The 55,968-nt window shown below is 74.7% G+C and carries 55 protein-coding genes and 2 pseudogenes (1 of these 57 running past the window's edge); 46 read left to right on the top strand and 11 right to left on the bottom strand.

Going from position 1 to position 55,968, the window contains the following annotated elements:
* From mraZ to ACLQ20_RS15225, 24 genes and pseudogenes are all read left to right on the top strand, one after another.
* Positions 1-165, top strand: the 3' end of a protein-coding gene (gene mraZ, locus ACLQ20_RS15340; RefSeq protein WP_132236289.1) for a division/cell wall cluster transcriptional repressor MraZ. 267 nt of this gene lie to the left of the window's left edge; the window shows 165 of its 432 coding nt (coding positions 268-432); its start codon lies off the left edge, out of view; it ends in the stop codon at positions 163-165.
* Positions 166-370: 205 nt separating this feature from the next.
* Positions 371-1,484 (top strand): annotated as a pseudogene (rsmH, locus tag ACLQ20_RS15335) (16S rRNA (cytosine(1402)-N(4))-methyltransferase RsmH).
* Positions 1,474-2,079: a septum formation initiator family protein gene (locus ACLQ20_RS15330; RefSeq protein WP_425856087.1), complete on the top strand. Its 606-nt coding sequence runs from the start codon at positions 1,474-1,476 to the stop codon at positions 2,077-2,079. The pseudogene rsmH and the gene ACLQ20_RS15330 overlap by 11 nt, the downstream one beginning before the upstream one ends.
* Before the next feature lie 5 nt (positions 2,080-2,084).
* Positions 2,085-4,298, top strand: coding sequence for a peptidoglycan D,D-transpeptidase FtsI family protein (locus ACLQ20_RS15325; RefSeq protein ID WP_358116623.1), 2,214 nt, complete (start codon positions 2,085-2,087; stop codon positions 4,296-4,298).
* Positions 4,299-4,350: 52 nt separating this feature from the next.
* Positions 4,351-5,913: a UDP-N-acetylmuramoyl-L-alanyl-D-glutamate--2,6-diaminopimelate ligase gene (locus ACLQ20_RS15320; protein WP_425856085.1), complete on the top strand. Its 1,563-nt coding sequence runs from the start codon at positions 4,351-4,353 to the stop codon at positions 5,911-5,913.
* The gene (locus tag ACLQ20_RS15315; protein ID WP_151457327.1) at positions 5,910-7,334 is read left to right on the top strand and encodes a UDP-N-acetylmuramoyl-tripeptide--D-alanyl-D-alanine ligase; all 1,425 of its coding nucleotides are present in this window, start codon (positions 5,910-5,912) and stop codon (positions 7,332-7,334) included. Before ACLQ20_RS15320 ends, ACLQ20_RS15315 begins: the two co-directional genes overlap by 4 nt.
* On the top strand, positions 7,331-8,458 hold the full coding sequence (gene mraY, locus ACLQ20_RS15310; protein WP_151457328.1) for a phospho-N-acetylmuramoyl-pentapeptide-transferase: 1,128 nt from the start codon (positions 7,331-7,333) through the stop codon (positions 8,456-8,458). Before ACLQ20_RS15315 ends, mraY begins: the two co-directional genes overlap by 4 nt.
* 307 nt (positions 8,459-8,765) lie before the next feature.
* Entirely contained in the window at positions 8,766-10,178 is a 1,413-nt protein-coding gene (locus ACLQ20_RS15305; RefSeq protein WP_151455898.1) for an FtsW/RodA/SpoVE family cell cycle protein, read from the top strand.
* A complete protein-coding gene (murG, locus tag ACLQ20_RS15300) occupies positions 10,178-11,284 on the top strand; it encodes an undecaprenyldiphospho-muramoylpentapeptide beta-N-acetylglucosaminyltransferase (protein WP_151455888.1) in 1,107 nt (368 codons plus the stop codon). Before ACLQ20_RS15305 ends, murG begins: the two co-directional genes overlap by 1 nt.
* 142 nt (positions 11,285-11,426) lie before the next feature.
* The gene (gene murC, locus ACLQ20_RS15295) at positions 11,427-12,980 is read left to right on the top strand and encodes a UDP-N-acetylmuramate--L-alanine ligase (protein WP_151455889.1); all 1,554 of its coding nucleotides are present in this window, start codon (positions 11,427-11,429) and stop codon (positions 12,978-12,980) included.
* The gene (locus ACLQ20_RS15290) at positions 12,977-13,792 is read left to right on the top strand and encodes a cell division protein FtsQ/DivIB (protein WP_151455890.1); all 816 of its coding nucleotides are present in this window, start codon (positions 12,977-12,979) and stop codon (positions 13,790-13,792) included. Before murC ends, ACLQ20_RS15290 begins: the two co-directional genes overlap by 4 nt.
* 246 nt (positions 13,793-14,038) lie before the next feature.
* Positions 14,039-15,154 carry a cell division protein FtsZ gene (gene ftsZ / locus ACLQ20_RS15285; protein ID WP_132236307.1) on the top strand — a complete coding sequence of 372 codons (1,116 nt, stop codon included), beginning with the start codon at positions 14,039-14,041 and terminating at the stop codon, positions 15,152-15,154.
* Between the two features lie 9 nt (positions 15,155-15,163).
* Positions 15,164-15,910, top strand: coding sequence for a YggS family pyridoxal phosphate-dependent enzyme (locus tag ACLQ20_RS15280; RefSeq protein ID WP_151455891.1), 747 nt, complete (start codon positions 15,164-15,166; stop codon positions 15,908-15,910).
* Between the two features lie 191 nt (positions 15,911-16,101).
* Positions 16,102-16,797, top strand: a complete 696-nt coding sequence (locus tag ACLQ20_RS15275) for a cell division protein SepF (RefSeq protein ID WP_151455892.1) — start codon at positions 16,102-16,104, stop codon at positions 16,795-16,797.
* Between the two features lie 30 nt (positions 16,798-16,827).
* Positions 16,828-17,133 (top strand): YggT family protein, encoded by a 306-nt coding sequence (locus ACLQ20_RS15270; RefSeq protein ID WP_088999245.1) that lies wholly within the window; start codon positions 16,828-16,830, stop codon positions 17,131-17,133.
* Positions 17,134-17,177: 44 nt separating this feature from the next.
* Entirely contained in the window at positions 17,178-17,990 is an 813-nt protein-coding gene (locus ACLQ20_RS15265) for a DivIVA domain-containing protein (RefSeq protein WP_151455893.1), read from the top strand.
* Between the two features lie 76 nt (positions 17,991-18,066).
* A complete protein-coding gene (locus ACLQ20_RS15260) occupies positions 18,067-18,690 on the top strand; it encodes a hypothetical protein (RefSeq protein ID WP_151455894.1) in 624 nt (207 codons plus the stop codon).
* 18 nt (positions 18,691-18,708) lie between these two features.
* Positions 18,709-19,008: a DUF167 domain-containing protein gene (locus ACLQ20_RS15255; RefSeq protein ID WP_151455895.1), complete on the top strand. Its 300-nt coding sequence runs from the start codon at positions 18,709-18,711 to the stop codon at positions 19,006-19,008.
* 22 nt (positions 19,009-19,030) lie between these two features.
* Positions 19,031-20,530 (top strand): potassium/proton antiporter, encoded by a 1,500-nt coding sequence (locus ACLQ20_RS15250; protein WP_425856422.1) that lies wholly within the window; start codon positions 19,031-19,033, stop codon positions 20,528-20,530.
* A 222-nt stretch (positions 20,531-20,752) separates the two neighbouring features.
* A complete protein-coding gene (locus ACLQ20_RS15245) occupies positions 20,753-21,172 on the top strand; it encodes a TraR/DksA family transcriptional regulator (RefSeq protein ID WP_121400566.1) in 420 nt (139 codons plus the stop codon).
* 66 nt (positions 21,173-21,238) lie between these two features.
* A complete protein-coding gene (gene lspA / locus ACLQ20_RS15240) occupies positions 21,239-21,874 on the top strand; it encodes a signal peptidase II (RefSeq protein ID WP_425856082.1) in 636 nt (211 codons plus the stop codon).
* On the top strand, positions 21,871-22,815 hold the full coding sequence (locus ACLQ20_RS15235; RefSeq protein WP_151455897.1) for an RluA family pseudouridine synthase: 945 nt from the start codon (positions 21,871-21,873) through the stop codon (positions 22,813-22,815). Before lspA ends, ACLQ20_RS15235 begins: the two co-directional genes overlap by 4 nt.
* Before the next feature lie 640 nt (positions 22,816-23,455).
* Positions 23,456-24,988, top strand: a complete 1,533-nt coding sequence (locus tag ACLQ20_RS15230) for an AAA family ATPase (RefSeq protein ID WP_425856420.1) — start codon at positions 23,456-23,458, stop codon at positions 24,986-24,988.
* Between the two features lie 56 nt (positions 24,989-25,044).
* Positions 25,045-26,034, top strand: a complete 990-nt coding sequence (locus ACLQ20_RS15225) for a DUF2567 domain-containing protein (RefSeq protein ID WP_425856079.1) — start codon at positions 25,045-25,047, stop codon at positions 26,032-26,034.
* Here ACLQ20_RS15225 and ACLQ20_RS15220 read toward each other — a convergent pair.
* Positions 25,949-26,653: an LON peptidase substrate-binding domain-containing protein gene (locus ACLQ20_RS15220; RefSeq protein WP_151454285.1), complete on the bottom strand. Its 705-nt coding sequence runs from the start codon at positions 26,651-26,653 to the stop codon at positions 25,949-25,951. The two genes, ACLQ20_RS15225 and ACLQ20_RS15220, sit on opposite strands and share 86 nt — an antisense overlap.
* A 106-nt stretch (positions 26,654-26,759) precedes the next feature.
* Here ACLQ20_RS15220 and hisD point away from each other — a divergent pair, with 106 nt between their 5' ends.
* The 12 genes from hisD to hisF all read left to right on the top strand — a co-directional run bounded on the left by hisD (position 26,760) and on the right by hisF (position 35,105).
* The gene (gene hisD, locus ACLQ20_RS15215; RefSeq protein ID WP_327029118.1) at positions 26,760-28,082 is read left to right on the top strand and encodes a histidinol dehydrogenase; all 1,323 of its coding nucleotides are present in this window, start codon (positions 26,760-26,762) and stop codon (positions 28,080-28,082) included.
* A gap of 58 nt (positions 28,083-28,140) precedes the next feature.
* On the top strand, positions 28,141-29,214 hold the full coding sequence (locus ACLQ20_RS15210) for a histidinol-phosphate transaminase (RefSeq protein ID WP_327029117.1): 1,074 nt from the start codon (positions 28,141-28,143) through the stop codon (positions 29,212-29,214).
* Positions 29,215-29,308: 94 nt separating this feature from the next.
* Positions 29,309-29,920 (top strand): imidazoleglycerol-phosphate dehydratase HisB, encoded by a 612-nt coding sequence (gene hisB / locus ACLQ20_RS15205; RefSeq protein ID WP_132236332.1) that lies wholly within the window; start codon positions 29,309-29,311, stop codon positions 29,918-29,920.
* Positions 29,920-30,093, top strand: a complete 174-nt coding sequence (locus tag ACLQ20_RS15200; RefSeq protein WP_192581373.1) for a hypothetical protein — start codon at positions 29,920-29,922, stop codon at positions 30,091-30,093. The genes hisB and ACLQ20_RS15200 overlap by 1 nt, the downstream gene beginning before the upstream one ends.
* Positions 30,090-30,722, top strand: coding sequence for an imidazole glycerol phosphate synthase subunit HisH (gene hisH, locus ACLQ20_RS15195; protein WP_151454282.1), 633 nt, complete (start codon positions 30,090-30,092; stop codon positions 30,720-30,722). Before ACLQ20_RS15200 ends, hisH begins: the two co-directional genes overlap by 4 nt.
* A 99-nt stretch (positions 30,723-30,821) precedes the next feature.
* Positions 30,822-31,145, top strand: coding sequence for a hypothetical protein (locus ACLQ20_RS15190; protein WP_151454281.1), 324 nt, complete (start codon positions 30,822-30,824; stop codon positions 31,143-31,145).
* 17 nt (positions 31,146-31,162) lie between these two features.
* A complete protein-coding gene (gene priA / locus ACLQ20_RS15185; RefSeq protein ID WP_151454280.1) occupies positions 31,163-31,888 on the top strand; it encodes a bifunctional 1-(5-phosphoribosyl)-5-((5-phosphoribosylamino)methylideneamino)imidazole-4-carboxamide isomerase/phosphoribosylanthranilate isomerase PriA in 726 nt (241 codons plus the stop codon).
* Complete coding sequence (locus ACLQ20_RS15180) at positions 31,885-32,274, top strand: RidA family protein (protein WP_327029114.1); 390 nt, start codon at positions 31,885-31,887, stop codon at positions 32,272-32,274. The genes priA and ACLQ20_RS15180 overlap by 4 nt, the downstream gene beginning before the upstream one ends.
* Positions 32,275-32,367: 93 nt before the next feature.
* Positions 32,368-32,811 carry a MarR family winged helix-turn-helix transcriptional regulator gene (locus ACLQ20_RS15175; protein ID WP_151454278.1) on the top strand — a complete coding sequence of 148 codons (444 nt, stop codon included), beginning with the start codon at positions 32,368-32,370 and terminating at the stop codon, positions 32,809-32,811.
* Positions 32,812-32,816: 5 nt separating this feature from the next.
* Positions 32,817-33,242, top strand: a complete 426-nt coding sequence (locus ACLQ20_RS15170; protein WP_425856417.1) for an organic hydroperoxide resistance protein — start codon at positions 32,817-32,819, stop codon at positions 33,240-33,242.
* Positions 33,239-34,240, top strand: a complete 1,002-nt coding sequence (locus ACLQ20_RS15165) for an NADP-dependent oxidoreductase (RefSeq protein WP_425856076.1) — start codon at positions 33,239-33,241, stop codon at positions 34,238-34,240. The genes ACLQ20_RS15170 and ACLQ20_RS15165 overlap by 4 nt, the downstream gene beginning before the upstream one ends.
* A gap of 97 nt (positions 34,241-34,337) precedes the next feature.
* Positions 34,338-35,105 (top strand): imidazole glycerol phosphate synthase subunit HisF, encoded by a 768-nt coding sequence (hisF, locus tag ACLQ20_RS15160; RefSeq protein ID WP_151454276.1) that lies wholly within the window; start codon positions 34,338-34,340, stop codon positions 35,103-35,105.
* Between the two features lie 106 nt (positions 35,106-35,211).
* On the opposite strand, the gene ACLQ20_RS15155 is transcribed toward hisF, so the two are convergent.
* Positions 35,212-35,673 (bottom strand): hypothetical protein, encoded by a 462-nt coding sequence (locus tag ACLQ20_RS15155; protein ID WP_425856075.1) that lies wholly within the window; start codon positions 35,671-35,673, stop codon positions 35,212-35,214.
* Between the two features lie 55 nt (positions 35,674-35,728).
* Positions 35,729-36,382, bottom strand: a complete 654-nt coding sequence (locus ACLQ20_RS15150; RefSeq protein ID WP_132236350.1) for a YczE/YyaS/YitT family protein — start codon at positions 36,380-36,382, stop codon at positions 35,729-35,731.
* Positions 36,383-36,440: 58 nt separating this feature from the next.
* Between ACLQ20_RS15150 and ACLQ20_RS15145 the strand changes: the two genes are divergently transcribed.
* Together ACLQ20_RS15145 and ACLQ20_RS15140 are read left to right on the top strand one after the other, a co-directional pair.
* A complete protein-coding gene (locus ACLQ20_RS15145; RefSeq protein ID WP_425856073.1) occupies positions 36,441-37,898 on the top strand; it encodes a PLP-dependent aminotransferase family protein in 1,458 nt (485 codons plus the stop codon).
* 86 nt (positions 37,899-37,984) lie between these two features.
* Positions 37,985-39,298, top strand: a complete 1,314-nt coding sequence (locus tag ACLQ20_RS15140) for a low temperature requirement protein A (protein ID WP_425856072.1) — start codon at positions 37,985-37,987, stop codon at positions 39,296-39,298.
* A 66-nt stretch (positions 39,299-39,364) separates the two neighbouring features.
* Here the strand turns inward: ACLQ20_RS15140 and ACLQ20_RS15135 are convergent, their stop codons facing one another.
* From ACLQ20_RS15135 to ACLQ20_RS15125, 3 genes are all read right to left on the bottom strand, one after another.
* Positions 39,365-41,191, bottom strand: coding sequence for an AMP-dependent synthetase/ligase (locus ACLQ20_RS15135; RefSeq protein ID WP_151454272.1), 1,827 nt, complete (start codon positions 41,189-41,191; stop codon positions 39,365-39,367).
* 138 nt (positions 41,192-41,329) lie between these two features.
* Positions 41,330-42,295, bottom strand: a complete 966-nt coding sequence (locus ACLQ20_RS15130) for a terpene synthase family protein (RefSeq protein WP_425856071.1) — start codon at positions 42,293-42,295, stop codon at positions 41,330-41,332.
* Positions 42,296-42,419: 124 nt separating this feature from the next.
* Positions 42,420-43,049: a TIGR03085 family metal-binding protein gene (locus ACLQ20_RS15125; RefSeq protein ID WP_425856070.1), complete on the bottom strand. Its 630-nt coding sequence runs from the start codon at positions 43,047-43,049 to the stop codon at positions 42,420-42,422.
* 145 nt (positions 43,050-43,194) lie between these two features.
* On the opposite strand from ACLQ20_RS15125, the gene ACLQ20_RS15120 reads away from it, so the two are divergent.
* Both ACLQ20_RS15120 and ACLQ20_RS15115 read left to right on the top strand, forming a co-directional pair.
* On the top strand, positions 43,195-45,075 hold the full coding sequence (locus ACLQ20_RS15120; protein WP_327031256.1) for an ABC transporter ATP-binding protein: 1,881 nt from the start codon (positions 43,195-43,197) through the stop codon (positions 45,073-45,075).
* Positions 45,076-45,211: 136 nt separating this feature from the next.
* Complete coding sequence (locus ACLQ20_RS15115) at positions 45,212-46,939, top strand: ABC transporter ATP-binding protein (protein ID WP_151454289.1); 1,728 nt, start codon at positions 45,212-45,214, stop codon at positions 46,937-46,939.
* A 93-nt stretch (positions 46,940-47,032) separates the two neighbouring features.
* On the opposite strand, the gene rpsD is transcribed toward ACLQ20_RS15115, so the two are convergent.
* A complete protein-coding gene (rpsD, locus tag ACLQ20_RS15110; RefSeq protein ID WP_425856069.1) occupies positions 47,033-47,644 on the bottom strand; it encodes a 30S ribosomal protein S4 in 612 nt (203 codons plus the stop codon).
* Between the two features lie 68 nt (positions 47,645-47,712).
* On the opposite strand from rpsD, the gene ACLQ20_RS15105 reads away from it, so the two are divergent.
* Positions 47,713-48,471 (top strand): DUF2470 domain-containing protein, encoded by a 759-nt coding sequence (locus ACLQ20_RS15105; RefSeq protein ID WP_425856067.1) that lies wholly within the window; start codon positions 47,713-47,715, stop codon positions 48,469-48,471.
* Positions 48,472-48,498: 27 nt separating this feature from the next.
* Here the strand turns inward: ACLQ20_RS15105 and ACLQ20_RS15100 are convergent, their stop codons facing one another.
* The 3 genes from ACLQ20_RS15100 to ACLQ20_RS15090 all read right to left on the bottom strand — a co-directional run bounded on the left by ACLQ20_RS15100 (position 48,499) and on the right by ACLQ20_RS15090 (position 50,655).
* The gene (locus ACLQ20_RS15100; RefSeq protein WP_425856065.1) at positions 48,499-49,107 is read right to left on the bottom strand and encodes a TetR family transcriptional regulator; all 609 of its coding nucleotides are present in this window, start codon (positions 49,105-49,107) and stop codon (positions 48,499-48,501) included.
* Between the two features lie 67 nt (positions 49,108-49,174).
* Positions 49,175-49,930, bottom strand: coding sequence for an ABC transporter permease (locus tag ACLQ20_RS15095; protein WP_425856064.1), 756 nt, complete (start codon positions 49,928-49,930; stop codon positions 49,175-49,177).
* Positions 49,927-50,655 carry an ABC transporter ATP-binding protein gene (locus ACLQ20_RS15090; protein ID WP_151454265.1) on the bottom strand — a complete coding sequence of 243 codons (729 nt, stop codon included), beginning with the start codon at positions 50,653-50,655 and terminating at the stop codon, positions 49,927-49,929. The genes ACLQ20_RS15095 and ACLQ20_RS15090 overlap by 4 nt, the downstream gene beginning before the upstream one ends.
* A gap of 307 nt (positions 50,656-50,962) precedes the next feature.
* Between ACLQ20_RS15090 and ACLQ20_RS15085 the strand changes: the two are divergent.
* The 4 genes and pseudogenes from ACLQ20_RS15085 to ACLQ20_RS15070 all read left to right on the top strand — a co-directional run.
* A pseudogene (locus ACLQ20_RS15085) lies at positions 50,963-51,559 on the top strand (phosphoribosyl-AMP cyclohydrolase); the annotation flags it as partial.
* A 180-nt stretch (positions 51,560-51,739) separates the two neighbouring features.
* The gene (hisI, locus tag ACLQ20_RS15080; protein ID WP_311411668.1) at positions 51,740-52,177 is read left to right on the top strand and encodes a phosphoribosyl-AMP cyclohydrolase; all 438 of its coding nucleotides are present in this window, start codon (positions 51,740-51,742) and stop codon (positions 52,175-52,177) included.
* Positions 52,174-53,760: an anthranilate synthase component I gene (locus ACLQ20_RS15075; protein WP_425856062.1), complete on the top strand. Its 1,587-nt coding sequence runs from the start codon at positions 52,174-52,176 to the stop codon at positions 53,758-53,760. Before hisI ends, ACLQ20_RS15075 begins: the two co-directional genes overlap by 4 nt.
* Positions 53,757-54,386, top strand: a complete 630-nt coding sequence (locus ACLQ20_RS15070; protein WP_358116671.1) for a Trp biosynthesis-associated membrane protein — start codon at positions 53,757-53,759, stop codon at positions 54,384-54,386. The genes ACLQ20_RS15075 and ACLQ20_RS15070 overlap by 4 nt, the downstream gene beginning before the upstream one ends.
* Here ACLQ20_RS15070 and ACLQ20_RS15065 read toward each other — a convergent pair.
* Positions 54,379-54,636, bottom strand: coding sequence for a hypothetical protein (locus ACLQ20_RS15065; RefSeq protein WP_151454286.1), 258 nt, complete (start codon positions 54,634-54,636; stop codon positions 54,379-54,381). The two genes, ACLQ20_RS15070 and ACLQ20_RS15065, sit on opposite strands and share 8 nt — an antisense overlap.
* A gap of 489 nt (positions 54,637-55,125) precedes the next feature.
* On the opposite strand from ACLQ20_RS15065, the gene trpC reads away from it, so the two are divergent.
* Entirely contained in the window at positions 55,126-55,929 is an 804-nt protein-coding gene (gene trpC / locus ACLQ20_RS15060; protein WP_192581374.1) for an indole-3-glycerol phosphate synthase TrpC, read from the top strand.
* Positions 55,930-55,968 lie beyond the last annotated feature (39 nt).

The raw sequence follows: 55,968 nt of genomic DNA, 5'->3' as shown, positions 1-55,968 counted from the left end.
CCGGCCCACCTGCGGGACTACGCCGCCCTCGACCGGGATCTGGTCGTGATCGGCGCGAGCACCCGGGTGGAGATCTGGGACAAGGCTGCCTGGGAGACCTACCTCGCGGAGAGCGAAGACGACTTCGCCGACATCGAGGAGGGGGTGCTGCCCGGCGGTCTGTAGGGCGTGACGGCGCCCGACGTACTGCGAGATCTCCACCCGCTTTCGAGTTCCTGGCACCCCTTCCCCGGTGCCAGGCGCACGATCCGATCGGAGGGCCGCGGCCTCCGAGGGGCGAGAGCGGATGGGGATCTGGCGGTACGACGGCACGGCGTCGTCCGACGACAGACGCGTGAAGGACGAAGGTTTCACACCAGTGGGGGTCGACATGGGGGAGCTACGCGGCACGCACGTGCCGGTGCTGCTCGAGCGGTGTCTCGAGTTGCTGGCCCCCGCGCTGGGCCGGGGCGGACGGACGGTCCACGTCGACGCGACGCTGGGCCTGGCCGGGCACGCCGAGGCGGTGCTCGAGGCGCATCCGGAGACGGTGCTGATCGGGCTGGACCGGGACACCGAGGCGCTCGCTCACGCACGCGTCCGGCTGGCCCGCTTCGCCGACCGCGTCCACCTGGAGCACGCCGTCTACGACGAGCTGCCGGAGGTGCTCGGTCGGCTGGGCTATCCGGCGATCGACGGCATCCTGTTCGACCTGGGCGTCTCCTCCCTGCAACTCGACGCACCCGACCGCGGGTTCGCCTACGCGCAGGACGCCCCGCTGGACATGCGGATGGACCAGACCCGGGGGGTGACCGCCGAGGAGGTGGTCAACACGTACGCCCATCCGGACCTGGCCCGCGTGCTGCGGGTCTACGGCGAGGAGAAGTTCGCGGGCCGGATCGCCTCGGCGATCATCCGCGAGCGGGAGCGGGCCCGGATCACCTCGTCGGCGCGGCTGGCCGAACTGGTCAGGGAGTCCATTCCGGCACCCGCCCGACGAACCGGGGGACACCCGGCCAAGAGAACGTTTCAGGCTTTACGGATCGAGGTAAACAAGGAACTGGCAGCGCTGGAGACGGCGCTGCCAGCCGCGCTCGACAAGCTCAACGTGGGCGGCCGCATGGTGGTCCTGTCCTACCACTCGCTGGAGGACCGGCTGACCAAGGCGGCGCTCAGCGACCGGGTCCGCAGCAAGGGCCCGGTCGACCTCCCGGTCGAACTGCCCGGGTCCGGTCCGACGTTCCGGCTGCTCAGCCGGGGCGCCGAACTTCCCGGGGAGGCGGAGGTCGCCGCGAACCCGCGGGCCGCGTCAGTGCGGCTGCGGGCCGCGGAGCGACTCGACCCGGACGCGGCACAGCAGGGCGGCACCGACCGCGAACGGTACCGCCGGCGGGTCAAGGCGATGCACCAACCAGGGGCGGGGTCTCCCGGATCCGGCACGGATCCGACGGACCCCGGGGGACGGGACAGGGACGGACGAAGAGGGGGAGGGACATGACTATTGACAAGCGCGACCGTCGGGACATCGCCGGCGGCGGGCAGCGCGCACCGCGGTCGGGGGGCCGGACCGCGGCGGAGCGGGCCACGCGCATCGGGACCGGCGCGCCGCGGGCGGACCGCGCGAACCGGCAGGGGGAGACTCGCGCCCGGGGGGCGCGCGAGTTCCCGACCCAGGGCAGCGCCGCGCTGCGGCCGGCCGAGCGGGACAACGCCGGCACGGCCCGTCCGCCCCGGCTGCGGGTGGCGCCGCCGCCGCCGGTGAAGGTGCCGCGGGCACCCTTCGCCGCCCTGGTGCTGGTGCTGGTGGTCGGCGGGGTGCTCGGCATCCTGGCGGTCAACACGAAGATCAACGAAAACGCCTTCCGGCTGGAGAAGCTCCAGGAGCAGCAGGCCAAGCTCGACGTGGAGCAGCAGCAGCTCAACAAGGAGATCGCCGACGCCGAGGCTCCGGGCAACCTGGAGGCCCGGGCCCGCCAGCTCGGTCTGGTGGAGGCGGGCGAGCCGGCCTACATCCGGCTGCCCGACGGCAAGGTCATCGGCGTGCCGCAGCCCGCCGGGGGCAAGCCCTCGATCACCAGCCAGCAGGGCGCGGGAGGCTGACGACCGTGCCGCCGAGATCGGAGGAACCGCGCCGGGACGCCACAGGCTCCCGGCGCGGTTCGTCGCGCAACGGCGGGGGCCGGGGCGGCGAGCCGCGCTCCGGTGAGCCGGGGGTCGGTGGCATCTCCGACGCCCGGGCGTACACCCCGCGCGGGCGCACCGTGCGCGAGCAGCGCGCCGGCGGTCGCGCCGAGCGGGACGCCGACGCCGGCCCCGCCGAGCAGCGCCGGACGCCACGCAGCACGCGCTCCGGCGACCCGTTCCGCCCCGCCCTCCAGGTCCTCGACGGCGGGCGCGCCGGTGCCGGCCGCGCCGGCCGGCGGGAGGCGGCGGGCCGCTCCGGCGTCGTCCGCACCGTCACGCCCCGCACCCCGCGCCACGACGACGAGCCGGCGGCGCCGCGCCGCCGCGCCGCCCCGCGCCCCGCCCGCCGGCCGGACCGTCCGGCCGCCCGGCGGCCGTCGCGCAAGCCGCCGAAGCCGCCCCGGCTGGCCGATCCCCGTCGCCGGCTGCGGCTCGGCACCGTGCTCACCCTGACGCTCTTCGCCGTCATCGGCATCCGGCTGGTGGTCCTCCAGGCCGTGGAGACTCCGGCGTACGCCGGCGGTGGTCTCGCCGACCGGCTGCGCACCGTCACGCTGCCGGCGGCGCGCGGCGCCATCTACGACCGGTCCGGCGCCCCGCTGGCGCACAGCGTCGAGGCGCGCTACGTCTACGCCGACCCCACCCAGGTCAAGGACCAGCAGGCCACCGCCCGGGCGCTGTCCCCGCTGCTCGGCATGCCGGCCTCGGAGCTGGCCGAGAAGATGAAGCCCCGCAAGCGGGTCAACGGCGTCGACTCGCAGTTCGAGTACCTGGCCCGTGGGGTGGACATCGACCGGGCCCGGAAGATCACGGGGCTGGAGCTGCCCGGCATCTACACCCACCGCGACGAGCGGCGCGAGGTGCCCGGCGGCGACCTCGCGGCCAACCTGCTCGGCTTCACCAGCCAGGACATGGTCGGGCTGGAGGGGCTGGAGGCCCGCTACGACGACGTGCTGCGCGGCAAGGACGGCAAGCGGGTCTACGAGGTCGGCCTCGGCGACCTGGCCGCCCCGATCCCCGGTGGCTACAGCGAGACGACGAAGGCCAAGCCGGGCAGCTCGCTCCAGCTCACCGTCGACCGCGACCTGCAGTTCATGGTGCAGCGGATGCTGAGCCGGCACATGGCGCAGAGCAAGGGCAGCACCGGCGCCGCCGTGGTGATCGAGATCCCCTCCGGCGAGGTGCTGGCCCAGGCCAGCCACCCCACCTACAACGCGGCGAAGCCCACGCCGAGCGACCCGAAGGACCGGGAGGACGCCGCCACCAGCTTCGTGGTCGACCCCGGCTCGGTGCACAAGGCGATCACCTTCGGCGCCGCGCTCCAGGAGCGGGTGATCACCCCCGACACCACGCTGCCGATCGCCAACAGCATCACGAAGGGCGACACCCCGTTCTTCGACACGCACAAGGCGCACGGACAGCGCATGAGCCTGCCCGGCATGATGGCGTACTCGTCCAACGTCGGCACCATCCAGATCGCCGACAAGCTCGGCCCGGAGCGGCTCATCGACTACCAGAAGCGCTTCGGCCTCGGGGAGCCGACGCGGGTGGGCATGCCCGGCGAGGCCAGCGGGCGGCTGCTGCCGCTCGACGAGTGGAGCGGGTCGTCGCACGGGTCGGTGCCGATCGGGCACAGCGTGGACGCCACGCCGCTGCAGATGGCCGCCGTCTACGCGACGATCGCCAACAACGGCACGTACGTGCAGCCGCGCCTGGTCAAGGAGGTGATCGGGCCGGACGGGAAGCGTACGCCGACCGACCCCCCGGTCACCCGGTCGGTGCTCAGCCCGGAGAACGCCGCCGCGCTGCGGACGATCCTGGAGGCGGTCACCACGGTCGAGGACGGGACCGGCAGGGCCGCGGCGATCCCCGAGTGGCGGGTCGCCGGCAAGACCGGCACCGGCTGGCGGCTGGTCGACGGGCGCAAGCAGCTCGGCGAGGTGGCCTCGTTCATCGGGATGGCCCCGGCCGAGAAGCCGCGCTACGTGATCGCGGTCTTCGCGCACACCCCCTCCGGCGGGGGCGGGGACATCGCGGCCCCCGCGTTCCGGGACATGATGCAGTTCACGCTGCGTCACTATGGGGTGCCGCCGAGTGGGGAGAAGGCCCCGAAGTTCACGGTCTATCCGCGTTGAGCGGCCACGCCGCGACATCATCGGTGAGTGCGGACGAACCACCGGGGCGGCAGTGCGGCCGGAACCGGACGACCGGGTAGGGTCTGACGCCGTGCCCGGCAATCCTCGTCCCCGTACCGTGATCGGTGTCCGGCTCGGCGACCTCGCCGCCCGGCTCGCCGTCGAGCCCCCGGAGGGCGCCGCCGAGCTGGTGGTGACCGGGGTGACCCACGCCAGCCAGGAGGTCCGCCCCGGCGACCTGTACGCGGCCCTGCCGGGCGCCCGCCGGCACGGGGCGGAGTTCGCCGCCGGTGCGGCGGCCGCCGGCGCGGTGGCCGTGCTGACCGACCCGGCGGGCGCTGACGCGGCGGCCGAGGCGGGCCTGCCGGCGCTGGTGGTGTCCGACCCGCGCGCCGCGCTGGGCACCCTCGCCGCAGCCGTCTACGGCGACCCGACCGAGGGACTGACGGTGATCGGGGTGACCGGGACGGCCGGCAAGACCTCGACGGCCTACCTGGTCGAGTCCGGCCTGCGCGCCGCCGGCCACACCACCGGCCTCATCGGCACCGTCGAGACCCGCCTCGGCGACCTGGCGATCGACAGCGTGCGCACCACGCCCGAGGCCACCGACCTGCACGCCATGCTGGCCGCCGCCCGCGAGCGCGGCGTCACCGCCGTGGTCATGGAGGTCTCCAGCCACGCCCTGGCGATGGGCCGCGTCGGCGGGGTCCGGTTCACCGTCGGCGGCTACACCAACTTCGGCTCCGACCACCTGGACTTCCACGCCGACACGGCGGACTACTTCGCCGCGAAGGCGCAGCTGTTCGACGGGCGCTGCGCGGTGGAGGTGCTCAACCACGACGACCCGGCGCTGAAGTCGCTGTACCGCCCGGCGACGGTCACCTACTCGGCGGCCGGCGACCCGAGCGCCACCTGGTGGGCCGACGAGGTCGGCGGCGAGGGCTACGCGCAGCGGTTCACCGCGCACGGCCCGGACGGGCTGACCGTGGCGGCCGGCGTGGCGCTGCCGGGCCGGCACAACGTGGCCAACGCGCTGCTGGCCATCGCCGTGCTGGTCGCCGCCGGGGTGGACCCGGAGACCGCCGCCGCCGGGGTCGCCGCGTGCGGCGGGGTCCCCGGCCGGCTGGAGCTGGTGAACGCCCCCGGCCCGGTGCGGGGCGTGGTCGACTACGCGCACAAGGCGGACGCGATCGTCGCCGCGCTGGCGGCGCTGCGGGAGCTCAGCGCGGGCCGGCTGATCTGCGTGATCGGTGCCGGCGGGGACCGGGACCGGGGCAAGCGGCCGGTGATGGGCGCCGCCGCGGCGGAGGGAGCCGACGTGGTGCTGGTGACCGACGACAACCCGCGCACCGAGGATCCGGCGGCGATCCGGGCCGAGGTGCTCGCCGGCGCCCGGCGCACCGGCACGACGGCGCGCGTCGAGGAGGTGGCCGACCGCCGGACGGCGATCGACGCGGCGGTCCGGCTGGCCGAGCCGGGCGACGTGGTCGCGGTGCTCGGCAAGGGCCACGAGCGCGGGCAGGAGATCGGTGGCGAGGTGCACCCGTTCGACGACCGCACCGAGCTGGCCGACGCGTTGCGCGCCCGCTTCGCCGACCCGGCGGGTCAGCGGTGATCCCGCTCAGCCTGGCCGAGGTCGCCTCGGCGGTCGACGGGCGGCTGGCCGGCGCCGACCCGCAGGCCCGGGTCACCGGCCCGGTCGAGTTCGACTCGCGCAAGGTGCGCCCGGGCACGCTCTTCGTCGCCTTTCCGGGCGAGAAGGTGGACGGGCACGACTACGCCGCCGCCGCGGTGGCGGCCGGCGCGGTGGCCGTACTCGGCACCCGGGAGGTGCCCGGCGTGCCGATGGTGCTGGTCGACGACGCGCTGGCCGCGCTGGGCCGGCTGGCCCGTGCGGTGGTCGACCGGCTGCCCGGGCTCACCGTCGTCGGGTTGACCGGCTCGTCGGGCAAGACCACCACCAAGGACCTGATCGCGCAGCTCACCGCGCGGCTCGGCCCGACCGTCGCCCCGCCCGGGTCGTTCAACAACGAGCTGGGGCACCCGTACACGGCGTTGCAGGCCGGGCCCGAGACCCGCTACCTGGTGATGGAGAAGGGCGCCCGGGGGGTGGGGCACGTGCGCTACCTCTGCGACGTGGTGCCGCCCCGGATCTCCGTGGTGCTCAACGTCGGGGTGGCGCACATCGGCGAGTTCGGCTCGGTGGAGACGATCGCGCTGGCGAAGGGTGAGCTGGTCGAGGCGTTGCCCGCCGACGGCCTGGCCGTGTTGAACGCCGACGACCCGCTGGTCGACGCGATGGCCTCGCGTACGGTCGCCCGGGTCGTCCGCTACGGCGAGGCGGCGCACGCCGACGTGCGGGCCGAGGACGTGACGTTGGACGACCGGGGGCGGCCCGCGTACACCCTGGTCACCCCGGAGGGGACCGCGCCGGTGCGGCTCGGGCTGACCGGCCGGCACCAGGTGTCCAACTCGCTCGCCGCCGCCGCGGTGGCCCGCGAGCTGGGCATGCCGCTGGCCGAGCTGGCCACCGCGCTGGGCGCCATGGGGCTGGTCTCCACCCGTCGGATGGACGTCTTCGAACGCGCCGACGGGGTGACCGTGATCGACGACTCGTACAACGCCAATCCCGCCTCGATGGCGGTCGCGCTGCGCGCGCTGACCGGCATCGGGCGGGAGCGGCGCACCGTCGCGGTGCTGGGCTACATGGCCGAGCTGGGTCCCTTCGAACGCGACGGGCACGCCGAGGTCGGCCGGCTCGCGGCCGAACTGGGCGTCGACCGGCTGCTCGTGGTGGGCGAGCCGGCCGCGCCGATCCACGAAGGCGCGACATCGGTAGGTGACTGGGGAGGAGAGTCGGTGCTGCTCACCGATCAGGCGGCGGCCGTCGAGGTGCTGCGGAGCGAGTTACGGCCGGGCGACGTCGTCCTGGTGAAGGGCTCCCGGTACCGGACGTGGGAGGTGGCCGACGCGCTGCGCGCGGACGCCGCCGGCGACGGGACCAACCCGACGGGGACGGGGGGCGGCGCCGCATGAGGGCGGTCATCGTCGCCATCGGGGTGGCCTTCCTGGTCTCGCTGCTCGCCACCCCGCTCGCGATCAAGGTGTTCGCCCGGCTGAAGGCCGGCCAGCCGATCCGATCGAACCTCGGGCTCGCCAGCAACGAGGGCAAGAAGGGCACGCCGACGATGGGCGGCGTGGTGTTCATCCTGGCCACGGTCATCGCGTACGTGGCCGGCCACCTGGCGCTGACGACCCTGCCGGACGCGCAGATCGCCCAGGTCGAGCCGACCATCACCGCGCTGGTGCTGCTGGGGCTGATGGTCTTCTCCGGCGCGGTCGGCTTCATCGACGACTTCCTCAAGGTGCGCAAGCGGCACAGCGGCGGGCTCAACAAGCGCGGCAAGCTGCTCGGGCAGATCCTGGTCGGCGCGGTCTTCGGCGTCGTGGCGCTCTACTTCCCGAGCACCATGACCGACGCCTCGGGCGCGGTGACCAACACCGAGACCGTGGGCAGCACGACGCTCAGCTTCATCCGGGACATCCCGGCGCTCGACATCACCAAGATCGGCGCCGTGGTTCTCTTCATCTTCGTGGTGATGGCCACGACCAACGGCGTCAACCTCACCGACGGCCTCGACGGCCTGGCCACCGGCGCCTCGGTGATGGTCCTCGCCGCGTACGCGCTGATCGCCTTCTGGCAGTACCGGCACTGGTGCGCCGACCCGAACTACACCCAGGACTACTGCTACGCCGTGCGGGACCCGCTGGAGATCGCGCTGATCGCCGGCGCGGCGGCCGGGGCCTGCGTGGGCTTCCTGTGGTGGAACACCTCGCCGGCGCGGATCTTCATGGGCGACACCGGCGCGCTGGGCCTCGGCGGCCTGATCGCCGGCATGGCGATGTCCACCCGGACGATCCTGCTGCTGCCGATCATCGGTGGCCTCTTCGTGATCATCACGATGTCCGTGGTGATCCAGATCATCTCCTTCCGTACCACCGGCAAGCGGGTGTTCCGGATGTCGCCGTTGCAGCACCACTTCGAGCTCGCGGGGTGGAGCGAGGTCAACATCGTGGTCCGGTTCTGGATCATCGCCGGCATCGGCGTGGCCATCGCGCTGGGCCTGTTCTACAGCGAGTTCCTCGCCAACATGACCTGAGCCGGCCGGCAACTCCCGCCGCGGGGCCCGGGCGCGCGTCGCCCGGGCCCCGCGGCGTGTCCATCGCCGCGACGGCGTTCGCGCCGCGGCGCAAGCCCGACACGCCGACCGGGCGGTTGCGCCGGTGGCGGCCCGGCGGAACCGCCATGATGGTCGGGTGGGGGAGGGACGAGGCACAGAGGTCACGGCGGAGGGGACGTCCGGGCGGTCGGCGGGAGGCAGGCGTACGCGCGACGCGCCCGCCGCGACGCGGGGACCGGACGATCCCGATCCCCAGGTGCTGCGCGGGCTGGACCCGGCGGGCGGGCTGGCCGCGCTGCGCGGGCTGCTGGACCGGCCGTTGGCCTCCTACTACCTGCTGCTGTCCAGCGCCGGCCTGCTGCTGCTGATCGGCCTCACCATGGTCTTCTCCGCCACCAGCGTCCGGGACTACGCGGAGAACGGCAACGCCTCGACGTCCCTGGTCAAGCAGGCGATCTTCGCGGTGATCGGCATCGTCGCGTTCTGGGCGTGCCAGCGGCTGCCGGCGACGACCTACCGGACGCTGGGCCGGCCGCTGCTGTTCACCGCCATCGGCCTGCTGCTGCTGCTCAACCTGCTGCTCGCGTACGCCCGGCTGACGAACCAGGACTCCGCCCGGATCGGCCCGCTCGAGGCCCGGCTGCTCTGGCTCTTCGTCGGCGGCATCCAGGTGCAGCCCTCCGAGTTCGCGAAGTTCGCCCTGGTGCTCTGGGGGGCCCACGTGATCGCCCGCAAGGGCGCCGCGCTGGGCTGGTGGCGCGAGCTGGCCACCCCACTCTTCCCCGTGGTCGGCCTGCTCTTCGTCCTCGTCGGCTACAACGACCTGGGCACGATGCTCTGCCTGCTGGCCCTGGTGGTGGGGCTGCTCTGGGCGGCCGGGGTGCGGATGCGGGTCTTCGCCGCGCTCTCCGCGGTGGGCCTGCTCGGCATCGGCGTGCTGGTCGCGGTGGCCTCGCTCGGCGCCGGCTCCGGCGAGACGGGCGAGAAGAACTACCGGCTGGCCCGGTTGACCGCCTTCATCAACCCGCCCCCGCCGGACCTGTGCAAGCTGGAGGACTGCTACCAGATCGCCCAGGCCCGGTACGCGATCGAGAACGGCGGGTGGTTCGGCGTCGGCCTCGGCAAGAGCATCGCCAAGTGGCAGTGGCTGCCGGCGGCGGAGAACGACTTCATCTTCGCCGTGGTCGCCGAGGAACTGGGCGTCGTCGGGTGCGTCGTGGTGGTGGCGCTCTTCGCCGTGCTGGCGTACACCGGGCTGCGGATCGCCCGCCGGGTCGACGACCCGTTCCGCCGGCTCGCCGCCGCGGCGGCGACCACCTGGCTGGTCGGCCAGGCGGTGATCAACATCGGCGGGGTGGTCGGCCTGCTGCCGCTGACCGGTGTGCCGCTGCCGTTCATCTCCGACGGCGGCAGCGCCCTGGTCGTCACCCTCGCCGCCATCGGGATGCTCGCCTCCTTCGCCCGCGCCGAACCCGACGCCGCCAGAGCACTGCATGCCCGTCCGCCGGCCCGATGGGTCCGACTACTCTGGGCCCCGTTGCCGCCGCTTCCCGGGCGGCGCCGCCGTCCGGCGGCGCCCCCGGCTGCCCGAGGGTCCGTGCCCCGGTCGCGGGAGCGGCGGCCGGACGATGTGGCCGCACCGCGCGGTGTCCGGCTGGCCCGGACCCGCCGCGGGTCGGCGGACGAGAGGAGACGTTGATGGGTCCGCTGCGTTCGGTGGTGCTCGCGGGAGGTGGCACCGGGGGGCACATCTACCCGCTGCTCGCCTTCGCCGACTGCCTGCGCCGACACGACCCCGGCGTCCGGATCACCTGCCTGGGGACACCGAAGGGCCTGGAGAACGAGCTGATCCCGCCGCAGGGCTACGACCTGCGGCAGATCCCGGCCTACCAGCTGCCCCGGTCGGTGAACATGAACCTGGTCAAGACCCCCGGCCGGATGTGGACCGCGGCCCGCGCCGCGGGCAAGGTCATCGACGAGGTGCGCGCCGACGTGGTGGTCGGCTTCGGCGGGTACGTCTCCGTGCCGGCCTACCTCGCCGCCTGGCGACGCGAGCTGCCGATCGTGATCCACGAGGTCAACGTGCCGCCGGGGGTGGCGAACCGGCTGGGGATGAGGTTCACCCGCCACGTGGCGGCCGGCTTCCCGCACCAGCCCGCCCAGGCCGAGGCCCTGCGCGACGCCCGGGTCGTCGGCGTGCCGCTGCGCCGGGGCATCGCCGGGCTGGACCGCTTCGCCATGCGCAACGCCGCCAGGGCCCACTTCGGACTCCGCCCCGACCTGCCGGTTCTCTTCGTCGCCGGTGGCTCGCAGGGCGCCCGCTCGATCAACCTCGCGGTCGCCGGCGCGGCGAAGGAACTCGCCCGCCACGGGGTGCAGGTGCTGCACGTGATCGGCGCCCGCAACGAGCCGGTGCCGGTCCCCACCGACCTGCCGGTGCCGTACGTGACGCTGCCGTACCTGTCCGAGATGGAGGCCGGCTACGCCGCGGCGGACCTGATGCTCGGCCGGGGCGGGGCGATGACCTGCGCGGAGGTGGCGGCCATCGGGCTGCCCACCATCTACGTGCCGTACCCGCACAGCAACCAGGAGCAGAAGCGCAACGCGCTGCCCGTGGTGGAGGCCGGCGGCGGGCTGCTCGTCGACGACGCCGAGCTGACGCCGGACTGGGTCGAGCGGACGATCATCCCGCTGATCCGCGACCCGCACCGGCTGCACGCGATGGGCTCCGCCGCCGCCGCGTACGGCCGCCGCGACGGCGACGAGGCACTGCTCAACTTCGTCCTGGAGGCGGTGGCCCCGTGAGCGCGAGGAGTGAGCTTGCGAGCCCCGCAGTCGCGAACGAAAGGCAGGCGCCCGTGAGCGCGAGGAGTGAGCTTGCGAGCCCCGCAGTCGCGAACGACGGTGGCCCCGTGACTGGGCGCACCGCGACGGGAAGGTACTCGGCATGAACACCGCACAGTTCACCCCGGCCGGCACGCTCACCGCCGAGGACCTGGGCACGATCCACCTGATCGGGGTGGGCGGGGTCGGCATGAGCGGGCTGGCCCGGCTCTTCCTGACCCGGGGCATCCGGGTCTCCGGCAGCGAGCTGCGGGAGTGGCCCTCGCTGGCCGGCATGCGCGCCCTCGGCGGCACGATCCACATGAGCCACGAGGCGTCCAACCTCGACGGCGTCGACACGGTCGTCTACTCCTCGGCGATCCCCCAGGACCACCTGGAGATGGTGGAGGCACGCCGGCGCGGCCTGCGCGTGCTGCACCGCTCCGAGGCGCTGGCCGCCGCGATGACGGGCCGCCGGACGGTGGCGGTCGCGGGCACCCACGGCAAGACCACCACCACCTCGATGGTCACCATGGTGCTCCAGCAGGCCGGGCAGGACCCGTCCTTCGTGATCGGCGGGGAGATCTCCGAGGTCGGCTCGGGCGCCCACCACGGCACGGGCGAACACTTCGTGGTCGAGGCGGACGAGAGCGACCGCTCCTTCCTCATCTACCGCCCGTACGTGTCGATCATCACCAACGTCGAGGCCGACCACCTGAACACCTACGGCGACCTCGCCACGCTGGAGGCGGCCTTCGCCGAGTTCGCCCGGCTCACCGACCCGGACGGCTTCATCATCACCTGCGCCGACGACCCGGGCGGGCGGCGGCTGGCCGAGACGCTGCGCGCGGAGGGCCGCCGGGTGCACACCTACGGCGAGGCGGCGGACGCCGACCTGCGGCTGACCGACATCGCCTCGTCGGCCCGGGGCGTGCGCTACCTGGCGAGCATCGACGGGCGGTCGCTCGGCGAGTTCCGGCTGCCGGTGCCCGGGCGGCACATGGGGCTCAACAGCGCCTCGGCCGTGCTGACCGCGTACCTGCTGGGGCTGCCGCTGGAGGCGGCGGAGGGCGCGCTCGCGGCGTTCCCCGGCGTGCGGCGGCGCTTCGAGCGCAAGGGCGTCGCGGACGACGTGCTGGTCTACGACGAGTACGCCTACCACCCGACCTCGATGACGCTGGCGTTGCAGACGCTGCGCGAGGTGGCCGGCGACGGCCGGCTGATCGTGGTCTTCCAGCCCTACCGGCTCTACCGCACCCGCGACCTCCAGGCGGAGATCGCCGAGTCGCTGGCCATCGCCGACGAGCTGGTGCTGCTGGAGGTCTTCGGCCCGGGCGAGCTGCGCGAGCCGGGGGAGGGATCGGCGGCGCTGATCGAGGCGGTGGCGTTGCCGGCGGAGCGGAAGGTCTTCGTGGACTCGTGGGAGGCCGCGCCGGTTGAGGTGGCCCGGCGGGCCCGCCCCGGCGACGTGGTGGTGACCATGGGCGCCCCGCCGATCTCGCTGATGGGGGACCAGCTGCTGGCCGTGCTCTCGGCGCGTACCACCGATCCGGCGGCGCCAGCGGGCACGACGCCCGGCGGCGACGCCGGCGGGACGACGACCATCGGCGGCACCGTCCCCGGCGTCGGCGGTGCCGGCGGCGCGGTCGCGGACGGCGCGGCGCCCGCGGCCGGATGAGTCCCGGTCCGGCGCGGGGGCGCACCACCGGCGCGGACGGCGGCGGACGGCGCGGGCCGCAGCGGCGGTGGCAGCTGGTCCGGGCCGGCAGCGACGCGGTCCCCGCCTCGACCCGCCGGTTCATGGCCCGGGCCCGGCAGCGTCGGATGCGCGCGGCCCTGCCGTGGGCGGTCGCCGCGGGCGTGCTCGCGGTGGCCGGGCTGGTCGCCTGGACCCTGCTCGGCACCGGCCTGTTCGGGGTGCGCGAGGTCCGCGTCGAGGGCGCCGAGCTGGTCACGACGGTGCAGGTCCGCGACGCGGCCGCGGTGCCCGACGACGCCCCGCTGGCCAGGGTGGACCTGGCCGCCACCGCGCGGCGGGTCGGCGAGCTGCCGGCGGTCCAGCGGGCGGTGGTGACCCGGGACTGGCCGGACACGCTGGTCGTCCGGGTGACGGAGCGCACCGGCGTGGCGGCGGTGCCGCGCGGGGAGCAGTTCGTGGTGATCGACCGCGCGGGCGTGGTCTTCCGGAGCGTGCCGCGGCCGCCGGACGGCCTGCCGGTGGTCCGGCTCGCCGAGCCGGGCCCGGACGACGGGTCGACCCGGGCGGCGCTGGAGGTGCTCGGCGCGCTCACCCCGCAGCTGCGCGCCGAGCTGGTGGACGTGACCGTCGAGGGCCTGGCCCGGATCACGCTGCGGCTGCGCGGCGACCGGGTGGTGGTCTGGGGGGACGCGACCCGGGGCGCGGACAAGGCCCGGGTGGCCGGCGCCCTGCTCGACCGGAAGGCCGACACCATCGACGTCAGCGCGCCCGACGTGGTTACCCTGCGGTGACCGGCCGCTCAACCGGCGACGTGACCCGCCCCGCTCCGGCGGCGACACGCCGAGCGGGTCCTTGGCTCATCGCGTGAGGGCGCTTACGTTGCCCCGAAGGGGATCAGTGGTTGACATAACAGTAAGCCTCTAGTAGAGGGTGAGGGTTCAACCCTGATCCTCGCTGGTGACAGCTGTCGTCGGCCGCTGGTCTGGCCAGGCCCTACCCGGTCGGCCCATGCCAATCTCGAAGGGAAAGGACCGGAGATGACACCTCCGCACAACTACCTGGCGGTCATCAAGGTCGTCGGCATCGGTGGCGGCGGCGTCAACGCCGTCAACCGGATGATCGAGGTTGGGCTCAAGGGCGTCGAGTTCATCGCGATCAACACCGACGCGCAGGCGCTGCTCATGAGCGACGCCGACGTGAAGCTCGACGTCGGCCGTGAGCTGACCCGCGGGCTCGGCGCCGGCGCCAACCCCGACGTCGGCAAGAACGCCGCCGAGGACCACCGCGACGAGATCGAGGAGGTGCTCAAGGGCGCCGACATGGTCTTCGTGACCTGCGGCGAGGGCGGCGGCACCGGCACCGGCGGCGCGCCCGTGGTGGCGAACATCGCCCGCAAGCTCGGCGCGCTGACCATCGGCGTGGTCACCCGGCCGTTCTCGTTCGAGGGCAAGCGTCGCCAGGTGCAGGCGGAGTCCGGAATAGACGAACTGCGCAACCAGTGCGACACGCTGATCGTCATCCCCAACGACCGGCTGCTGGCGCTCGGCGACCGCAACATCAGCATGATGGACGCGTTCCGCACCGCCGACCAGGTGCTGCTCTCCGGTGTCCAGGGCATCACCGACCTGATCACCACGCCGGGTCTGATCAACCTGGACTTCGCCGACGTGAAGAGCGTCATGAGCGGCGCGGGCAGCGCCCTCATGGGCATCGGCAGCGCGCGGGGCGAGAACCGTGCCGTCGAGGCGGCCGAGGCGGCCATCTCCAGCCCGCTGCTGGAGCAGAGCATGGACGGCGCGCGCGGCGTGCTGCTCTCCATCGCCGGTGGGTCGGACCTGGGCCTGTTCGAGATCAACGACGCGGCCCAGCTCGTCACCGACGCGGCCCACCCCGACGCCAACATCATCTTCGGCGCCGTCATCGACGACGCCCTCGGCGACGAGGTGCGGGTCACCGTCATCGCGGCGGGCTTCGACGGCGGCACGCCGGCGTACAAGGCGGCCGAGCCGCCCCGCAAGAGCAACCAGAACCAGCCGGCCCAGCCGAGCGCCCCGGTCGCGCCGCCGGCCACCATGCCGGCCCCGCAGCAGTCGCCCCGCCGGGTGCTCTTCGACGACGTCGACGTGCCCGACTTCCTCAAGAACGGTTCCTGAGTACCGCCGATGACCGACAGCCCAGCCACGGTGCGCCCGGACCGGCGCGCCGAGATCGCGGCCGGCCTGGGCCGCGTACGGTCCCGGATCGCGGAGGCCTGTGCCGCCGCGGGTCGGGACGACTCCGAGGTCACCATGATCGCGGTGACCAAGACCTACCCGGCCGGGGACGTGGTGGCCCTGGCCGGGCTCGGCGTCGTCGACATGGGGGAGAACCGCGACCAGGAGGCGTCCGCCAAGTCGGCCGAGGTGGCCGCGGCGGGGGTGACGCCCCGGTGGCACTTCATCGGGCAGTTGCAGCGCAACAAGGCCCGGTCGGTGGTCCGCTACGCCGACGTCGTGCACTCGGTCGACAGTGTCCGGCTGGCGCGGGCGCTGGACGCGGCGTCGGCGACGGCGCGGGACCGGCCGCTGGACGTGCTGGTCCAGGTGAGCATCGACGGTGACGCGGCCCGGGGCGGGGCGCTGCCCGGCTCGGCCGATCCGGGCGCCGGGCTCGGCGCGGTGGCCGAGGCGGTGGCCGGCGCGGAGGCGCTGCGACTGGCCGGCCTGATGGCGGTGGCGCCGCTGGGCTGGGAGCCGGAGCGGGCGTTCGCCAGGCTGGCCGAGGTGGCCGCCGGGTTCCGGACGGTCCACCCGGGAGCCGCCGCGCTCTCCGCCGGGATGAGCGGCGACCTGGAAATCGCGATCCGGTACGGCGCGACACATGTCCGCGTCGGCAGCGCGTTGCTCGGAATGCGTCCCACGCTGCGGTAGCCTGACCGCGGGAAGCAAATTACATCTGTGTTGTTTGGGGGAGCGGCATCCCGTTGTCGGGGGTCGTGGCACGCGACGCGAATCGCGTGCCAGGGGATTGCCGATCCGCCCCGGTGGGCAGAAGTGGTCCACTCGCGACAAGCGACACGGTACGGGGGCGCGTGCCGCACGGCGGACGGGAAGGGCGCGGGATGGGTGCACTGCGCAAGGCGGGGGTCTGGCTCGGTCTGGTCGAAGAGGACGACGAGCGGGCCTACGACGACGGTGGCTACGACAAGGGGGGCTACCGCGATTCGCGTTACCGGCAGAGCCGGTACTCGGAGGAGTTCGCCGACGACGACGAGGACGACTCCGAGGAGCCGCCGGCGCCCCGGTCCCGGCTGAGCGACCGTGGCCGGCTCTCCGAGCGCGCCGCCGGTCGGGCGGCCGACGCCGAGCGGGGCGACACCGACCGGGCGGAGCGGGCCGAGCGGTCCAGCGTCCGCTCCATCACCCGGCCGTCGGCCGGCGACACGTCGGGCGCGCTGACCTACCACACCCGCGACAACCTGGCCCTGGCGCCGCAGGCGCAGCCCCGGGAGCGCGCGGTGGTCGCCGAGGAGGAGCAGCGCTACCAGATCACCACGCTGCACCCCACCACGTACCGGGAGGCGCGCACCATCGGTGAGCACTTCCGCGACAACGTTCCGGTGATCATCAACCTCACCGAGATGGACGAGGCCGACGCGCGTCGACTTGTGGACTTCGCCGCCGGCCTCGCGTTCGGGCTGCGGGGTACGATCGAGCGCGTGACCAATCGGGTGTTCCTGCTCTCACCGGCCAATGTCCAGGTCACCGCGGAGGACAAGGCCAAGATCGCCGAGGGCGGCTTCTTCAGCCTGAGCTAGCCCCGCCCGACCCGAGGGACGTCGCCTGCCGTGTTGTCGATCGTGCTGCAAGTGCTGTATCTGGTGCTCTACTTCTTCCTGCTCGTCCTGCTGGCCCGGTTCGTCCTGAGCGCCGTCCTCCAGTACGGCCGTCGCTGGCAGCCGGGGCGTGGGGCATCGGTGGGGCTGGAAATCGTGTGGAGCGTCACTGATCCCCCTCTCAACGCGTTGAGGCGTGTGATCCCTCCGTTGCGAATTGGTACCGTGAGCATCGACCTGGCCTCACTTGTGCTCCTGGTTATCCTGTTCGTGCTGATGGAGTTCGTGTTGAGGCGGTCGATCATCGGCACCGTCTGATGACCGACGCGCTTTCGCGGCCGCAACTGACCCGAGGAGTTTCGATGCCGCTGACCCCGGCCGACGTCCACAACGTCGCCTTCAAAAAGCCGCCGATCGGCAAGCGGGGCTACGACGAGGAGGAGGTCGACGCTTTCCTGGACGAGGTCGAGCGCGAGCTCGCCCGTCTCATCGAGGAGAACAACGAGCTGCGCGCCCAGGTGGAGCGCGGCGGCCGTGGTGGCGCCCCCGCCGGCCCCGGTGGCGACGCCCGTCTCGCGGCGGAGCTCAACGACGTCAAGGCCCAGCTCGACCGGGTGCAGCGCGACAAGGCGGCGGCCGAGCAGGCCGCCCGCGCGATGCAGGCCGAGCTGGAGCAGGTCCGCTCCGCCGGTGGCCCGGCCGTCGGCGGCGCCGACGGTGAGCAGCAGGCGCTGCGGGTGCTGATGATGGCCCAGCGGACCGCCGACGACCACGTCTCCGACGCCCGCCGCGAGGCCGACCAGCTGCTCTCCGAGGCCCGTTCCAAGGCCGAGGAGGTCACCCGCGAGGCCCGCGCCAAGGCCGACGCCCTGGAGCGCGACGCCCGCCAGCGGCACCAGGAGGCCATGGGCGGCCTGGACGCCAAGCGCACGGCCCTGCAGAAGCACATCGAGGAGCTCAAGCAGTTCGAGCGCGAGTACCGCACCCGGCTCAAGGCCTACCTGGAGAGCCAGCTGCGCGACCTCGACGGCCGCGGCCAGGGCCTGGAGGTCGAGATGACCCGTGGTGGTGAGGGCAACCGGGCCGCCAGCGGCGGCAACGGGCTGGCCACCGCAGGGCTCGCCGGCTCCTACGGCGGCGGCGGTCGCTCCGGCGCTCTCGAGACCGGGCGCTGAACCATCGGTCGGCGACCGTCGTCACGATGACGGTCGCCGACCTCGCCTCATCAGCACGACGCGGCGGGGGTGAGCCGTGATAGTCGCCAGTCTCCTGCTCATCCTCGTCGCGGTGGTGCTGCTGGTGCTCGGCCTGGCCGGTGGCTCCAGCGTTCTCCTGACCATCTCCATCGCGGCCAGCCTGCTGGCCGCCGTCGCGCTGGTCGCGGGCGCCCGCCAGGCGGCTGCGGACCGGGCGGCGGCGGACCCGGGCCGGCCGGGGTGGCGACCCCGTCGGGCGACCCGCCCGGCCGGACCGGCCTTCGCCGGTGGGCCGCCGGCGGAGCCGGAGATCCCTGTCCAGCACGTTCCTTCCACGGTCGACGCCGACGGCACCGGGTGGCGGCAACCGCCCGAGCCGCCGGTGACCGACGGCACCGTCCCGGCCGCCGCCACGCCCGGTGCCGGCCCCGCCGTGCCGTACGACGACGAGCCGCCCGCGCAGGACGTCACCCCGGGCGAGGCCGCCCGGGTGGCCCGCCTCGCCGCCGAGGTGCGGGTGGTCGACGGGCGGCCCCGCTACCACCTGGCCGACTGCGCGTACCTCGTGGGGCGGGAGCACGAGCCGCTTCCGGTCGCCGAGGCCGTCGACCTCGGCTTCACCCCGTGCGGCCGCTGCGCGCCCGACACCGCCCTGCTCGCCGACGCCGGTCGGATCTGAGCGGCGGGACGCTTCCTGATGGACGCCACGCTGACCGTCGCGGTCCGGGTGAAGCCCGGCTCCGCCCGGGCGCGCGTCGGCGGCCGCTTCGACGGGCCGCACGGTCCGGCCCTGGTGATCGCGGTGCACGCCCCCGCCGTGGACGGGCGGGCCACGGAGGCGGCCCGGCGGGCGCTGGCCGGGGCACTGGGCGTACGGCCGGCCGTGGTGTCGTTGCGGGCCGGCGCGGCCAGCCGCGACAAGCTCTTCCTGGTCGAAGGGCCCGCTCCGGAGTTGACGGAGGCGCTGCGCCGGCTGCGTGACGGGGCCGCCGGGTGACGGACGCCGGGGCCGGGCGGCGGTGACGCCGGGGCTGGATCTCGCGCTCCTGCTCGGTGCGGGTGTCCTGCTGGTCGCGGTCGGCGCGGTCCGTCTCTCCACCCGGCTCGGCGTGCCCAGCCTCCTGGCGTACCTGGCCCTCGGGGTGGCGATCGGGGAGGCGGGGCTGGGCATCCGCTTCGACGACGTCGAGCTGACCCGGACCCTGGGCTTCTGCGCGCTCATCGTGATCATCGCCGAGGGCGGGCTGACCGCCCGGTGGAGCACCCTGCGTCCGGTGCTCGGGCTGGCCGCGCTGCTCTCCACGGTCGGCGTGGTGGTCAGCATCCTGGTCGTCGGCCTCGTCGTGCACCTGCTGCTGGGACTGGACTGGCGGCTGGCCCTGCTCTACGGCGCGGTGCTCTCCTCCACCGACGCGGCGGCGGTCTTCGCCACGCTGCGCCGGCTGCGGCTGCCGCCCCGGCTGGTGGCCACCCTGGAGGCGGAGTCGGGGATGAACGACGCCCCGGTCGTGCTGTTGGTGGTGCTGCTGTCCCGGGAGGGCGTCACCCACCCCTGGTGGTACGAGATCTCCCTGGTCAGCTACGAGCTGGGCGCCGGCGCGGCGGTCGGCCTCGCGGCCGGCGTCGGCGGGCGGTGGGCGCTGCGCCGGGCGGCGCTGCCGTCGGCGGGGCTCTACCCGATCGCGGCGGTCGGACTGACCGTGTTCGCCTACGCCGCCGGCGCGGTGCTGCACGCCTCGGGTTTCCTCGCCGTCTACGTGGCGGGGGTGATCCTCGGCAACGCCCGGCTGCCGCACCGGCAGGCGATCCTCGGTTTCGCCGACGGCCTGGCGTGGCTGGCCCAGATCGGGCTCTTCGTGCTGCTCGGGCTGCTCGTCTCGCCGGGCCGGCTGGGCTCGGCGGTGCTGCCGGCGGTGGTCGCCGGGCTGGCGCTCGTGCTGCTGGCCCGGCCGCTGTCGGTGGCGGCGTCCGCACTGCGGTTCCGGTTCGGCCTGCGCGAGCAGGCGTTCCTGTCCTGGGCGGGGCTGCGCGGGGCGGTGCCGATCGTGCTCGCCACCATTCCGCTGTCGGAGCGGGTGCCGGGCGCCGACCGGCTCTTCGACTCCGTCTTCGTACTGGTGGTGATCTTCACGCTGTTGCAGACGGGGACGCTGGCTCCGGTGGCCCGCCGGCTGCGGGTCACCGCGCCGGCCGAGGCGACCGAGATCCGGGTGGAGACGGCGCCGCTGGAGCGGATGGGCGCGGACCTGCTCCAGTTGGAGGTGCCGCCCGGTTCCCGGCTGGCCGGGGTGCACGTCGACGAGTTGCGGTTGCCGCTGGGCGCCTCGGTGACCCTGGTGCTGCGCGACGGGGCGGGCGTCGTGCCGGGCCCGGACTTCCGGCTGAAGACCGGCGACAGCATGTTGATCGTGGCCACGGCCGGGGTGCGCGACGAGGCGGAGCGGCGGCTGCGGGCGGTCAGTCGGCGGGGCCGGCTGGCCCGCTGGTTTGGCGAGTACGGCCGGGGTCCCGACACGTGATCTGCTAGCGTTCCTTTTGCCCCGGTTAGGGATGACCAGGGGCCGAACGCCGGTACGTCGGAGCGGCACGTTGTCGTGCGCCTGTACGTTCCGTATTCTTGCGAATCTCCGGAGTGCGCGGCCCCGTCGCCGCGCGCCCCTTTTGTACCTGGGGGCGCCGATGCCGGCGGCCCCTGTCCAGGTGCCGCGGAACGCCGCGGTTCCGCGGCCGAGGGAGCGACGATGGCGAAGCCAGCCGACACCAGGACCGCCGGTCGGAAGCCGGTGGCGAAGGCCACCCGCAGCGCTGCGGAGACCGAGAAGATCCGGGCGGCCCTGGCGGCGCGGCGTGACGAGTTGCGCGCCGAGTACGATCGGACGCTGAGCGAGATCACCGAGCTGCAGCGCGACCGGCTGACCGACTCGGCCGGGGACGACCAGGCCGACACCGGGACCAAGACGTTCGAGCGTGAGCAGGAGATCTCACTCGCCAACAGCATCCTGGAACGGATCACGCAGGTCGAGCGGGCGCTGGAGCGGCTCGACGAGGGTGGCTACGGCTGGTGCGAGCGGTGCGGCAACCCCATTCCGGTGGAGCGGCTCGCCGCCTTCCCGTCGGCCACCCTCTGCGTGACGTGCAAGCAGCTGGAGGAGCGGCGCTGAGGCCCGCTCCCCGGCGGCCATGGGAGGCGGCGCGGACGCGTCGCCGCGAGCGTCGATGGGGAGCAGATGTCCGAAGCACCGCCCGCCGGGCCCGGCAGCGCTGAGCCGGGTGCCGACAGCGCCGAGCCGAGGTCCGGCACGCCCCACCGCCGGGCCGCCGCCACCCTGTTCGGCCTCGCGCTCACGGTGCTCGCCGCCGACGCGGCGACCAAGCACCTCGCCCTGGGCGCGCTCGAGGACCGCGAGCCGGTCAGGCTGCTCGGCGGCGCGGTCTACCTCAGCCTGACCCGCAACAGCGGCGCGGCGTGGAGCATCGGCGCCGACTACACCTGGGTCTTCCCGCTGATCACCCTCGGGGTGGTCGGTTGGATCGTCTGGATGGCGCTGCGCCTGCGCTCGCTGCCCTGGGCGATCTCGCTGGGCCTGGTGCTGGGCGGGGCGCTGGGCAACTTCGCCGACCGGGTCTTCCGCGCCCCGGGCTGGTTCGTGGGGCACGTGGTGGACATGGTCAGCGTCTTCGCCCCGTACGGCCGGGTGTTCCCGGTGTTCAACCTGGCCGACAGCGCCCTCGTCTGCGGTGTGTTGCTCGCCCTCCTGCTGGAGTTGACCGGCCGGCAGCGTGACGGCAGCCGGATCGGCCACGGCGAGTCCTCCGACGAGGCGGCGGCCCAGGCCGACGCCGGACAGCGGGAGCGGGCATGACCGCCGCCTTCGCCGCCGGTGGCGACCACCGTTCCCTGCCCGTCCCCGACGGCCTCGACGGCACGCGGCTCGACCAGGCCGTGTCGCGGCTGTTCGGGCTGTCCCGCACCGCCGCCGCGGCCCTGGTCGACGCCGGCGACGCGCTTGTCGACGGGGCCGCCCGGCCGAACTCCTACCGGGTGAAGGCCGGCTCCTGGCTGGAGGTGACCCTGCCCGCGCCGGTCGCCCCGCCCACCGTGGTGCCGCAGGCGGTGCCCGGGCTGCGGGTGGTGTACGCCGACGACGACATCGTGGTGGTGGACAAGCCGGTCGGCGTCGCGGCCCACCCGAGCCCCGGCTGGACCGGCCCGACGGTGATCGGCGCGCTGGCCGCCATCGGGCACCGCATCTCGACCAGCGGCGCCGCCGAGCGGCAGGGCGTCGTGCACCGGCTCGACGTCGGCACCACGGGCATCATGGCGGTGGCCAAGAGCGAGCAGGCGTACACCGCGTTGAAGCGGGCGTTCAAGTACCGCGAGGTGGAGAAGCGCTACCACGCGGTGGTGCAGGGGCACCTGGACCCGCTGCGCGGCACCGTCGACGCCCCGATCGACCGGCACCCCACCCACGACTACCGCTGGGCGGTGGTCTCCGGCGGCAAGCCGAGCATCACCCACTACGACACGGTGGAGGCGTTCCCGGCGGCGAGCCTGGTCGACGTCCGGCTGGAGACCGGGCGCACCCACCAGATCCGGGTGCACTTCTCCACGCTGCGGCACCCGTGCGTGGGCGACCTCACGTACGGCGCCGACCCGACCCTGTCCGCCCGGCTCGGCCTGTCCAGGCAGTGGCTGCACGCCCGGTCGCTGAGCTTCCTGCACCCCCGCACGGGGGACGAGGTCCGCTTCGTCAGCGACTACCCTGACGACCTGGACCGCGCGCTCGAGATCCTCCGCGACTGAGCGTCGTCCCGCCCGTGACGATCCGACGAGGGGATCCCGCCGTGTGTGCCGGTACCCCCGACCCGACAGTGGGCGAAACGTCGGAACCCGCGCCGGGCGTGACGCAACCATCACCGACACCGGCCGGACCGGCCGGCGGCGGGTCGCCACCGGCGGTCCCGTCGACCTCCCCGTACGCCGGCGCCGACGGCGTACGGGGGCCCGTGCCGTGACGGGAGGAAGAACCGAAGGTGCGTAGACGGGTGTGGTCCGAATAGGGTTTCGTTCGTAGCCTGTCAGACGGGCATCGATGGCGCTGGGAGGGCGAGCCTTGGAGGGCAGCGAGACCGGCTGGGGGCGGCCGGCCGAACCAGCACCGCGGTGGCGGGCGCTGCTCGACCGGGCCCGGCACGGCAGCCGCACGGCCGAGCAGGCCGAGGCCGACCGACACGCCGATCCGCCGCCCCTCCCGCCGGAGCCGCTGCCCCGCCGCTCGTCGGGCAACGGCTATGCCGCGCGGGTGCCGGCCATCGGGCGGGCCCCCGAGCCGTACGCGCCGGAGCCCGGCCCGCCGCCGTACGGCGCGGACGGCCCACCCGCGTACGGCGCGGAGTACGGCCGGCCGGTCGACGCGGGCTACCGGGCCGAGGCCACCTACCGGGTGGAGCCGGCCTACCGGGTGGACCCGCTGGAGCCCGCCTACCGGGTGGAGCCGGAACAGCCGCCCGAGCCGAGCTACCGGTCGGATCCGGTGGAGCCGTCCTACCGGTCGGATCCCATCGAGCCGTCCTATCGGTCGGATCCGGTGGAGCCGTCCTATCGGTCGGATCCGGTGGAGCCGTCCTACCGGTCGGATCCGGTGGAGCCGTCCTACCGGTCGGACCCGGTCGAGCCGTCCTACCGGGCGGATCCCATCGAGCCGAGCTACCGGTCGGGCTCCATCGAGCCGTCCTACCGGGCGGATCCGATCGAGCCGTCCTACCGGGCGGACCCGGGGTATCCGGCCGAGCAGGCGTACCGCGTGCCGGCCCAGCCACCGCCGCCCCGCATCGAGACCGAGCCGCGCCGGGGCCCGGGGGCGGTCGAGTCGCGCTACGCGGTGCTGGACAACGGCTACCGGCACGAGCCGCCCCCGGTCGAGTCCCGCTACGCGGTGCTTGACAACGGCTATCGCTCCCGGCGCGCCCACCAGGCCCCGCCCGCCGTGCCGCCGCCCGCCGCACCACCGCCGGCCGTGCCACCGCCGGCGGTACCGCCGCCCGCCGCGCCGCCGCCCGTTGTGCCGCCGGTCGCCGCTCCACCGCCCACCGCACCGCCGCTCGCACCGCCGCCCGCCGAGCGGGGCTACCCGGCGCGCGTCGAGTGGCGCCCACGCGGCACGGAGAACGAGGTGGAGCGCGCCGTCGGGGTGCTCCGCCGCGACCTGGGCACCCCCCGGGTGCTCGCGTTCGCCAACCCGAAGGGCGGGGTGCACAAGACCACCGCCACCGTGCTGGCCGCGGCGACCGTCGGCAGCGTACGCGGGCGGGGCGTGCTGGCCTGGGACGACAACGAGCTGCGCGGCACGCTCGGGCTGCGCGCCGGCAGCGCGCGGCACGCCCGGACCATCCGGCACCTGGTCGGCGATCTCGCGCACGTCGAGATCAAGGAGGGCCCGGAGCTGCTGGCGCACCTGGACGACTACCTGCGGCACGCCTCCGACGGCTCGTACGACGTGCTGGCCGGCGAGGAGAGCCCCCGCTTCGCCCAGCGCCTCGACCAGTTCACCGTCCGGCGGGTGCTGGAGTTGCTGCGGCGCACCCACGACGTGGTCTGCGTGGACACGGGCAACAACGTGGAGAGCGCCAACTGGCGCACCGTCATGCAGGCGGCGGACCAGCTCGTGGTGACCACCGTGCCCCGCGAGGACGCCGCGTTCAGCGCCGACTGGATGCTGGACCTGCTGCACGAGGTCGGGATGGGGGAGCTGGCCGACAACGCGGTCACCCTGATCTCCTGCCCCACCCCGGGCCGCTCGCCGTTGCAGGACGACCTGGAGCGGCACTTCGCCACCCGTACCCGGGCCGTCGCCGTGGTCCCGTACGACCCGGCGCTGGAGACCGGCTCCTCGATCGAGTACCACCAGCTCCAGCAGGAGACCCGGCAGGCGTGGCTCAAGGCCGCCTCGGTGATGCTGGAGCCGTTCGCCCGGTGAGCGGGTGTGCCGCCACCGACCGCCCACGGCGCCCACGGGCCTGAGAGGATCACCGGGTGAGCGCGGACACCCCCGAACCCGACCGGCCCGGCCCCCGGCCCGACGAGCCGGGGGCACCGGCCGCCCGGGCGGAACCCGACCCGCCGGCCCGCGTCGGCCCCGCCGACCCGCACGACGCCCGGGAACCCGCCCCGCCGTACGACGCGGGGACGACACCGCCGCACGCCCCGACCGGCGACCCGTGGCACACCACGACCGGCGCACCGGCGTACGCCCCGACCGGCGACGCGTGGCGGGCACCGGCCGGCGCGTCGCCGCACGACGGGCCGCCGGGGTACGTCCCCGGCAACACCGACCTCGGGTACGCCGCCGGCTATTCGCCCGTGCCCGTGGAGCCGGACCTGCCGCGCGGGCGGGCGGTGCGGCTCGCCCTGCTGACGGTGCTCGCGTCGAGCGTGCTCGGGGTGCCGCTCGGGCTGCTCTGGGCCGCCCTCGCGCCGGACACGCCGGTGATCAAGGTCGCCGAGGGGGCGATCTACGCCGAGCCGCAGCCGGAGCAGCCGATCGCCGCCGACGGCTGGTTCAGCCTGCTGGGGCTGGGCTTCGGGGTGCTCGCCGCCCTCGTGCTGTGGTTCCTGCTGCGCCGGCTCCGGGGACCGGTCGGGCTGTTCGCCATCGTGCTCGGCGCCTTCGGCGCGGCGCTGGTCGCCTGGCAGGTGGGTCGGCGCACGGGGCTGGCCGGCTACGAGCGGCTGCTGGAGAGCGCGCCCGTCGGGCAGGCCTTCGAGAAGCCGGCCGACCTGCGGGCCGGCGGGATCGAGTGGGTGTTCGGCGTGCTGCCGGTGCCGCACGGCAACCTGCTGCTGCCGGCGTTCGGCGCGGCCGTGACGTACACCCTGCTGGCCGGCTGGTCCCGCTGGCCGTCGTTGCGCCCGGAGCGCGAGCCCGGCCTGCCCGGGCTCAGTTGGGGGTCGGCGGGGACGCCAGCTCCGTCAACGGCACCGGAACCGCCCGCACCTGGCGCAGCAGCGCCGCCTCACGGTTGAGCAGGCGCAGCTCGGCGCGGAGCCGGGCGGCGGTGTCGTCGATGGCGAGCAGCCGCTGCCGGTCGGCCACGGTCAGCACGGCCGTCGCGGCGACCAGGTGCGACAGCACCGTCGGATCCTCCGGCAACTGCTCGGACAGCTCCTCGGGATCGGCCCGGATCAGGCCCAGGTACTGCCGGAAGACCGAGATCACCCGGGCGGCGAGCAGGTCGGCGACCTCGTCGGGCCCGCCCGGCTCGGGCAGCCACTCCACGTCGGCGGTCAGGTAGGGCTCGGTGTCCCGGTCGACGTCGGCGACGCGGAACCTGCGCTTGCCCACCGTGACGATGTCGAAGCCACCGTCGGGGCGCTCGGTGACCTGCCGCAGCTCAGCGGTGCAGCCCACCTCGTGCAGGGTGACGTCGCCGCCACCGGGCAGCGGCTTGCCGTCCGGCCCGGTGGGGGCGACCTCCCAGCCGGCCCGGATGGCCACCACGCCGAACTCGCGCGGGGCGTCCTCGGGCAGCGCGACCAGGTGCCGGACCAGGGCGCGGTAGCGCTCCTCGAATATGTGCAGCGGCAGCACCAGACCGGGGAAGAGGACCATTCCGAGCGGAAACACCGGCAGCCGCGCAGTCACGCGTCGAGCGTAGCCCGATCCCGGCGCGGCGGCGTGGCCCGGCTCACCGTCCCGGCGTACGGGCGGCGCCGGTCGCCGTCCGGGCGGGCCGCCTAGACTCGCAAGGGTGTTGAACCGGATCGACCTGCGCGGCGGCGTCCGTGACCCGCGCCGCCTGCTGCCCCGTGCCCAACTCGACGTCTCCGTGGCCGTCGAGCGGATCCGCCCCCTCGTGGAGGCGGTCCGGGAGCATGGTTACCCGGCGATCCGGGAGGCCAGTGAGCGCTTCGACGGGATCTCGCCCGAGGTGCTGCGGGTGCCCGCCGAGGCGATCGCCGAGGCGGAGGGCACCCTCGCTCCCGAGGTGCGCGCCGCGCTGCTGGAGTCGATCGCGCGGGCCCGCAAGGTGCACGCCGACCAGCGCCGCACCGACCACACCACCCAGGTGGTGCCGGGCGGCACGGTGACCGAGCGCTGGGTGCCGGTCGACCGGGTCGGCCTCTACGTCCCCGGCGGCCTGGCGATGTACCCGTCGACCGTGGTGATGAACGTGGTGCCGGCCCAGGCGGCCGGGGTGCGCTCGCTGGTGGTGGCGAGCCCGCCGCAGAAGGAGAACGGCGGCCTGCCCGACGCCCGGGTGCTCGCCGCCTGCGCCCTGCTGGGTGTCGACGAGGTCTACGCCGTCGGCGGCGCCCAGGCCGTCGCGATGCTGGCGTACGGCGCGGCGGTCGACGCCGAGGGCGCCGCGCACTGCGACCCGGTCGACATGATCACCGGGCCGGGCAACATCTGGGTCACCGCCGCCAAGCGGCTGCTGCGCGGCGTCGTCGGCATCGACGCCGAGGCCGGCCCGACCGAGATCGCCATCCTGGCCGACGACACCGCCGACCCGGCGCACGTCGCCGCCGACCTGGTCAGCCAGGCCGAGCACGACCCCCTCGCGGCCAGCGTGCTGGTGACCCCCTCGGTCGAGCTGGTGGAGGCCGTGGAGCGGGAGCTGGCCCGGCAGGTGCCGGCCACCAAGCACGCCGAGCGGGTCACCACCGCGCTCACCGGCGAGCAGAGCGGCGTCGTCCTGGTCGACGACCTCGACGCCGGGCTGCGGGTGGTCGACGCGTACGCGGCCGAGCACCTGGAGATCCAGACCCGGGACGCCCGCGAGTGGGCGCTGCGGGTGCGCAACGCCGGGGCGATCTTCGTCGGCGCCTGGTCGCCGGTGTCGCTCGGCGACTACTGCGCCGGATCCAACCACGTGCTGCCCACCGGCGGCTGCGCCCGGCACTCCTCCGGGCTGTCGGTGCAGTCCTTCCTGCGCGGCATCCACCTGATCGACTACTCCGAGCAGGCACTGCGCGAGGTGGCCCCGCACGTGGTCACCCTGGCCGGCGTCGAGGACCTGCCGGCGCACGGCCGGGCCGTCCAGGTGCGCTTCCCGGGGGAGCTGGCGTGAGCGAGCGAACCAGTAGGCTCAGCCCCGATGCCGTCGCCGAGCGAAGCGAGGTGGCGGCATGAGCGGGCTCGACGACCTGCCGATCCGCGACGACCTGCGCGGGCTGTCGCCGTACGGGGCGCCGCAGCTCGATGTGCCCGTGCGGCTGAACACCAACGAGAACTCCTACCCGGTGCCCGAGCCGGTGGTGGACGCGATCGGCAAGGCCCTCGCGGCGGAGCTGCGCGACCTCAACCGCTACCCGGACCGCGACGCCGTGGCGCTGCGCGCCGACCTGGCCGGCTACCTGGGCCACGGGCTCACCGTCGAGCAGGTGTGGGCGGCCAACGGCTCCAACGAGATCCAGCAGCAGCTGCTCCAGGCGTTCGGCGGCCCGGGGCGCAGCGCGCTCGGCTTCGTCCCCGCGTACTCGATGCACCCGCTGCTGGCCCTCGGCACCGGCACCCGGTGGGTGCCGGCCCGCCGTGGCGTCGACTTCGGGCTGAGCGCCGACGAGGCGGTCGCCCAGGTCCGCGAGCACGCCCCGGACGTGGTCTTCCTCTGCTCGCCGAACAACCCGACCGGCACCGCCCTCGACCCGGCGGTGGTCGCCGCGGTGCTGGACGCCGCGCCCGGCATGGTGGTCGTCGACGAGGCGTACGCCGAGTTCGCCCGCCCCGGCACGGTCAGCGCCCTGGCGGTGCTGCCCGGGCACCCGCGGCTGGTGGTGACCCGGACGATGAGCAAGGCGTTCGGGTTCGCCGGCGGCCGGCTGGGCTACCTGGCGGCCGACCCGGCGGTGGTGGCGGCGGTGCAGCTGGTCCGGCTGCCGTACCACCTCTCGGCGCTCACCCAGGCCGCGGCCCGGGCGGCGCTGGCGCACCGCGACGCCCTCCTCGACACGGTGGCCGCGATCTGCGCGCAGCGGGACCGGATCGTGGCGCGGCTGCGCGAGCGGGGGGTGCGGGTGGCCGACAGCGACGCCAACTTCGTGCTGTTCGAGGTCGGGGGCGACCAGGCCGCCGCCTGGCGCACCCTGCTCGACGCCGGCGTGCTGGTCCGTGACGTCGGCCTGCCGGGCTGGCTGCGGGTCACCGCCGGCACCCCCGCCGAGACCGACGCCTTCCTCGCCGCCGCGGAGAAGATCCAGTGAGCGTGCGAGCCCCGCAGCCGCGACCGAAAGGCAAGCAACTGGGAGCGCGAGGAGTGAGCTTGCGAGCCCCGCAGCCGCGACCGAAAGGCAAGCAATGAGCCGGACCGCCCGCGTGGAGCGGATCACCAAGGAGACGAAGGTTCTCGTCGAGATCGACCTCGACGGCACCGGCCGGGCCGAGATCGGCACCGGCGTCGGCTTCTACGACCACATGCTGCACCAGATCGCCCGGCACGGCGGCTTCGACCTGACCGTGCGCACCGTGGGTGACCTGGAGATCGACGCCCACCACACGATGGAGGACACCGCGCTCGCCCTGGGCGCCGCGTTCGACCAGGCGCTGGGGGACAAGGCCGGCATCCGGCGGTACGGCTCGGCCACCGTCCCGATGGACGAGGTCCTCGTCCGGGCCGCGGTCGACCTCTCCGGCCGCCCGTACGTGGTGCACGACGAGCCGGTGCTGGCGCCCTACATCGGGCCGGTCTACCCGACCAGCATGACCCGGCACATCTGGGAGTCCTTCGGCCAGGCGGCCCGGATCACGCTGCACGTGGACGTGCTGCGGGCGGCCCGCCCCGGCGGTCACCCGGACGCCCACCACGTGGTGGAGGCCCAGTTCAAGGCGGTCTCCCGCGCGCTGCGCGAGGCCACGGCCGTCGACCCGCGCGCGGCGGGCGCGATCCCCAGCACGAAGGGGGCGCTCTGATGGGTGGGGTGCTGCCGACGTTGCTGCTGATCCTGGCCGGTGTGCTGGTCGGCGGGGCGTTGTCGCTGCACAAGCAGGGCGCTCCGCGTAAGGCGGTGGTCCTCACGGCACTGCTCGCCGCGCTGGCCACGGTCGGCGGCGTGCTGTGGCTGCTGCCGGGGGAGGGCGCGTGAGCCGGGTGGTGGTGCTCGACCACGGGTCGGGCAACCTGCGCTCGGCCGAGCGGGCCCTGGCCCACGCCGGCGCGGACGTGACGGTGACCGACGACCTGACCGCCGCCGCCGAGGCGGACGGCCTGGTGGTGCCCGGTGTGGGCGCGTACGCCGCCTGCATGGCCGGGATCGAGGCCCTCGGCGCCGGCCCGGTGATCGCCGAGCGCGTCGCCGCCGGCCGTCCGGTGCTGGGCATCTGCGTGGGCATGCAGGTGCTCTTCGAACACGGCGACGAGCACGGGGTGGTGACCAAGGGGCTCGGGCTGCTGCCCGGCGGGGTGACCAGGCTGGCCGCCCCCCGGCTGCCGCACATGGGTTGGAACACGGTCGCGGCGCCGGCGGGTTCGGTGCTCTTCGCCGGCCTGCCCGCCGACAGCCGGTTCTACTTCGTGCACTCGTACGGGGTCGGGGACCCGGGCGCGCTGGCGGAGGCCGGCGCCACGGTCACCACCGCCCACCACGGGACGGACTTCGTGGCGGCCGTGGAGCGGGGTCCGCTCTGCGCCGCGCAGTTCCACCCGGAGAAGTCCGCCGACACCGGTGCCGCGCTGCTGCGCAACTGGCTCGCCACGCTTCCCACCGGTGACTGAGCGCCTGCCCGGTGCGGCGGGCCCGCTCCGGCCCGCCGCCGGCCGCCCTGTCGCGCGTCGACAGCTACCCGGACGACCGCACCCCCGGCGGGACACGCCGTGAGCAAGGAGCGGGCCCGGCGCCGGGCGGCCCGGGAGGCCGAGGTCGCCCGGGAGCGGGCCGTCCGTGAGCGGCGGACCGCCCGGCGGTCGCGGCGGCGGGCACTGGTCCGCCGGTTGACGCCGTCGCTGCGCCGGGGGCGGACGGGCCGGCTGCCCCGGCACAGTCGCGGCGAGCGGGCCGCCATCGTGCTGCTGACCCTGGTGGCGATGGTCCTGATCTGGTCGCTCGTCGACGATCTGGCGCTGCGCATCGCGCTGGTCGTGCTGTTGCTGCTCGTACTGCCGGCGATCGTGGTGATCGCCCTGGACCGTCGCACCTGACTTCGAGGAGAAATACCGTGAGCCTCACCCTGTTGCCCGCCGTGGACGTCGCCGACGGCCAGGCCGTCCGACTCGTGCAGGGAGCCGCCGGCAGCGAGACGACGTACGGCGACCCGTTGGAGGCCGCGCTCGCCTGGCAGCGGGACGGCGCCGAGTGGATCCACCTGGTCGATCTCGACGCCGCGTTCGGCCGGGGCTCCAACGCGCACCTGCTGGCCGAGGTGGTGCGGCAGCTCGATGTGAAGGTGGAGCTGTCCGGCGGCATCCGCGACGACGAGTCGCTGCACGCCGCGCTCGGCACCGGCGCCGCCCGGGTGAACATCGGCACCGCCGCCCTGGAGGATCCGGTCTGGTGCGACCGGGTGTGCGGGGAGTACGGCGACCGGGTGGCGATCGGGCTCGACGTGCGGGGCCGTACCCTCTCCGCCCGGGGCTGGACGCGCGACGGCGGCGACCTCTTCGAGGTGCTGGAGCGGCTCGACAAGGCGGGCGCGGCGCGGTACGTCGTCACCGACATCACCAAGGACGGCACCATGCGCGGGCCGAACCTGGACCTGCTGCGCGAGGTCTGCGCCCGCACCGACGCCCCGGTGATCGCCTCGGGCGGCGTCTCCACCCTGGACGACCTGCGGGCGCTGGCCACCCTGGAGCCGATCGGGGTGGAGGGCGTGATCGCCGGCAAGGCGCTGTACGCGGGCGCCTTCACCGTGGCGCAGGCGCTGGAAACCCTGGCGGCGGCGTGACCGTCACGCGGCTCGGCTCGGGCGGCCCCTGGGAGTCGGTGTACGGCTACTGTCGGGTCGTCCGGGCCGGCGACCTGGCCTGGACGGCCGGCTGCACCTCGACGGTGGACGGCGTGGTCACCCACGTCGGGGACGCGGCGGCGCAGACCGCGCAGGCCCTGCGGATCGGCCTGGACGCGCTCGCCGAGGTGGGCGCGGAGCCCGGGGACGTGGTGCGGACCCGGATGTACGTCACCGACCGGACGTACGCCGACGAGGTGGGCCGGGCGCACAACGTGGTCTTCGGCGCGGTCCGTCCGGCGGCCACCATGGTGGTGGTGGCCGGCCTGCTCGACCCGGACCATCTGGTCGAGGTGGAGTTGGAGGCGTACCTCGGCGACCGCTGAGCCCCGGGAAGCGCGCCGAGACGGTGCCGCCCGACGCGCCGCGTCGCGACCTGATCGGTTGCGCACAATCTAATCGCGCGCTACGGTTCCCCGGTGACCGACCATCTGGTACTGCGCCGGCAGGTGTGCTTCGCGCTCTACGCCGCGTCGCGCGCCCTCACCGACGTCTACCGGCCCGTCCTCGACGAGTTCGGCCTGACCTACCCGCAGTACCTGGTGCTGTTGGTGCTCTGGGAGCGCGACGACGCCCCCACGGTCTCCGAGCTCGGCGCCGCCCTGCGACTGGACTCCGGCACGCTCTCCCCGCTGCTCAAGCGGCTGGAGGGGGCGGGGCTGGTCGTCCGGACCCGGTCGGCGCGCGACGAGCGGCGGGTGGAGGTGGGCCTGACCGGCGACGGGCGGGCCCTGCGGCACCGGATGGACGAGGTGCCGCTGCGGGTCGCCCGCGCCACGGGCCTCACCGAGGCGGAGTTGGTCGCCCTGCGCGACACCCTCACCCGGGTCACCGAGACGATCCACCGACAGAAGGAGCAGTGACCACCATGCAGGTGCTCTACACCGCGTCCGCCCGGGCCACCGGGGACGGTCGGGACGGCCACGTCCGCACCTCCGACGGCACCGTCGAGCTCGACCTGGCCGTGCCGAAGGAGATGGGTGGCGCCGGCGGCGCCGCCAACCCCGAGCAGCTCTTCGCGGCCGGCTACGCCGCCTGCTTCCACTCGGCGCTGCGCCTGGTCGCCCGCAAGGCGAAGGTCGACGTCTCCGGCTCGGTCGTCGAGGCCGAGGTCGGCATCGGCGCCAACGGCAGCGGCGGCTTCGGGTTGGCCGTCACCCTTCTGGTCGACCTCCCGGCCGTCGAGCGGGCCGCCGCCGAGCAGGTCGTCGAGCAGGCCCACCAGGTCTGCCCGTACTCGAACGCCACCCGCGGCAACATCGAGGTCACCCTCACCGTGCGCGAGGCGCTGTGAGCACCCGCAACCGGGAGATCCACCTGGCCGCCCGCCCGCAGGGCTGGCCGACCGCGGACAACTTCCGGCTCGTCGAGACCGAGGTGCCCACCCCCGGCCCGGGCCAGGTCGTGGTCCGCAACCGGTACATGTCGGTCGACCCGTACATGCGGGGGCGGATGAACGACGTCAGGTCGTACGTGCCGCCGTTCGCGCTCGACGCCCCGCTGGACGGTGGGGCGGTCGGCGAGGTGGTGGCCAGCGAGGCCGAGGGCCTCCAGCCCGGCGACACCGTGCTGCACGGCCTCGGCTGGCGCGAGTACGCGCTGCTCGACGCGCGGGCCGCCCGGAAGGTCGACCCCGACCTCGCCCCGGTCAGCGCCCACCTGAGCGTGCTCGGCATGACCGGCCTGACCGCGTACGCCGGGCTGCTGGACGTCGCCGGGATGAAGGCGGGGGAGACCGTCTTCGTCTCCGCCGCCGCCGGCGCGGTGGGCAGCCTGGTCGGCCAGATCGCCAAGCTGCGGGGCGCGGCGCGCGTGGTCGGCAGCGCGGGCTCGGCGGCCAAGGTCGAGCGGCTGCGCGCGCTGGGCTTCGACGCCGCGTTCGACTACCACGACGGGCCGGTGCGCGACTCGCTGAAGGCCGCCGCCCCGGACGGCGTCGACGTCTACTTCGACAACGTCGGCGGCGACCACCTGGAGGCGGCGATCTCCGCGATGAAGGTGCACGGCCGGGCCGCGATCTGCGGCATGATCGCGCAGTACAACGACACCGAGCCCCCGGCCGCGCCGCGCAACCTGGCGTTGGTCATCGGCAAGCGGCTCACCCTGCGCGGCTTCCTGGTCGGCGACCACGGCCACCTGCGCGACGAGTTCGTGCGCGAGATGGCCGGCTGGCTGCGCGACGGCAGGGTCTCGTACGACGAGACGGTCGTCGATGGCATCGAGAACGCCCCGGAGGCGTTCCTCGGCCTGCTGCGCGGCGAGAACCTGGGCAAGATGCTCGTCCGGGTGTGAGCGAGGCCACTTCTCCGGCGTGGGGGACCCCCGTCGACCGCGGTGACCGGCCGTACCGGCCGGTCACCGCCGGTGCCGGGAGGGATAGGCTCGCGGCATGACGGTGGCGGTACGGGTCATCCCGTGTCTCGACGTGGACGCCGGTCGGGTGGTCAAGGGGGTCAACTTCCTCGACCTGCGCGACGCCGGCGACCCGGTGGAACTGGCGGCGGCGTACGACCGGGCCGGCGCGGACGAGCTGACCTTCCTCGACGTCACCGCCTCCTCCAGCGACCGGGGCACGATGCTCGACGTGGTCCGCCGCACGGCGGAGTCGGTCTTCATCCCGCTGACCGTCGGCGGTGGCGTCCGGCAGGTCGCCGACGTCGACACCCTGCTGCGCGCCGGCGCGGACAAGGTCGGGGTGAACACCGCCGCCATCGCCCGCCCCGAGCTGATCGCCGAGATCGCCGACCGCTTCGGCCGGCAGGTGCTGGTGCTCTCGCTCGACGTGCGGCGGGCGCCCGGCAGCGGCACGCCCAGCGGTTTCGAGGTGACCACCCACGGCGGTCGGCGCGGCACCGGGCTGGACGCGGTCGAGTGGGCCCGGCGCGGCGCCGAGCTGGGCGCGGGCGAGATCCTGCTGAACTCGATGGACGCCGACGGCACCAAGACCGGCTTCGACCTCGAACTCATCGGCGCGGTGCGCCGGGTGGTGGACGTGCCGGTGGTGGCCAGCGGCGGCGCGGGCGAGGTGGCGCACTTCGCGCCGGCGATCGGCGCCGGCGCCGACGCGGTGCTCGCCGCCAGCGTCTTCCACTTCGGCGAGCTGACCGTCGCCGAGGTCAAGGACGCGCTGCGCGGGGCCGGGCACCCCGTCCGCTGACCGCCCGCGCGATCCGTCCGGTCCGCCCGGCCGCGTGATCCGGCCGGTCCCTCCGTCCGCGCGTTCCGCCCGGTCCCTCCGGCCCGCCCGGCCCGGCGGTGCCCGCTCAGTCGCGGCGGGACCGGTTCTCGGGGGAGCGCCGGGGCGCCGGGATCGAACGCACCACGTACTCCTGGACGGCGGCGGCGTGGTCTGCCTCGTCCAGGTGCCAGTCGGCGCTGACGGGGGCGTGTCGCCGGACCAGGACGCCCTGCACGGTGTCCACCGTGGTGGCCAGCCCGGCGTTCGGCCTGGTGCGCCAGAGGCGCTCACCGTCGGTGGTGATCCGGAACCAGCCGTCGGTGACGCTGACCAGCCCGGCCCCGACGAGGCGACGGACCGCAGCCTCCACCTCGTGCCGCTCGGGGATCGCCTGGTTGAGATGGTCGGCGGTGGAGATCACGTCGGCGAGGCGTACGCCCTCGGGGCGGCGGCTGCTCGCCGCGCGGCGGTGCCGTCCCGCACCGCTGGCGATCACCACCGAGACGAAGATCCAGGCATCGGTCCAGCGCCATCCGTTCTCCCCCATGCGAGGATTCTGCCGGGCGTGGCGTCCGAAGGGAACACCCGGCATCCGGGTCGCGTCAGGTGGCGGGGAGCGGCGCGACCGGGCCCGGGGCGGGGTCCTGCGGCCCGGGGACCGTGAACAGCGGCAGGAAGACCTGGGTCAGCGGGCCGATGCCCAGCGCGTACGCGATCGTGCCGACGCCCACCGTCCCGCCGAGCAGCCAGCCCAGCGCCAGCACCGTGACCTCGATGACGGTGCGGACGAGCCGGATCGAGCGGCCGGGCCGGCGGGCGACGTAGCCGGTCATCAGGCCGTCCCGAGGGCCGGGTCCGAGGCGGGCGCCGAGGTAGAGCCCCGTCGCCGCCCCGTTGGCCACGATGCCGGCGACCAGCATCCCGGCCCGTACGCCCAGCGACCCGCCGGCCGGCATCAGCGCGAGTGTCGCGTCGACCACCAGCCCGACCACCAGCGCGTTGCTGACCGTGCCGAGGCCGGGGCGCTGGCGCAGCGGTATCCAGAGCAGCAGCACCAGCACGCCCACCGCGATGGTGACGGTGCCGATGGAGAGGCCGGTCAGCTCGGACAGGCCCTGGTGGAACACGTTCCACGGGTCCAGGCCCAGCTCCGAGTTGATCATCAGAGCCATGCTGACGCCGTAGAGGACGAGGCCCGCGTAGAGCTGGCTCAGCCGCCGCGCGGGACGATGTCGGAGATTGCCAATCGGTGTCACCCATGCCACGCTAAAGGCCAATTGGCGCAGCGTAAGAGCCAATCCGGGAGGAGTGGCCATGACGAGTCAGGTTCGGGGTGTCCAATTGGCCCGGCTCCTCGGTCAGTGGCATGCGCTTCCCGGCCGCCGGCGCAGCCCCGACTACGCCGCCCTCGCCGGTGCCGTACGCGGCCTGCTCGCCGACGGCCGGCTGCCGCTGGGCGTGCGGCTGCCCGCCGAGCGGGAGCTGGCCGAGGCGCTGAAGATCAGCCGGACCACGGTCACGGCCGCGTACCGGGAGCTGCGGGAGAGCGGGCACCTCGCCAGCCGGCGGGGTGCCGGCAGCTGGACGATGCTCCCGGGCACCCACCGGGTGGCGAGCACCGGGCTCTGGACCCCGCTGGACGACCGCGACATGATCGACCTCGGGGTCGCCGCGCTCGCCGCTCCGCCCGAGCTGCTGCCGGCCGCCCGCGCGGCGGCCGAGGACCTGCCCCGCTACCTGGGCGGCGCCGGCTACCACCCGACCGGGATCATCGAGCTGCGCGAGGCGGTGGCCCGCGCGTACACCGATCGGGGCCTGCCCACCTCACCTGACCAGATCATGGTCACCAACGGCACCCAGCACGCCCTCGACCTGGTGCTCCGGCTGGCCCTCGCCCCCGGCGGCAACGTGCTGGTCGAGGCGCCCAGCTATCCGAACGCGCTGGCCGCGCTGGCCGCGCGCCGGGCCCGGATCACCACCCACGGCCTGGCCGTCGAGGAGCCCGGGTGGGACGCCGACCTGCTGCTCGGCGCCCTCCGGCAGGCCCGGCCCAAGCTGGCGTACCTGATCCCGGACTTCCAGAACCCGACCGGGCACCTGATGCCGGCCGCGCTGCGCGAGCGGGTGGTGGCCACCGCGCACGCCGTCGGCACCGACCTGGTCGTCGACGAGTCGTTCGTGGACCTGCCGCTGGACGGGACGGTGCTGCCCCCGCCCACCGCCAGCTTCGACCGGCACTCCCGGGTGATCACCATCGGCGGGATGAGCAAGCCCTTCTGGGGCGGCCTGCGTATCGGCTGGGTCCGCGCCTCCGCCCCGCAGGTGCAGCGGCTCGCCGCCGCCCGGGTGGGCGTCGACATGGCCAGCCCGGTCCTGGACCAGCTGGTCGCGGTCCACCTGCTCGCCGACGCGCCGGCCATCGTCGCCGCGCGCCAGGCGCAGCTGACCACCCAGCGCGACGCCCTGCTGGCGGCGCTCGCGCAGCGCCTGCCCGAGTGGCGGGTCACCGTCCCGCACGGCGGGGTGACCCTCTGGGCCGAGCTCGACGGGCCGATCTCCAGCGCGCTGGCCCGGGCCGCCGAGGAGGTCGGCGTACGCCTGGCGCCCGGTCCCCGCTTCGGCCTGGACGGCACGCTGGAGCGCTTCCTGCGGCTGCCGTTCACCCTGCCGGCCGCCGACCTGGTCGAGGCGGTCGGCCGCATCGCCGCCGTCCGCTACGACCTGGACCGGGGCGGCCGGTCGCAGTGGCGGGAACCGGCGGTCATCGCCTGAGGGCCGGGCCGGCGTGCCGGCCGGAACGGGCCGCCGGGTCGGTCAATCGCGCCTGCGCCCCGCTCCGCGGCTGGGAGACTGCGCAGGTGGGGGACGCGCGGGGGATCCGGTGGCCGCGCGGGATCCTGCCGAACGCACCGGGCTCCCGCACCACCCGGCTCGAACTCTTCTACGACCTCGTCTTCGTCTTCGCCTTCCTCAACGTCACCACGGTGACGGCTGGCACCCCGGACGCGCGCGGGCTGATCCGGTTCCTGGTGGTGCTCGCCCTGCTGTGGTGGTGCTGGAGCGGCTTCGCCGCGCTGGGCAACGTGGTCCGCACCGACCAGGGGCTCGCACCGCTGGTCGGCTTCGCCGTCTCCGCCGCCGTCTTCGTGCTCGCGCTGAGCCTGCCGAAGGCGTTCGTCGACCGCCCCGGCGGACTGCCCGGCCCGGTGGTCTTCGCCGTCTGCTACTTCCTGGTCCGCGCGACCCAGGTGACGGTCTTCCTCTGGGCCGTACGCACCGACCGGGAGGTGCGCCGGCGGATGCCCGTGCTGGTCCTGCCGTTCCTGATCGCCACGGGGCTGATCCTGGCCGCCGCGATGGTGCCGCAGCGACTCTTCGACGGCACAGCCGAGATCGGGCTCCGGCTGGCGTTGTGGGTCGGTGCGCTCGCCGTCGAGTACGGCGCCGGCCTGACCCAGCACCGCGCGGGCTGGACGGTGCTCTCGGCGGGGCACTGGGCGGAACGGCACGCGCTGATCATCATGGTGGCGCTCGGCGAGTCGATCATCGCGTTGGGGCTCGGGCCCGGCCCCACGTCCACCCTGCCGCTGACCTGGCCGGTGATCATTGCGGCGCTGCTCGGCTTCGCCGTGGTCGCGGCGCTGTGGTGGGGGTACTTCGACACCCTCGCCCTGGCCATGGAGCAGGTGCTGCACCACACCCGCGACCCGCGTACCCGCGCCGGGCTGGCCCGGGACGTGTACACCTACCTGCACCTGCCGCTGATCACCGGCGTGATCCTCTTCGCGCTGGGCCTCAAGGGGCTGATCCACGAGGGCGCCGACCCGGCGACCCCGAGCTGGGGGGTGCCGCTGCCCGGCTTCGACATGCTGGCCCTCTTCGGCGGGGTCGCGCTATACCTGCTCACGCTGATCCTGCTCGGCAGCCGGATGCTGGGCGCGGCGCGCTGGCCGTCGATCTGCGGGGTCCTGCTGCTCGTCGCGCTGACCCCGGTGGCCGGGCAACTGCCGGAACTGGTCGCCCTGGCCATGCTGGCGGTGGCCGCCGTGCTGACGGTCGCGGTGCAGACGGTCGTGGACGCCCCGCGGCGGCGGCGCGTGCGGCAGGTGGCGCTGGAGGAACAGCTCGCCTCCGAGGCCGAGCAGACGCGGTGGCGGGGCCACCATCTGTGAGCCGGCGCCCCGCCCGTCCGACGTCGGCGACCCCGTACGGAACGTGGGGCCGCCGACGTCGCGGGCTCAGAGCTCGGCCAGCGTGCCTGCGTACATCTTCTCGATCTCGCCGGCGAAGTTGCTCTCCACGCCGCGGCGCTTGATCTTGAGCGACGGGGTGATCTCGCCGTCCTCGATGGTCAGGTCGCGCGGCAGGATGGCGACCTTCTTGATCGTCTCCCAGCGGTTGAGCTTGGCGTTGAGCTCGGCCACGTACCCCTCGACCATGGCCTTCGCCTCCGGCGAGGTGACGATCTCGGTGTAGTCGCGGCCCTCCAGGGGAGTGCCGGCGGCCCAGCCCTTGATCGCCTCCGGGTCCAGCGTGACCAGCATCGTGCAGTAGTTGCGGGCCTGGCCGATCACCACCGCCTGGGAGGTGTACGGGCAGGTCGCCTTGAACATCCCCTCGATGTGCGAGGGCGCGATGTACTTGCCGCCCGAGGTCTTGACCAGGTCCTTCTTCCGGTCGGTGATCTTCAGGTAGCCGTCGGAGTCCAGGGTGCCGATGTCACCGGTGCGGAAGAAACCGTCCTCGGTGAACGCGGCGGCGGTCTCCTCGGGCAGGTTGTGGTAGCCGCGCATCACCGGCCGGCCGCGCACCAGGATCTCGCCGTCGGTGTCGATCCGGCACTCCAGGTCGCCCATCGCCTTGCCGACGGTGCCGATCCGCAGCCCGACCGGCGGGTTGACGAAGTTGCCGGCGCTGGTCTCGGTGAGGCCGTAGCCCTCGGAGATCGGCAGGTTCGCCGCGGCGAAGAAGGTGGCGATCTCCGGGCTGAGCGGGGCGGCGCCGGAGACGAGCACCCGGATCCGGCCGCCGAGGCGGGCCTGGAGCTTGCTGAACACCAGCTTCTCCGCCACCGTGTACTTCAGCTTCAGCCCCGTCGGGAGCGGCCGGCCGGCCTGCTCCAGGGCGACCTTCTCCTTGCCGACCCGGACGCCCCAGCCGAAGATCTTCGCCTTCGCGCCGCCGCCGGCCTGCGCGGTGGTCACCGCCTTGTTGTAGACCTTCTCGAAGACCCGGGGCGCGCCGCACATCAGCGTCGGCCGGATCACCGAGAGCAGCTCGACCAGCTTGTCGACCCGGCCGTCGACGTACGTCGGCAGGCCCACGTGGATCGCCCCGCAGAGCAGGGTCTTGCCGAACGAGTGGGACAGCGGGAGCCAGAGGTACTGCAGGTCGTCGTCGCGGAGCAGCCCCACCTCGACCTGCGCCACGCCCTCCCAGCACCAGCCGCCGTGCAGCAGCTCGACGCCCTTCGGGCGCCCGGTGGTGCCGGAGGTGTAGATCAGCGTGGCCAGGTGCTCGGGACCGATCCCGGCGACCAGCATGTCGATCAGGTCGGGCTCGGCGGCCAGCGCCTGGGTGCCCTGCTCCTCCAACTCGGCGAGGGTGAGCTGGGGGACGGCGGCGGCCGGGTCGGCGGCGCCGTCGAAGAGCACGACGTGGGTCAGCGCCGGCAGCTCGGCACCGGCGATCTTGGCGGCCTGTGCCGGGTTCTCGGCGAACAGCACCCGCGAGCCGGAGTCGGCGATGATGTAGGTCGCGTCGTCGGGCTCCGTGGTGGGGTAGACGGTGGTGGTCGCGCCGCCGGCGCACATGATGCCGAGGTCGGCGATCACCCAGTCGAGCCGGGTGTTCGCCAGGATCGCGACCGGATCCTCCAGGCCGACACCGAGGCCGTGCAGCCCGGCGGCGACCGCCTTGGCGCGACGGGCCATCTGCTCCCAGGTCAGCCACACCGGCCCGGAGTCGTCGGGGGCCGGGTGGGCGAAGGCGTCGCGGTCGGGGGACGCCGCCACGCGCTTGAGGAACATGTCGGGGATGGAACGGTACGGTACATCGAGAGCCATCGCTGTAGCCGCCTTCGGGGGTGGAGACGTGACCACGGTCACGTCGGCGTTCGTTACCGAAGGGTATTGCCTGCGCCCGGGCATCGGCTAGCCCTGTGGATCACGGCTGGGCCACGTCTCGGAGGATGGACGCCCGGCTCAGGCGTACCGGGCCGCCTCCAGCGACCAGTCGTAGGTGGCCCGGATCCAGTTGCGCCGCGCGGTGAGGGCCGGCCGCAGGCCGTCGTCACCGGTGGCGAGCAGCGCCGCCTCCGTCGTCAGGTACGCCGAGAGGCCCTCGTTGAACCGGTCGGCCGCCGCCCGCAGGGCCGACGACTCGTCGCCGGCCGCCCGCCCCGCGGCGATCACCGCGACCAGATTGTGCACGTCCGGCTGCGCGAGGTGCTCCTTGCCGTACGAGAAGACGTCGTTGCACCAGCAGACCAGGTCGGCGGCGAGCAGGTCGAGCGCGACCAGCGACGGCTCGGCGCGGTGGGTCGCGCCCGGCAGCGCCCCGGCGGCCAGCTCCGTGAGGGTGAAGCTGGGGTGGACCCCTCCGGTGTGCCGGCGCATCTGGACGTACTCGGCCAGCCCCGGCGCCCGCCCGTGCTCCCGGTTCGCCGCCTCCCAGAGCAGCGCCAGCAGATACTCCCGCACCTCGCCGACGAAGCGCAGCAGCGCCACGGGCCCGCCGGCGGCGTGGGCCCGCCGGCACAGGTCGCCCAGCGCCTCGCCGAGCGGCCCGGCCACGGTCTCCGTCTCGGTCGCCGGGGCGTCGGCCCGTCCCCCGTGGCCGTCCAGCACGTCCAGCAGGGCGGCGACGGTCGGCGCCAGCCGGGTGGGGGAGTCGCCGAGGCCGTCCTCGTCGCAGGCGTCGTCCATCACGAACAGCCAGGAGACCAGGTCGGTCAGCAGCCGCAGCCCCTCCACCGGGCCCTCCGGGCAGGCCCGCCCGGCCAGCCCGGCGGCGTCGGCCCGGCGCAGCCGGTGCAGCCGGTGCCCGTTAGCGATCAGCCCGTGGCCGAGCGCCCACTCGGTGCTCTCCCGCGCCACCCGTGCGGTGGCGTCGTGCTGGCGCGCGGGAAAGGGGGGTTCCCGTAGCGCCGAAGCCGCGAAGGTCCGCATGGTGCCCCCTGTCGCGCCGCCCCACGGCGGGACGGCGCGGGACAGCGTACGGGAGCAGGGATCGGTCGCGATCGTTGGGTAACCGCTTTTCCGGATTGTGCTGTGACCGTTAACGCGCAGTGCGTCACATGCCCAGGTTGGCGCCCCGGAGTCGCTCGGTCGGTGCCGCTGGCCCGTCGATCTGCACTCGGGACACCCGCTGCCGGCCGCTGAGGAACAGGGCCAGCTCGCCCGGCGCCCCCACCACCCGAACGGGTTCGCCGCCCCGGCCGACGGAAAGCTCCCCGTAGCCGGGTGCCTGGACGAAGACGTCCGCGGGGAACCGGCGCAGCGCCAGCCGGGCCAGCCCGGTGCACCGCTTCCAGAGCGCCGCGTTCAGCCCCGCCGACAGGTCGCGGGGGAGCCAGCCCGGCCGGGCCCGGCGCACGTCCTCGTGGTGGATGAAGAACTCCAGCGTGTTGGCCAGCTCGTCGGTGAGCGGGTTGCTGACCGGGCTCCACACCGGCGGCCGGCGTACCTCTTCGAGGAGGCGTGGCCAGGGGCGCGCGGCGACGCGCAGGCGCACCCGCTCGGCGTAGCCGCGCAGCGGCGGGAGCAGGATGCCGCCAGCGGCGTCGGGTCGGCGTTCGCGCAGCACCAGGTGGGCGGCGAGGTCGCGGGTGGTCCATCCCTCGTTGACCGTCGGCGCGTCCGGTCCGAGCGTCTGCATCAGGTCGACGAGCGCCTCGCGCTCCGTTCGGGCGTACCGCGGCATGCCCCGATCGTAGGCGCGCCCGGCCCGCTCGGCGCGCTGAGCGGGCCGGGCGGCCGTGACGGTGGACATAGCGGTCCGGGGCGGCGGAGCTGGCTCGGACCGGTAAGGATGAGGAGGATAGGTGCGGCTTACGGCGGGGGAGAGCGTGGCGAGCAGGACAAGTCGGGACGTGCTGGTGCGGGGGCTGGCCGTCCTCGGGCGGGCGATCCGGGAGCAGCCGCGCATCTTCGCGGTCGCGGTGAGCGGCAGTGTGCTCTTCGGCGCCATGACGGTGGCCAGCGCCTACGTGGTGGGTGCCGTGGTCGGCGACGTGGTGGTGCCGGCGATCGAGCGTGGCGAGGTCGGGGTCGGCGGGCTGGCCCTGGCGGCCGTCGCGCTGTTCGGCATCAGCGTGCTGCGGGTGGCCGGCATCTTCGGCCGCCGGCTCGGCGCGGGTTACATGCAGTACCGCCTCCAGGCCGCCTACCGGCGCCGGGTCACCCGCCGCTACCTGGAGCTGCCGCTGTCCTGGCACCACCGCAACGCCACCGGCACGTTGCTGTCCAACGCCAACTCCGACGTCGAGGCCGCCTGGTACCCGATCGCCCCGCTGCCGTTCGCGGTCGGCACCCTGGTGATGCTGGTCGGCGCGGTGGCGTCGCTCTTCGCCACCGACTGGGCGCTGGCCCTGGTCGGCGTCGCGGTCTTCCCGGCGCTCTTCGCGCTCAACGTCGCCTACTCGCGCCGGATGGCCCCCCGCCAGGCCCGGGCACAGCGGCTGCGCGCCGAGGTCAGCGGCATCGCGCACGAGAGCTTCGACGGCGCCCTGGTCGTCAAGACGATGGGCCGGGAGGCGCAGGAGACCGACCGGTTCGCCGCCCGCGCGGGAGAGCTGCGCGACTCGCTGGTGGCGGTCGGGCGGCTGCGCGGCGTCTTCGACCCGCTGCTGGAGGCCCTGCCGAGCCTCGGCACCCTCGCCGTGCTGGTGGTCGGCGCGATCCGGCTGCAACAGGGCGCGATCAGCGTCGCCGAGCTGATCAGCGTCGCCTTCCTCTTCACGGTGCTGGCGTTCCCCGTCCGGGCCATCGGCTGGGTGCTGGCCGAGCTGCCGCGCAGCGTCGCCGGCTGGGACCGGGTCCGCCGGGTGCTCGACGCGACCGGCGAGATGGCGTACGGCGACACGGCGCTCGACGTGACGGACCCCCGCCCGGCCACCCTCGCGTTCGCGGGCGTCCGGTTCGGCTACGAGCCCGCCGAGGCGCACCTGCCCGGCACGGAGGTGCTCGGCGACGTCTCCTTCACCGTGCCCGCCGGGAAGACCGTCGCCCTGGTCGGGCCGACCGGCTCCGGCAAGTCGACGATCGCCGCGCTGGCCGTGCGGCTGGTCGACCCGCTGGCCGGCACGGTGTGCGTGGACGGGGTGGACGTCCGCCGGCTCACCGCCGCCTCGCTGGCGGGCACCGCCGCGCTGGTCGCCCAGGTGCCGTTCGTCTTCGACGACACGGTGCGGGCCAACGTGACCCTGGACCGGCCGGGCATCGGCGACGACGACGTCTGGGCCGCGCTGCGGCTGGCCGAGGCGGACGGCTTCGTCGCGGCCCTGCCCGACGGTCTCGACACGAGGGTCGGCGAGCGGGGCACCTCGCTCTCCGGCGGCCAGCGGCAGCGGCTCACCCTGGCCCGCGCGCTCGCCGGCCGGCCGCGCCTGCTGGTCCTCGACGACGCGACCAGCGCCGTCGACCCCCGCGTGGAGGCGGCCATCCTGGCGGGGCTGCGCTCCTCGGCGGGGCAGGCCGGGGCGCCGGCCGCGTCGATCCTGGTGGTCGCCTACCGGCGGGCCACCATCGCGCTGGCCGACGAGGTGGTCTACCTGGAACAGGGCCGGGTGCTCGCCCGCGGCCCGCACACCGAGCTGCTGGCCACGGTGCCGGGCTACGCCGACCTGGTCACCGCCTACGAGCAGGCCGAGGTCGACCACGCGAAGGACGAGACGTACGACGAGGTCGCCCCGCTGACGTCGGGCCTGGAAATCGAGGTGGACCGGTGAGCGCGAGGAGTGCAGCGCAGCGGAGCCCCGCAGTCGCGAACGAAAGGCAAGCCCGGTGACCACTGCCACGGACACGCGGAAGGCCGAGGCCGAGGCCGTCGACGTTCCGGAGACGACCGAGACGACGTGGCAGACGCTGCGCCGCGGTCTGGCGCTCTCCCCGGAGCTGCGGGTCGGCCTGGCCGGCACGCTCGGCCTGGCCCTGGTCTACATGGTCGGCCGGGCGGCCGTCCCGGTGGCGGTGCAGCAGGGCATCGACAACGGCATCGTCGGCGGCCTGGACCTGGGCGTGGTCTGGACGGTGGTCGCCGCCACCGTCGCGGTGCTGGTGGTGACCACGATCTGCGGCTACCTGATGATGCGCCGGCTCTTCACGGTCAGCGAGACCGCGCTGGCCAACGTGCGGATCCGGGCGTTCCGGCACGTGCACGACCTGTCGATGCTGCACCAGCAGTCGGAGCGGCGCGGTTCGCTTGTCTCCCGGGTGACCAGCGACGTCGACCAGATTACCCAGTTCCTCCAGTGGGGCGGCGTGATCCTGGTGATCAACCTCGGTCAGCTGGCGGTCACCACGCTTGTCATGTTCGCGTACTCCTGGCAGCTGACCCTGGTGGTCTTCGCCGCCTTCCTGCCCGCGGTGTTCGTGATCCGGCGGCTCCAGCGCCGCCTCGCCGGGGCGTACGGGGTGGTCCGGCAGCGGACAGGCACGCTGCTCGGCGCGATCGGGGAGAGCGTGGTCGGCGCGCCGGTGATCCGGGCCTACGGGATCGCCGGCCGGACGGCCCGCCGGCTCGACGAGGCGATCGACGGCCAGCGTCGGGCCCAGCAGCGGGCGATCAGGATCAGCATCATGGGCAGCTCGGTCGGGGAGCTGGCGGCCGGCCTGGCGCTGGCCGGCGTGGTGGTGCTCGGGGTGACCCTCGGCGCCGACCGCACCCTGAGCATCGGCGAGGTGACCGCCTTCCTCTTCCTGGTCACGCTCTTCATCCAGCCGGTGCAGATCGCCACCGAGGTGCTCAACGAGGCGCAGAACGCCATCGCGGGCTGGCGCCGGGTGCTGGACGTGCTGGACGTCGAGCCGGACGTCGCCGACCCGGGCGAGCAGGGGCGCGAGCTGCCGTCCGGCCCGCTGGACATCCGCTTCGCGGGGGTGCGCTTCGCGTACCCGGGGGGTCCGCCCGTGCTGCACGACGTCAGCCTGGAGATCCCGGCGAAGAGCCGGGTGGCGGTGGTGGGGGAGACGGGCAGCGGCAAGACCACCTTCGCCAAGCTGCTCACCCGCCTGATGGACCCGACCGCCGGCCAGGTGCTGCTCTCCGGCGTGCCGCTGGAGCGGGTCCGGTTCGGCTCGCTGCGCTCGCGGGTGGTGATGGTGCCGCAGGACGGCTTCCTCTTCGACGCCACGGTGGCGGAGAACGTCCGCTTCGCCCGCCCGGAGCTGACGGACGCGCAGCTCTCGGCGGCCTTCACCGAGCTGGGGCTGGCGGACTGGCTGGACGGGCTTCCGTCGGGCCTGCACACGCCGGTGGGGGAGCGCGGCGAGGCGCTGAGCGTGGGGGAGCGCCAGCTGGTGGCGCTGGCCCGCGCGTACGTGGCCGACCCGGACCTGCTGGTGCTGGACGAGGCGACCAGCGCGGTCGACCCGGCCACGGAGGTGCGGCTGCAACGCACCCTGGACGCGGTGACCCGGGGGCGCACCACCCTCGCGATCGCGCACCGGCTCTCCACGGCGCAGGCCGCCGACGAGGTGATCGTGGTGGACAAGGGCCGGATCGTGCAGCGCGGTCCGCACGACGAGCTGGTCCGCGACCCGGAGTCGGTCTACGGCCTGCTCTACGCCTCCTGGCTGGAGCAGACCCGCTGAGCAGACCCGCTGAGCCGTCCCGCTGAGCCGTCCCGGCGCGGGCGTCGGGCCCGTGCGGCGCGCGGCCCGGCGGTGTGCCGGGCCGCGCGGTGGTCAGCGGGAGTAGAACTCCACCACCAGCTGCTCGTCGCAGATCACCGGCACCTCGTGCCGGGCGGGCTCGCGCAGCAACGTGGTCCGCAGCTCGGCCAGCTCCACCGACAGGTACGGCTGGCCGGGTCCCTCGGTGGCGTTGGCGCCCGCGGCGGCGAGCTGGAACGGCACGGTCGTGCGGCTGCGTTCGCGGACGGCCACCACCTGTCCCGGACGCAGCCGGTACGACGGCCGGTCGACCTTGCGCCCGTCGACGGTGAAGTGGCCGTGCGCGACGAGCTGCCGGGCCTGGTAGATGCTGCGGGTCAGGCCGGCCCGGTGCACCACCGCGTCGAGCCGTCGCTCCAGGAGCGCGACCAGGCTCTCGCCGGTCTTGCCCGCGCTCCGGGCGGCCTCGTCGAAGGCGCGCCGTAGCTGGGTCTCGCTGACGTTGTACTGGTGGCGCAGGCGCTGCTTCTCCAGCAGTCGCACCTGGTAGTCCGAGGTCTTGCGGCGCTGCCGGCCGTGCACGCCGGGCGGGAAGGGGCGCCGCTCGAAGTACCGCACGCACTTGCGGGTGAGGGGGATGCCGAGGGCGCGGGAGAGGCGGGCCTTGGGCCTGGGTTGGTTCACGCTGGACGTCTCCGATCCGGTGCTCTAGTCTCCGAGTTAGGTAAGGCTAACCTACGAAGGAGTCGTTCATGCGGCCCAGCCCGGCGGAGATCGTCCGCACCCTCGTCGCGGGCCGGCTGCCCGGCATCGCCCACGTCGCGCACCGGCCCGGCCCGCACCAGGTCCGGCACGTGACCGATCCGGACGGTCGGGTGCTGCTGCTGGTGCCGGTCGTCAGCGACCTCGCCGCCGCGCTGCGCCCCGCCGACGGCGACTCCGAGGTCGCGCTGGTGCTGGACGTGCTGGACCTGCCGCCCGCCGCTGGCGCGCCGAGCCTCGGCCGGGCCTGGGTCTCCGGCTGGGCGGCCCGGCTGGACGGCGACGAGGAGCGCCGCGCCGCGCTGGACTTCGCGGCCGTGGAGCCGGCCGGTGACCTGCTCGATGTCGGCACCCGGTTCCGGCTGCACCGCTTCGAGGTGGTCGAGGCCCGCTGGGAACGCGGCGACACCGTCCGCCGCATCGACCCCGAGGCGTACGCCGAGGCGGAGCCCGACCCGCTGCACGCCGTCGAGGCCGAGCTGCTGGCCGACCTCGCCGACCACCACGCCGCCGAGGTGGCCGGGTACCTGCGCCGCCAGCTCGGCCTCGCCGACGGCGGCATCGACACCGCGCCCCGGGTGGTCCGGATCGACCGGTACGGCCTGCTGGTCGTCCACGGCCGACCCGGCGCCCGCCGGCGCGTCCGGCTGGCGTTCCCGCGTCCGCTGGACTGCCAGGCGGAGCTGACCCGGTTCCTGCATCCGCTGGTCTGCCGGCACGCCCCGTCCCGGCACGCCGACCACGCCTGACCGGGTGCCGCCGCCCCGGCCGTCCGGTCAGCCGGCGAAGACCTCGGCGAGATCGCCCGTCAGGTAGCGCTGCACGGTGGGGCCGACCGCCGCGACGAGGGTCTCCGGGGCGGCCGAGGCGACCGGTTCCAGCCGGACCACGTGCCGCATCATGACCAGCCCGATCAGCTGGCTGGCCACCAGCGAGCCGCGCAGCGGCAGCTCGGCCGGGTCGACGTCGAGCTGGTCGAGGATCCTGCGCAGCACCTGGGTGACCAGGAACTCCCGCAGCAGCCGGGCGGTCCACTCGTTGCTCACCGCCGAACGCAGCAGGGCCACGCCGGCGGTGCCGGCCGGGGAGTCCCAGACGCCGAGGAAGGTGCGCACCAGCCGCTCCCCGAGACCCGCGCGGTCGCCCGCGAGCACCCTCGGCAGCAGTTCGGCCGGGTCGACCGGCGCGTGCATCGCGGCCAGGAAGAGCCGGTCCTTGCTGCCGAAGTAGTGGTGCACCAGCGCCGGGTCCACCTGCGCGGCGGCGGCGACGGCCCGGATCGAGGCCCCGTCGAAGCCCCGCTCGGCGAAGGCGGCGCGGGCCGCGTCGAGGATGGCCTGCCGGGTGTCCGGGTTGCCGGGTCGTCGTCCGGTCCGCCGCGCCATCGTCGCCCTTCGCTCCACCTTCGTCCCGCCGCCGGCCGCGTCGCGGCCCGCCGGTCGGGTCGGCGGCTCAGCCGCTGCGCCGCCGGAGGGTGGCCGCGGCGAGCACCAGCGCCAGCGCCGCCGCGCCGGCGACCACCGCCACGTCCCGCCACATCGTGCCGGTCGGCTCCGCGTGGGCGCCGACCTCCTGGAGCGCCTCGACGGCGTACGACAGGGGCAGCACGTCGCTGACCGCCTGCAACCAGCCCGCCATCTCGCCCCGGGGCACGAAGAGCCCGCAGAGCAGCAACTGGGGCACGACCACGACCGGCATGAACTGTACGGCCTGGAACTCGGTGCGGGCGAAGGCGCTGCAGAACAGCCCGAGCGCGACGGCGAGCACGGCGTTCAGCGCGGCGACCAGCACCACCAGCCCGCTGTGTCCGGCGGTGTCCAGCCCGAAGACGCCGTACGCGACCACGGACGCGACGACCGCCTGGACCACCGCGGCCAGCCCGAACGCGATGCCGTAGCCGAAGAGCAGGTCGAGCTTGCCCAGCGGGGTGGTGAGCAGCCGCTCCAGCGTGCCCGTGGTGCGCTCGCGCAGCATCGCGATGCTGGTCACCAGGAACATGATCACGAAGGGGAAGAAGCCGAGCATCACCAGGGCGACCCGGTCGAAGGTCGACGGCTGCCCCGGCGGGGCGGGCTGGTCGACGTACATGGAGTGGACCAGGGCGAGCAGCACCGACGGGACCACCAGCAGCAGCGCCACGGTGCGCCGGTCGTGCCGCAGCTGGCGCAGGATGCGGCCGGTGGTGGCGGCCAGGATCCGGGGGTTCACGACGCCTCCCGTCCGGCGGCGCCCGCCCTGATCAACCGCAGGAACGCCTCGTCCAGGTCGTCGGTGCCGGCAGCGGCGCGGACCGCGTCGGGGGTGTCGTCGGCGATCAGCCGCCCCTCGCGGATCAGCAGCAGCCGGTCGCAGCGGGCCGCCTCGTCCATGACGTGGCTGGAGACCAGCAGGGTGGTGCCGGCGGCGGCCATGGCGTGGAACCGGGCCCACAGGTCGGCCCGCAGCACCGGGTCCTGGCCGACGGTCGGTTCGTCGAGGACGAGCAGTTCCGGCTCCCCGACCAGGGCGCAGGCCAGCGACGCCCGGCTGCGTTGCCCGCCGGAGAGGGTGCCGACCAGTTGGCCGGCGGCCGAGGCGAGCCCGACCTCGGCGACCGCCCGGTCGGCTTCGGCCCGCCCCCGGCCGTGCAGGGCGGCGAAGTAGCGCGCGTTCTCGCGCACCGTCAGGTCGGCGTAGACGCTGGGCGCCTGGGTCAGGTAGCCGACGCGGCGGCGCAGCTCCGGCGACCCGGCGGGGCGCCCCAGCACGGTCACCGAGCCGGCGCCGACCACCTGCACGCCGACCACCGCCCGCAGCAGTGTGGTCTTGCCGCTGCCGCTCGGGCCGAGCAGCCCGGTGACCGAACCGCGCGGCACGTCCGCGCTGACGCCGTGCAGCACCCGCCGCCCGCCCCGCTCGACGACCAGGTCGCGTACGGCGATCGCCTCGTCCACCGGCGCCTCCCGGGAAACTCATCATCCGTTGAACTCGACGCTAACGGAGACGCCCGCCGGGCCGCAACGATCGACCCCGGTCCACCCGCACGGACCCCGGCGCGGCGGGGAGATCGGTCGGGCATTAGCCTTCGGACCCGGACAGCGGGTCCGCCAACGGGCATCAGGCGTACCATCGGGCATTGCGCCCTGATCGGACGTACGGCACGATGGCGCCGTGGGTCACGCTGCGTCACCGGACGAGAGGTTCCTCGGCGAATGGGCGGCCCGGTTGCGGGCCGGTGCCGAGCAGCCCGTGGTGGGCATCATGCTGCGCGGCAGCCACGCCCGGCGGGCCGCCACCGCACACAGCGACGTCGACGTCGACGTGCTGCTCGACGGCGCCCCGTACGCCGCCCGCCGGGCGTTCCTGGCCGAGCACGGGGGCCGGCTGACCCACGTCTCGGTGGCCGCCCGCGACGTGAACTCCTGGCTGACCCGCCTCGGCGAGCCCGCCGAATGGGCGTTCGGGCTGCCGGTGACGGCGCCGGTCCGGCTGCTGTGGGCGGACCCGCACTGGCGGCCCCGGATCGACCTGCCGGTGCTCTGCCACCCCGCCGGCGAGCCGCAGCTGGAGGAGCTGATCGCGACGCTCGGTAAGGTGGCCGGCGCGCGGGACGCCGACGACCACCTCGGCGTCCGGCTGGCCGCCGCCGATCTGGCCCGGCTCTGCCCGTCGGTCCTGCGGCTGGCCAACCCCACGGTGCGGGTGACGTCCCGGCGGGCGGCCTTCGCCGCCGCCCTCGACCTGCCGGTGGCGCCCCCGCACTACCGGGAGGACCTGCTGCTCTGCCTCGGCCTGCGGCCCGGCTCCGTCGGCCAGCTCTGCGCCGCCGCGGCCCGCCTCGTCACCGGCGTCCTGCCGCTGGTCCGCCCGTACGCCGCCGAGGTCGCGCGGGCCGCCGGCGGGGACCTGGCCGACGCCCTGACCGACGGCCGGCTGGACCGCTACGTCGACCAGCTGACCCGGCCCGCCCACCGGCCGCCGCGGCCCCGGCGGGAGCCGTCACCCGTGCCCGCCCCGCGTGCGGGACAATGGGTCACTGTGCCCGTACCTGACGCGCCCGTGACCGGCGCCCACCCCAGTCCGCAGGAGCCCGCGGCCGACGGCGCGGTCCGTCCGTCCCGGCTCGACCCGGCCATCGCCGCCCGGCTGCGCCGCACCCCCGACGGCCTGGTGGCCGCCGTGGTGCGCCAGCACGACTCGGGTGAGGTGCTGATGGTCGCCTGGATGGACGACGAGGCGCTGCACCGCACCCTGACCACCGGCCGGGCCACCTACTGGTCGCGCAGCCGCCGGGAGTACTGGGTCAAGGGCGCCACCTCGGGGCACCACCAGTACGTCCGCGCGGTGGCGCTGGACTGCGACGGCGACGCGCTGCTGGTCGACGTCGACCAGGTCGGCGCGGCCTGCCACACGGGGCACCGCACCTGCTTCTTCACCGAGCTGCCGGTCGGCGGGGACGGGGCGGGTGCCCGGTGAGCGCGCAGCGGGTCACGCCCGGCGGCTCCCGCACCGACGGCGCGGTCAGCCCCGACCTCGCCACCTTCGCCGAGCTGGCCGCCCGCTGGCGGGTCGTGCCGGTCACCCGCCGGCTGCTCGCCGACGCGGAGACCCCTGTCGGCGTCTACCGCAAGCTCGCCGGCGGCCCGGGGACGTTCCTGCTGGAGTCGGCCGAGCAGGGCGTCGGCTCGGCCGGCCTGGCCTGGTCGCGCTACTCGTTCATCGGCGTACGCAGCAGCGCCACGCTGACCGAGCGGGACGGCGCGGCGGTGTGGACGGGCCACCCACCGGCCGGCCTGCCCACCTCCGGCGACCCGGTCCGGGTGCTGCGCGAGACCGTCGAGGCGCTCGCCGGCCCGGCGTTCGAGGCGGCCAGCGGCATGCCCCCGCTGACCGGCGGCATGGTCGGCTACCTGGGCTACGAGCTGATCCGGCGCTTCGAGCGGCTGCCCGAGCTGACCGAGGACGACCTGGGCGTGCCCGAGCTGGGCATGATGCTCGCCACCGACCTGGTGGTCCTCGACCACTACGACGGCTCGGCGATCCTGGTCGCCAACGCGATCCTGCCGCCGCTGGCCGAGCCGGACCGGGACGCCCAGGTCACGGCGGCCTACCACCACGCGGTCGGGCGGCTTGACGCGATGACCACCGCGCTGTCGCGGCCGATCCCGCCGATGGTCTCGACCGTCGGGCGGCCCCCGGCGGGCGAGGTGCGCAGCCGTACGCCCGAGGGCGGCTACCCGAAGGCCGTCGAGGCGGCCAAGGAGGCGATCCGGGCCGGCGAGTGCTTCCAGATCGTGCTGGCCCAGCGGTTCGAGCGGGACACGCACGCCGACCCGCTGGACGTCTACCGCGTGCTGCGCACGACGAACCCCAGCCCGTACATGTACCTGCTGCGCTTCGACGGCTTCGACATCGTCGGCTCCTCGCCGGAGGCGCACCTGAAGGTGACCAGCGACGCCGAGGGGCGGCAGCGGGCGCTGCTGCACCCGATCGCCGGCACCCGGCCGCGCGGCGGCACCCCCGAGGCCGACGCCCGCCTCGCCGCGGAGCTGCTCGCCGACCCGAAGGAGCGCGCCGAGCACGTGATGCTGGTCGACCTGGGGCGCAACGACCTGGGCCGGGTCTGCCGCCCGGGCACGGTGGAGGTGCCGGAGTTCGCCACCATCGAGCGCTACAGCCACGTCATGCACATCGTCTCGACCGTGGTCGGCACGCTGCGCGAGGACCGTACGGCCTTCGACGCGCTGGCCGCGACCTTCCCCGCCGGCACCCTCTCCGGCGCGCCCAAGGTGCGGGCCATGGAGATCATCGAGGAGCTGGAACCGGTCCGGCGCGGCATCTACGGCGGCACCGTGGGCTACTTCGGCTTCGGCGGTGACCTGGACATGGCGATCGCGATCCGCACCGCGCTGATGCGCGACGGCAGGGCGTACGTGCAGGCCGGGGCGGGGGTGGTTGCCGACTCCGACCCGGCAGCCGAGGACCAGGAGACCCGGAACAAGGCCGCGGCCGTGCTCGCCGCCATCGCCGCCGCCGAGACCCTCCGGCCCGCCCGATGACGGCCGCCGAGCCGCGCGGCCAGGAGCCGGGGACGACTCCGGCCGCCGACGCGGGCGGGGGCGCGCGGTCCGGCACGCAGCGGCGCGAGCTGACGTACGCCGTGCTGCTCTGCGTGGCCGGCGCGGGCCTGGCGCTGTGGGCGTCGACCCGCACCTGGGCGGTCGAGTTGACCGCCCGGCCCACCCCGCTGCCGCCGGTACGCGACGCCCGCACGGGCGCCGGCCTGCTGCCCTGGCTGCCGGCGCTGGCCCTGGTCGGGCTGGCCGGCGGCGGGGCCGTGCTCGCCACCCGGGGACGGGCGCGGCGGCTGCTGGGCGGGCTGCTGTGCGTGCTCGGCGCGGCCGTGGCGGCCGGCGGCGGCTACGGCCTGGTCGCGGCGTTCGAGGGCGAGGTCGCCCGGCAGTGGCCGGCGCTCTGCCTGCTCGGCGGGGTGCTCGCCACGGCGGGCGGGCTGCTGACGGCGCTGCGGGGGCGGCACTGGCCGGCGATGGGCGCCCGCTACGAGCGGCGGCCCGCGGGCGACGCCGCGCCCGCCGCCCGCGGCGAGGGCGACCGGGTCACCGGCCGGCACACCACCGAGGCGTGGGACGCGCTGGACCGGGGCGAGGACCCGACGGTCAGCTGACCGGCTGGTGCTCGCGGGCGGCGGCCCGGGCCGCCGCCAGCTCCGCCACCAGGCGGTCCAGCTCGGCCCGCTGCTCGGCCCGGGCCCGGTCGGCGCAGACCGCCTCCCAGGCGTTGCCCCGCGCGGTCCGCATGCGGGCCTCGCCCACCACGGCGCGCTCGAGGGTGTGGACCACGCCGACGGCGAGCGATGCGACCGTGCGCGAGACGGTCGTCAGTCCGATGGGCTGGTGCGGCTCGACAGTGCTCATGATCACCCCGCGAGGATCGTTGGTGACGGTGGGGCAGGCGCGTCATCGAGTCTGCCCGAGGACGATGCTGGCTGGTTCACGTTTCGCCGTGGTGACCGACACGTCAACACTGCTCGCAGGGCCGCCACCAGGCAAAGGGCCGTTCGGCCTTGAGGTAGGTCACACCATCGACCGGCGTCCGCGGCGGTCGCCGGGCCGGGCGGCCGGCCGCACCCTCAGATAGGATCACGTCGATGACCGGGGGGTGGGGGCGGGAATGGTCGGGTGTCTTTCGTCGCTGGGTGCGGTCGCCCTGCGTGACATCCCGTTCACCGGAGGTCGGCCATTATGCCCCAGCCCATCTCGTGAGGCACGCCATACCCCCGGCGGCCGTCGCCAGGTGGCGCCCCCTAGCATCGGCCCATGACACCCGGAGAGGGGAGTCCGTTGGTGACTGCTGAGCATGCGCACGCGGAGGGGGACGACGCCGGTACGGCAGCGTCCGTAGGCGTGCTCGACGAGATCCTGGCCGGCGTGCGCGAGGACGTCGCCCGGCGCCAGGAGCAGGTTCCGCTGGAGCGGATCCGCGAACTGGCCGCCGCCGCGCCGCCGCCGCTCGACGCGTACGCGGCCCTGCGCAAGCCGGGCGTCGCGGTGATCGCCGAGGTGAAGCGCTCGTCGCCGTCCAAGGGGCGGCTGGCCGAGATCGCCGACCCGGCCGACCTGGCCGGCGACTACGCCGCCGGCGGGGCGCGGGCGATCAGCGTGCTCACCGAGGGCCGCTGGTTCGGCGGCTCGCTCGACGACCTGGCCGCCGTCCGCGCCGCCGTCCGCATCCCGGTGCTGCGCAAGGACTTCGTCGTCTCCAGCTACCAGGTGCACGAGGCCCGCGCGCACGGTGCCGACCTGGTGCTGCTGATCGTCGCCGCGCTGGAGCAGAACGCCCTCGTCGGCCTGCTGGAGCGGATCGAGTCGCTGGGCATGACCGCGCTGGTCGAGGTCCACGACGAGGAGGAGGCCGACCGCGCCCTGGAGGCCGGCGCCCAGGTCATCGGGGTCAACGCCCGCAACCTGCGTACCCTTGAGGTCGACCGCTCGGTGTTCGAGCGGATCGCGCCCGGCCTGCCCAGCAGCGTCGTCAAGATCGCCGAGTCGGGGGTGCGCGGCCCGCACGACCTCATCCGGTACGCCTCGGCCGGCGCCGACGCGGTCCTGGTCGGCGAGGGTCTGGTCACCCAGAAGAGCCCCCGCGAGGCGGTGGCCGAGCTGGTCAACGCCGGCAACCACCCGGCCACGCCCCGCCCGGTGCGCTGACCCCGCGCCGGTTCGTCAGCACCGAGAGGACGATCCCAT

This window comes from Micromonospora sp. DT46, from assembly GCF_049841735.1.
GTDB lineage: Bacteria > Actinomycetota > Actinomycetes > Mycobacteriales > Micromonosporaceae > Micromonospora > Micromonospora reichwaldensis.
This window is presented reverse-complemented; position numbering and strand designations above follow the sequence as displayed.

What these genes read in the sequence shown, in the direction of transcription:
- ACLQ20_RS15145 (WP_425856073.1), top strand. Translation starts at nt 36,441, where the DNA reads ATGACGAGTCAGGTTCGGGGTGTCCAATTGGCCCGGCTCCTCGGTCAG.
- ACLQ20_RS15100 (WP_425856065.1), bottom strand. Translation starts at nt 49,107, where the DNA reads ATGGCGCGGCGGACCGGACGACGACCCGGCAACCCGGACACCCGGCAG.
- ACLQ20_RS15255 (WP_151455895.1), top strand. Translation starts at nt 18,709, where the DNA reads ATGGACGCCACGCTGACCGTCGCGGTCCGGGTGAAGCCCGGCTCCGCC.
- hisF (WP_151454276.1), top strand. Translation starts at nt 34,338, where the DNA reads ATGACGGTGGCGGTACGGGTCATCCCGTGTCTCGACGTGGACGCCGGT.
- lspA (WP_425856082.1), top strand. Translation starts at nt 21,239, where the DNA reads ATGTCCGAAGCACCGCCCGCCGGGCCCGGCAGCGCTGAGCCGGGTGCC.
- ACLQ20_RS15275 (WP_151455892.1), top strand. Translation starts at nt 16,102, where the DNA reads ATGGGTGCACTGCGCAAGGCGGGGGTCTGGCTCGGTCTGGTCGAAGAG.
- ACLQ20_RS15245 (WP_121400566.1), top strand. Translation starts at nt 20,753, where the DNA reads ATGGCGAAGCCAGCCGACACCAGGACCGCCGGTCGGAAGCCGGTGGCG.
- ACLQ20_RS15065 (WP_151454286.1), bottom strand. Translation starts at nt 54,636, where the DNA reads ATGAGCACTGTCGAGCCGCACCAGCCCATCGGACTGACGACCGTCTCG.
- ACLQ20_RS15130 (WP_425856071.1), bottom strand. Translation starts at nt 42,295, where the DNA reads ATGCGGACCTTCGCGGCTTCGGCGCTACGGGAACCCCCCTTTCCCGCG.
- murG (WP_151455888.1), top strand. Translation starts at nt 10,178, where the DNA reads ATGGGTCCGCTGCGTTCGGTGGTGCTCGCGGGAGGTGGCACCGGGGGG.
- ACLQ20_RS15330 (WP_425856087.1), top strand. Translation starts at nt 1,474, where the DNA reads ATGACTATTGACAAGCGCGACCGTCGGGACATCGCCGGCGGCGGGCAG.
- ACLQ20_RS15170 (WP_425856417.1), top strand. Translation starts at nt 32,817, where the DNA reads ATGCAGGTGCTCTACACCGCGTCCGCCCGGGCCACCGGGGACGGTCGG.
- ACLQ20_RS15200 (WP_192581373.1), top strand. Translation starts at nt 29,920, where the DNA reads ATGGGTGGGGTGCTGCCGACGTTGCTGCTGATCCTGGCCGGTGTGCTG.
- ACLQ20_RS15235 (WP_151455897.1), top strand. Translation starts at nt 21,871, where the DNA reads ATGACCGCCGCCTTCGCCGCCGGTGGCGACCACCGTTCCCTGCCCGTC.
- hisB (WP_132236332.1), top strand. Translation starts at nt 29,309, where the DNA reads ATGAGCCGGACCGCCCGCGTGGAGCGGATCACCAAGGAGACGAAGGTT.
- ACLQ20_RS15070 (WP_358116671.1), top strand. Translation starts at nt 53,757, where the DNA reads ATGACGGCCGCCGAGCCGCGCGGCCAGGAGCCGGGGACGACTCCGGCC.
- ACLQ20_RS15290 (WP_151455890.1), top strand. Translation starts at nt 12,977, where the DNA reads ATGAGTCCCGGTCCGGCGCGGGGGCGCACCACCGGCGCGGACGGCGGC.
- murC (WP_151455889.1), top strand. Translation starts at nt 11,427, where the DNA reads ATGAACACCGCACAGTTCACCCCGGCCGGCACGCTCACCGCCGAGGAC.
- ACLQ20_RS15280 (WP_151455891.1), top strand. Translation starts at nt 15,164, where the DNA reads ATGACCGACAGCCCAGCCACGGTGCGCCCGGACCGGCGCGCCGAGATC.
- ACLQ20_RS15105 (WP_425856067.1), top strand. Translation starts at nt 47,713, where the DNA reads ATGCGGCCCAGCCCGGCGGAGATCGTCCGCACCCTCGTCGCGGGCCGG.
- ACLQ20_RS15210 (WP_327029117.1), top strand. Translation starts at nt 28,141, where the DNA reads ATGAGCGGGCTCGACGACCTGCCGATCCGCGACGACCTGCGCGGGCTG.
- ACLQ20_RS15135 (WP_151454272.1), bottom strand. Translation starts at nt 41,191, where the DNA reads ATGGCTCTCGATGTACCGTACCGTTCCATCCCCGACATGTTCCTCAAG.
- ftsZ (WP_132236307.1), top strand. Translation starts at nt 14,039, where the DNA reads ATGACACCTCCGCACAACTACCTGGCGGTCATCAAGGTCGTCGGCATC.
- ACLQ20_RS15125 (WP_425856070.1), bottom strand. Translation starts at nt 43,049, where the DNA reads ATGCCGCGGTACGCCCGAACGGAGCGCGAGGCGCTCGTCGACCTGATG.
- mraY (WP_151457328.1), top strand. Translation starts at nt 7,331, where the DNA reads ATGAGGGCGGTCATCGTCGCCATCGGGGTGGCCTTCCTGGTCTCGCTG.
- ACLQ20_RS15265 (WP_151455893.1), top strand. Translation starts at nt 17,178, where the DNA reads ATGCCGCTGACCCCGGCCGACGTCCACAACGTCGCCTTCAAAAAGCCG.
- ACLQ20_RS15155 (WP_425856075.1), bottom strand. Translation starts at nt 35,673, where the DNA reads ATGGGGGAGAACGGATGGCGCTGGACCGATGCCTGGATCTTCGTCTCG.